This is a genomic window from Arthrobacter sp. 10T413_2 (assembly GCF_056394205.1).
Genome location: NZ_JBFTHK010000004.1, coordinates 1 through 57,671, shown reverse-complemented (window position 1 = coordinate 57,671; position 57,671 = coordinate 1). Strand labels below are relative to the sequence as shown.

Annotated in this window: 49 protein-coding genes and 1 pseudogene (1 of these 50 running past the window's edge); 29 read left to right on the top strand and 21 right to left on the bottom strand. The window is 68.2% G+C overall.

Going from position 1 to position 57,671, the window contains the following annotated elements; all coding sequences use genetic code 11:
- From AC1DBQ_RS01650 to AC1DBQ_RS01635, 4 genes are all read right to left on the bottom strand, one after another.
- Positions 1-1,281 carry the 5' portion of an adenylate/guanylate cyclase domain-containing protein gene (locus tag AC1DBQ_RS01650; protein ID WP_476926831.1) on the bottom strand. It extends 54 nt beyond the left edge of the window, so the window shows 1,281 of its 1,335 coding nt (coding positions 1-1,281); it begins with the start codon at positions 1,279-1,281; the stop codon falls past the left edge of the window.
- Complete coding sequence (locus AC1DBQ_RS01645; protein WP_476926830.1) at positions 1,271-1,870, bottom strand: PH domain-containing protein; 600 nt, start codon at positions 1,868-1,870, stop codon at positions 1,271-1,273. Before AC1DBQ_RS01645 ends, AC1DBQ_RS01650 begins: the two co-directional genes overlap by 11 nt.
- Positions 1,863-2,804 (bottom strand): biotin--[acetyl-CoA-carboxylase] ligase, encoded by a 942-nt coding sequence (locus tag AC1DBQ_RS01640; RefSeq protein ID WP_476926829.1) that lies wholly within the window; start codon positions 2,802-2,804, stop codon positions 1,863-1,865. The genes AC1DBQ_RS01645 and AC1DBQ_RS01640 overlap by 8 nt, the downstream gene beginning before the upstream one ends.
- 186 nt (positions 2,805-2,990) lie before the next feature.
- Positions 2,991-3,881 carry an SDR family oxidoreductase gene (locus AC1DBQ_RS01635; protein WP_476926828.1) on the bottom strand — a complete coding sequence of 297 codons (891 nt, stop codon included), beginning with the start codon at positions 3,879-3,881 and terminating at the stop codon, positions 2,991-2,993.
- A gap of 204 nt (positions 3,882-4,085) precedes the next feature.
- Here AC1DBQ_RS01635 and AC1DBQ_RS01630 point away from each other — a divergent pair, with 204 nt between their 5' ends.
- From AC1DBQ_RS01630 to AC1DBQ_RS01615, 4 genes are all read left to right on the top strand, one after another.
- The gene (locus tag AC1DBQ_RS01630; protein WP_476926827.1) at positions 4,086-5,669 is read left to right on the top strand and encodes an acyl-CoA carboxylase subunit beta; all 1,584 of its coding nucleotides are present in this window, start codon (positions 4,086-4,088) and stop codon (positions 5,667-5,669) included.
- Positions 5,666-5,926 (top strand): acyl-CoA carboxylase subunit epsilon, encoded by a 261-nt coding sequence (locus AC1DBQ_RS01625; protein WP_476926826.1) that lies wholly within the window; start codon positions 5,666-5,668, stop codon positions 5,924-5,926. The genes AC1DBQ_RS01630 and AC1DBQ_RS01625 overlap by 4 nt, the downstream gene beginning before the upstream one ends.
- An 88-nt stretch (positions 5,927-6,014) precedes the next feature.
- On the top strand, positions 6,015-7,715 hold the full coding sequence (locus AC1DBQ_RS01620) for a DUF885 domain-containing protein (RefSeq protein WP_476926825.1): 1,701 nt from the start codon (positions 6,015-6,017) through the stop codon (positions 7,713-7,715).
- Between the two features lie 359 nt (positions 7,716-8,074).
- Positions 8,075-9,535: a dicarboxylate/amino acid:cation symporter gene (locus tag AC1DBQ_RS01615; RefSeq protein WP_476926824.1), complete on the top strand. Its 1,461-nt coding sequence runs from the start codon at positions 8,075-8,077 to the stop codon at positions 9,533-9,535.
- 96 nt (positions 9,536-9,631) lie between these two features.
- Here the strand turns inward: AC1DBQ_RS01615 and AC1DBQ_RS01610 are convergent, their stop codons facing one another.
- Entirely contained in the window at positions 9,632-10,192 is a 561-nt protein-coding gene (locus AC1DBQ_RS01610; protein WP_476926823.1) for a hypothetical protein, read from the bottom strand.
- A 227-nt stretch (positions 10,193-10,419) separates the two neighbouring features.
- Between AC1DBQ_RS01610 and AC1DBQ_RS01605 the strand changes: the two genes are divergently transcribed.
- From AC1DBQ_RS01605 to AC1DBQ_RS01595, 3 genes are read left to right on the top strand one after another with little or no spacing between them, the layout of a single operon-like run.
- Positions 10,420-10,818 carry a YbjQ family protein gene (locus tag AC1DBQ_RS01605; protein WP_476926822.1) on the top strand — a complete coding sequence of 133 codons (399 nt, stop codon included), beginning with the start codon at positions 10,420-10,422 and terminating at the stop codon, positions 10,816-10,818.
- Positions 10,819-10,874: 56 nt separating this feature from the next.
- Positions 10,875-11,573 (top strand): TetR/AcrR family transcriptional regulator, encoded by a 699-nt coding sequence (locus AC1DBQ_RS01600; RefSeq protein ID WP_476926821.1) that lies wholly within the window; start codon positions 10,875-10,877, stop codon positions 11,571-11,573.
- A gap of 1 nt (position 11,574) precedes the next feature.
- The gene (locus tag AC1DBQ_RS01595) at positions 11,575-14,130 is read left to right on the top strand and encodes an MMPL family transporter (RefSeq protein ID WP_476926820.1); all 2,556 of its coding nucleotides are present in this window, start codon (positions 11,575-11,577) and stop codon (positions 14,128-14,130) included.
- 56 nt (positions 14,131-14,186) lie between these two features.
- Here AC1DBQ_RS01595 and AC1DBQ_RS01590 read toward each other — a convergent pair whose 3' ends face one another.
- From AC1DBQ_RS01590 to AC1DBQ_RS01580, 3 genes are read right to left on the bottom strand one after another with little or no spacing between them, the layout of a single operon-like run.
- A complete protein-coding gene (locus AC1DBQ_RS01590) occupies positions 14,187-15,140 on the bottom strand; it encodes a hypothetical protein (protein ID WP_476926819.1) in 954 nt (317 codons plus the stop codon).
- Positions 15,137-15,898, bottom strand: a complete 762-nt coding sequence (locus AC1DBQ_RS01585) for a cytochrome b N-terminal domain-containing protein (protein WP_476926818.1) — start codon at positions 15,896-15,898, stop codon at positions 15,137-15,139. The genes AC1DBQ_RS01590 and AC1DBQ_RS01585 overlap by 4 nt, the downstream gene beginning before the upstream one ends.
- A complete protein-coding gene (locus AC1DBQ_RS01580; protein WP_456507168.1) occupies positions 15,895-16,062 on the bottom strand; it encodes a hypothetical protein in 168 nt (55 codons plus the stop codon). The genes AC1DBQ_RS01585 and AC1DBQ_RS01580 overlap by 4 nt, the downstream gene beginning before the upstream one ends.
- Positions 16,063-16,241: 179 nt before the next feature.
- Between AC1DBQ_RS01580 and AC1DBQ_RS01575 the strand changes: the two genes are divergently transcribed.
- The 3 genes from AC1DBQ_RS01575 to AC1DBQ_RS01565 all read left to right on the top strand — a co-directional run bounded on the left by AC1DBQ_RS01575 (position 16,242) and on the right by AC1DBQ_RS01565 (position 19,758).
- On the top strand, positions 16,242-16,937 hold the full coding sequence (locus AC1DBQ_RS01575) for a Maf family protein (protein WP_476926817.1): 696 nt from the start codon (positions 16,242-16,244) through the stop codon (positions 16,935-16,937).
- Between the two features lie 156 nt (positions 16,938-17,093).
- Positions 17,094-18,947 (top strand): acetyl/propionyl/methylcrotonyl-CoA carboxylase subunit alpha, encoded by a 1,854-nt coding sequence (locus AC1DBQ_RS01570; protein ID WP_476926816.1) that lies wholly within the window; start codon positions 17,094-17,096, stop codon positions 18,945-18,947.
- 79 nt (positions 18,948-19,026) lie between these two features.
- Complete coding sequence (locus AC1DBQ_RS01565) at positions 19,027-19,758, top strand: glutamine amidotransferase (RefSeq protein ID WP_476926815.1); 732 nt, start codon at positions 19,027-19,029, stop codon at positions 19,756-19,758.
- A gap of 109 nt (positions 19,759-19,867) precedes the next feature.
- Here the strand turns inward: AC1DBQ_RS01565 and AC1DBQ_RS01560 are convergent, their stop codons facing one another.
- Complete coding sequence (locus tag AC1DBQ_RS01560) at positions 19,868-21,280, bottom strand: MFS transporter (protein WP_476926814.1); 1,413 nt, start codon at positions 21,278-21,280, stop codon at positions 19,868-19,870.
- A gap of 316 nt (positions 21,281-21,596) precedes the next feature.
- On the opposite strand from AC1DBQ_RS01560, the gene AC1DBQ_RS01555 reads away from it, so the two are divergent.
- The 3 genes from AC1DBQ_RS01555 to AC1DBQ_RS01545 are packed head-to-tail and all read left to right on the top strand — an operon-like array spanning position 21,597 to position 26,810.
- Positions 21,597-22,988, top strand: coding sequence for an MFS transporter (locus AC1DBQ_RS01555; RefSeq protein ID WP_476926847.1), 1,392 nt, complete (start codon positions 21,597-21,599; stop codon positions 22,986-22,988).
- Between the two features lies 1 nt (position 22,989).
- On the top strand, positions 22,990-25,254 hold the full coding sequence (locus AC1DBQ_RS01550) for a molybdopterin oxidoreductase family protein (RefSeq protein ID WP_476926813.1): 2,265 nt from the start codon (positions 22,990-22,992) through the stop codon (positions 25,252-25,254).
- The gene (locus AC1DBQ_RS01545; protein WP_476926812.1) at positions 25,251-26,810 is read left to right on the top strand and encodes an FAD-dependent oxidoreductase; all 1,560 of its coding nucleotides are present in this window, start codon (positions 25,251-25,253) and stop codon (positions 26,808-26,810) included. The genes AC1DBQ_RS01550 and AC1DBQ_RS01545 overlap by 4 nt, the downstream gene beginning before the upstream one ends.
- Positions 26,811-26,965: 155 nt before the next feature.
- On the opposite strand, the gene AC1DBQ_RS01540 is transcribed toward AC1DBQ_RS01545, so the two are convergent.
- Positions 26,966-27,292: a hypothetical protein gene (locus AC1DBQ_RS01540; protein ID WP_476926811.1), complete on the bottom strand. Its 327-nt coding sequence runs from the start codon at positions 27,290-27,292 to the stop codon at positions 26,966-26,968.
- 353 nt (positions 27,293-27,645) lie between these two features.
- Between AC1DBQ_RS01540 and AC1DBQ_RS01535 the strand changes: the two genes are divergently transcribed.
- From AC1DBQ_RS01535 to AC1DBQ_RS01525, 3 genes are all read left to right on the top strand, one after another.
- A complete protein-coding gene (locus tag AC1DBQ_RS01535; RefSeq protein WP_476926810.1) occupies positions 27,646-27,867 on the top strand; it encodes a hypothetical protein in 222 nt (73 codons plus the stop codon).
- Between the two features lie 353 nt (positions 27,868-28,220).
- Positions 28,221-28,859, top strand: coding sequence for a hypothetical protein (locus AC1DBQ_RS01530; protein ID WP_476926809.1), 639 nt, complete (start codon positions 28,221-28,223; stop codon positions 28,857-28,859).
- A 66-nt stretch (positions 28,860-28,925) separates the two neighbouring features.
- A complete protein-coding gene (locus AC1DBQ_RS01525) occupies positions 28,926-29,630 on the top strand; it encodes a hypothetical protein (protein WP_476926808.1) in 705 nt (234 codons plus the stop codon).
- Between the two features lie 21 nt (positions 29,631-29,651).
- Here the strand turns inward: AC1DBQ_RS01525 and AC1DBQ_RS01520 are convergent, their stop codons facing one another.
- On the bottom strand, positions 29,652-30,197 hold the full coding sequence (locus tag AC1DBQ_RS01520; protein ID WP_476926807.1) for a flavodoxin domain-containing protein: 546 nt from the start codon (positions 30,195-30,197) through the stop codon (positions 29,652-29,654).
- A 223-nt stretch (positions 30,198-30,420) separates the two neighbouring features.
- Here AC1DBQ_RS01520 and AC1DBQ_RS01515 point away from each other — a divergent pair, with 223 nt between their 5' ends.
- Positions 30,421-31,878 carry an aldehyde dehydrogenase family protein gene (locus tag AC1DBQ_RS01515; protein WP_476926806.1) on the top strand — a complete coding sequence of 486 codons (1,458 nt, stop codon included), beginning with the start codon at positions 30,421-30,423 and terminating at the stop codon, positions 31,876-31,878.
- Between the two features lie 11 nt (positions 31,879-31,889).
- Here AC1DBQ_RS01515 and AC1DBQ_RS01510 read toward each other — a convergent pair whose 3' ends face one another.
- Both AC1DBQ_RS01510 and AC1DBQ_RS01505 read right to left on the bottom strand, forming a co-directional pair.
- A complete protein-coding gene (locus AC1DBQ_RS01510) occupies positions 31,890-32,615 on the bottom strand; it encodes a hypothetical protein (RefSeq protein ID WP_476926805.1) in 726 nt (241 codons plus the stop codon).
- A 19-nt stretch (positions 32,616-32,634) separates the two neighbouring features.
- The gene (locus AC1DBQ_RS01505) at positions 32,635-34,050 is read right to left on the bottom strand and encodes an NAD(P)H-quinone dehydrogenase (protein WP_476926804.1); all 1,416 of its coding nucleotides are present in this window, start codon (positions 34,048-34,050) and stop codon (positions 32,635-32,637) included.
- A gap of 129 nt (positions 34,051-34,179) precedes the next feature.
- On the opposite strand from AC1DBQ_RS01505, the gene AC1DBQ_RS01500 reads away from it, so the two are divergent.
- Complete coding sequence (locus AC1DBQ_RS01500) at positions 34,180-34,998, top strand: purine-nucleoside phosphorylase (RefSeq protein WP_476926803.1); 819 nt, start codon at positions 34,180-34,182, stop codon at positions 34,996-34,998.
- Between the two features lie 46 nt (positions 34,999-35,044).
- Here AC1DBQ_RS01500 and AC1DBQ_RS01495 read toward each other — a convergent pair whose 3' ends face one another.
- Positions 35,045-35,518, bottom strand: coding sequence for an RrF2 family transcriptional regulator (locus AC1DBQ_RS01495; protein WP_476926846.1), 474 nt, complete (start codon positions 35,516-35,518; stop codon positions 35,045-35,047).
- Positions 35,519-35,698: 180 nt separating this feature from the next.
- Between AC1DBQ_RS01495 and AC1DBQ_RS01490 the strand changes: the two genes are divergently transcribed.
- Positions 35,699-37,438, top strand: coding sequence for a phospho-sugar mutase (locus AC1DBQ_RS01490; RefSeq protein ID WP_476926802.1), 1,740 nt, complete (start codon positions 35,699-35,701; stop codon positions 37,436-37,438).
- A 12-nt stretch (positions 37,439-37,450) separates the two neighbouring features.
- Here AC1DBQ_RS01490 and nirD read toward each other — a convergent pair whose 3' ends face one another.
- Positions 37,451-37,843, bottom strand: coding sequence for a nitrite reductase small subunit NirD (gene nirD / locus AC1DBQ_RS01485; RefSeq protein WP_476926801.1), 393 nt, complete (start codon positions 37,841-37,843; stop codon positions 37,451-37,453).
- Between the two features lie 256 nt (positions 37,844-38,099).
- On the opposite strand from nirD, the gene nirB reads away from it, so the two are divergent.
- The 6 genes from nirB to AC1DBQ_RS01455 all read left to right on the top strand — a co-directional run bounded on the left by nirB (position 38,100) and on the right by AC1DBQ_RS01455 (position 45,213).
- Entirely contained in the window at positions 38,100-40,778 is a 2,679-nt protein-coding gene (nirB, locus tag AC1DBQ_RS01480; RefSeq protein ID WP_476926800.1) for a nitrite reductase large subunit NirB, read from the top strand.
- A gap of 2 nt (positions 40,779-40,780) precedes the next feature.
- Positions 40,781-41,815 carry a uroporphyrinogen-III C-methyltransferase gene (gene cobA / locus AC1DBQ_RS01475; RefSeq protein ID WP_476926799.1) on the top strand — a complete coding sequence of 345 codons (1,035 nt, stop codon included), beginning with the start codon at positions 40,781-40,783 and terminating at the stop codon, positions 41,813-41,815.
- 8 nt (positions 41,816-41,823) lie between these two features.
- Positions 41,824-42,957 carry a uroporphyrinogen-III synthase gene (locus tag AC1DBQ_RS01470; protein ID WP_476926798.1) on the top strand — a complete coding sequence of 378 codons (1,134 nt, stop codon included), beginning with the start codon at positions 41,824-41,826 and terminating at the stop codon, positions 42,955-42,957.
- Positions 42,958-43,155: 198 nt separating this feature from the next.
- Positions 43,156-44,076 carry an FAD-dependent oxidoreductase gene (locus tag AC1DBQ_RS01465; RefSeq protein WP_476926797.1) on the top strand — a complete coding sequence of 307 codons (921 nt, stop codon included), beginning with the start codon at positions 43,156-43,158 and terminating at the stop codon, positions 44,074-44,076.
- 160 nt (positions 44,077-44,236) lie between these two features.
- Positions 44,237-44,935: a deoxyribose-phosphate aldolase gene (deoC, locus tag AC1DBQ_RS01460; protein WP_476926796.1), complete on the top strand. Its 699-nt coding sequence runs from the start codon at positions 44,237-44,239 to the stop codon at positions 44,933-44,935.
- A gap of 53 nt (positions 44,936-44,988) precedes the next feature.
- A complete protein-coding gene (locus tag AC1DBQ_RS01455) occupies positions 44,989-45,213 on the top strand; it encodes a hypothetical protein (RefSeq protein WP_476926795.1) in 225 nt (74 codons plus the stop codon).
- 67 nt (positions 45,214-45,280) lie between these two features.
- Here the strand turns inward: AC1DBQ_RS01455 and AC1DBQ_RS01450 are convergent, their stop codons facing one another.
- On the bottom strand, positions 45,281-46,111 hold the full coding sequence (locus tag AC1DBQ_RS01450) for a metal-dependent hydrolase (protein WP_476926794.1): 831 nt from the start codon (positions 46,109-46,111) through the stop codon (positions 45,281-45,283).
- 6 nt (positions 46,112-46,117) lie between these two features.
- Positions 46,118-49,759, bottom strand: a complete 3,642-nt coding sequence (gene mfd / locus AC1DBQ_RS01445; RefSeq protein WP_476926793.1) for a transcription-repair coupling factor — start codon at positions 49,757-49,759, stop codon at positions 46,118-46,120.
- 285 nt (positions 49,760-50,044) lie between these two features.
- Here mfd and AC1DBQ_RS01440 point away from each other — a divergent pair, with 285 nt between their 5' ends.
- The 4 genes from AC1DBQ_RS01440 to AC1DBQ_RS01425 all read left to right on the top strand — a co-directional run bounded on the left by AC1DBQ_RS01440 (position 50,045) and on the right by AC1DBQ_RS01425 (position 52,838).
- Entirely contained in the window at positions 50,045-51,532 is a 1,488-nt protein-coding gene (locus AC1DBQ_RS01440) for an SDR family oxidoreductase (protein ID WP_476926845.1), read from the top strand.
- A gap of 48 nt (positions 51,533-51,580) precedes the next feature.
- Positions 51,581-52,078, top strand: a complete 498-nt coding sequence (locus AC1DBQ_RS01435) for a DUF2505 domain-containing protein (protein ID WP_476926792.1) — start codon at positions 51,581-51,583, stop codon at positions 52,076-52,078.
- Between the two features lie 4 nt (positions 52,079-52,082).
- The gene (locus tag AC1DBQ_RS01430; RefSeq protein ID WP_476926791.1) at positions 52,083-52,304 is read left to right on the top strand and encodes an SCO4848 family membrane protein; all 222 of its coding nucleotides are present in this window, start codon (positions 52,083-52,085) and stop codon (positions 52,302-52,304) included.
- Positions 52,305-52,487: 183 nt separating this feature from the next.
- The gene (locus tag AC1DBQ_RS01425; RefSeq protein WP_476926844.1) at positions 52,488-52,838 is read left to right on the top strand and encodes a VanZ family protein; all 351 of its coding nucleotides are present in this window, start codon (positions 52,488-52,490) and stop codon (positions 52,836-52,838) included.
- A gap of 14 nt (positions 52,839-52,852) precedes the next feature.
- On the opposite strand, the pseudogene sufU reads toward AC1DBQ_RS01425, so the two are convergent.
- The 4 genes and pseudogenes from sufU to AC1DBQ_RS01405 all read right to left on the bottom strand — a co-directional run.
- Positions 52,853-53,296 (bottom strand): annotated as a pseudogene (gene sufU / locus AC1DBQ_RS01420) (Fe-S cluster assembly sulfur transfer protein SufU); the annotation flags it as partial.
- Between the two features lie 11 nt (positions 53,297-53,307).
- Positions 53,308-54,615, bottom strand: coding sequence for a SufS family cysteine desulfurase (locus AC1DBQ_RS01415; RefSeq protein ID WP_476926790.1), 1,308 nt, complete (start codon positions 54,613-54,615; stop codon positions 53,308-53,310).
- A gap of 91 nt (positions 54,616-54,706) precedes the next feature.
- The gene (locus AC1DBQ_RS01410; RefSeq protein ID WP_476926789.1) at positions 54,707-56,260 is read right to left on the bottom strand and encodes a glycerophosphodiester phosphodiesterase; all 1,554 of its coding nucleotides are present in this window, start codon (positions 56,258-56,260) and stop codon (positions 54,707-54,709) included.
- Complete coding sequence (locus AC1DBQ_RS01405) at positions 56,257-57,564, bottom strand: hypothetical protein (protein ID WP_476926788.1); 1,308 nt, start codon at positions 57,562-57,564, stop codon at positions 56,257-56,259. The genes AC1DBQ_RS01410 and AC1DBQ_RS01405 overlap by 4 nt, the downstream gene beginning before the upstream one ends.
- Positions 57,565-57,671: the final 107 nt, after the last annotated feature.

Here is a 57,671-nt window from a genome sequence, read left to right as displayed (position 1 = left end):
TTCGCCGAAGCCGCGGACGTCCTCGGCCGGGCGGGGYACCAGGACGAAGCGTTCGTCGTCGTCCAGGGCGGCTGCGGTCATGGAATCCACCAGCACGGTGCCGGGATCGGCGAGGGCGGTCAGGCGTGCGGCAAGGTTGACGGTGGGTCCGTAGATGTCGCCCAGGCGGGACAGGATGCGGCCCCAGACCATCGCCACGCGGGCTTGCGGCAGGATCTCGTCCTCCGTGAAGGCGCGGGACAGGGCCAGCGAAATCTCGGCGCCGGCCGCCGGTGTTTCAGCGATGTAGAGGACTTCGTCGCCCACCGTCTTGACCAGCCGGCCGCCGCCGACGGAAATGATCTCGGCGCACTTGTTCTCGAAGCGCTGCACCAACTGGGCGAGCGTCTTCTCATTCATCCGCCGGGACAGGCTGGTGTAGGACACCAGGTCCGCGAAGCCTACGGCCCGCGCCAGGGGCAGCGGCGCGTCGTCCTCGTCGCCTTCGCGGCCCTCTTCGCTGGACTGCAGCCCGGCTTCTGCCCGGACGGCCAGGCGCTGGACGCCGGCGTTGAGCTGGCGGCGCCAGGAGTAGACGAGCATCTCCTCAAGGGCGTCAATGAGGTTCGGCAGCTCGCTGACAAGGCGCTTGCGGGCCACGGCATCCGGCACTCCCTGCTTCTGGACCATGTCCTCGACGAGGGCCTCGATCTGCCACACCACCATCCGGTCCRTCATCTGGCCGATGGCCCGCGTGATGGAAATGGCGGCTTCCTCCGTGAGCTTGCCGGCACGCACCAGGTCCAYGATCGTGGACAGGGCGGACTGGTCGCGTTCGGTGAACGCGACGTCTTCATCACCGAGGTTGGGAAAGCCAAGGGCGCGCCAGAGTTTCCGGGCKGACAGCAKCGAGAGCCCGGCACCGGCGGCGACTTCACGGCGTTTGAGCTTGCGTTCGCCGCCCAGCAGACGGGCTTCGAGGGCCTTGGCGGCGAGCCGTTCGGCGGACATGGTTCCGGTGGGCGGAGCGACGGGTTCAGCGGCATCGGACGCGGCCGGTTCGGCGGCCGGGTCGACGTGCGCGCTGGCATCGGCGTCGGAGTCGGCATCGGCGAAGGMAGGCTCTACGACGGCGGGAGCGTCGTCGATGCCGGCGGCACCAAGTCCGGAGCCGGCGTCGCGGGTGGCCTCAGGCGTTGGCGCCGGGGTGACGGTTGCCGGCTCCGAGATGACGTCTTCGGGCTCCCGGGGCAAATCCGGGGCGGCGAGGTCGGTGTCCTGGTGGACGTTCTCAGCGTTCATCTCTTCCACCTTCTCTCATCTMCCACGGCAAGTCCTCGCCCGGGTTGTTCGTCATGCCCTCGGCCCCGAAGGCATCGCCCCTGGGGAGATCGCCGATGGCGTCAAGAATGAAGTTTCGGAATGTCGCGACCTCTGGAACATCGGGAACCATGGTTCCCAAGGGGTACCCGGTCTCCAAGGATATATTCCCGGAGCGCAATAGGCGCTGCAACAACGATTGCTCAATGGCCACATGGCGGACGGCGGCGAGCGGGATCTGCTGATCGCGCCGCCGTAACATGCCGTAGCGGGTAACTAAGCGCTGGCTGGTCAGGATGTAGCGCGTGGCCTGCCATGTGATGACCCGCGGGAGGCAATAACCGAGCAGCACCCACGCCGCCAGCCCCAGGCACACGGCGATCAGCCAGGGCGTCCATTCCTTGGGGATGAGGGGCACAAGCTTCGCCGGGCCGCCCTTGACGACCCAGGCGCAGGCGTACGCGGCCAGTGCCGGAACCACAACGAACAACAGCGCCGGGACAATMAGCATCCTGGGCTGGGGCCGGGTCACAACAATCACTTGCTCACCCGGCAGGAGCACTTTACGCATAACCGCTTTCTGCTMCGCCGCGGCCGTCTCCACCCTGTCCGTCTGCTGCGGCCGGGTTCCACGGCCTCAAGTGCACGACGTCCCCGGCGGTCACCACATGTTCATGGCCCGTCGCGTCAACCACCAGGAGTGAACCGTACTCGTCCAGGCGCGTGGCGTGGCCGATGATCTCATGGTCGCCGGGCAGCTGGGCGCGGACCTGCTTGCCGAGGGTCGTCAGCAGGTGTTCCACCCTCTTGTGCAGCGAAGGGCCGCCGGCCATCCCAGCGGCGGGATCGCCGTCGGCGTTGCAGAAGCTGCGGTACAAGGTGGCGAAGCGGGACAGGTAGCTCTTCAGGAGTTCCGTCCGGTCCACTGTGTCGGGATTCTCCAGCAGCACGGACGTGGCGGTGGGCACCGGGAGTTCCGGCTCCGTGAGGGTGACGTTCAGGCCGGTGCCRAKGATGACCGGCGGCGTACCGACGCCGCCGAGYGGGCCAAGCTGGGCCAGGATTCCGGCGATCTTCTTGCCGCGCACCAGGACGTCGTTGGGCCACTTGAGTTCCGCGGGAATGCCCGCGGTTTCCGTCAGGGCTTCCCGCAGKGCGAGGGCGGCGAGCAGGGAGAGCCATGAGTAGCTGTGGGTTGGCAGCGGCCGGCCGGTCGCGTTGACCGGACGCAGCACGAGCGAGACGGAGACGGAGCTGCGGGCCGGGGCCTCCCAGTGCCGGTCGAGCCGGCCGCGCGCAGCTGTCTGGTATTCGGCGGTGAGCACGGACAGGTCCGGCCAGGCGCCGGGATCMTCGGTCACGCCGCGGAGGAGATCGGCGTTGGTGGAGCCGGTGGACTCCACCACTGTCAGGCGCRGAATCCCGTTGGCGGACAGGAAAGCTTCATCGCTCAGGGCGGTGAGGTCCAGCGGCGGACGGTCCGGGGTTTCCTGCAGGGCTTCCATCCTTGAATCCTACCGAGGAAAGCGCGACCCGGCTCCGGCCACGTTCACTCACGTACCTCCGCTGGCACTCCCCACCTTCGGCCGGCGCAGCCGGCGTGTCGGCCCGACACGCCGCAGATTCCCGGCCTCGGGTCCGCAAACGAGGGGAATTTCCGCGGGGCATGCCGCCGAAAACACTMAGCAAGCTCAGAGGAAGATGTCCGGGGCCAGCCTGTCCTCCGGCGCGCCGAGGCTGTAGGGGCTGAAGTCTGTCACGCCGGCCGCCGCGAGGACCTGCTCGTCGGTGTAGAAGTTGCCGCTGCGGCTGCCGTTCGCGGGGACCGCGTTGCTGCCGGTCAGCACGGCGTGGGCGGCATCGGCCATGATTTCGGGGCCGCGGGCGCCCTTGACGATCATGTCGCCGCCGGGCATGTTGCGGATGGCCGCGGTKTCGATCAAGGTGCACGGCCAGAGCGAGTTCACGTGGATGCCGTCGGCCTTGAGCTCCTCGGCCAGACCCAGGGTGGTCAGGCTCATGCCGTATTTCGCCATGGTGTAGGCCAGGTGCATGCCGGCCCACTTGGGGTCCAGGTTCAAGGGCGGGGAGAGCGTCAGGATGTGCCCGGCGTCGGAGGCCCGCAGGGCGGGCAGCGCCAGCTTGGAGAGCAGGAACGTGCCCCGGACGTTGATGTCCTGCATGAGGTCGTAGCGCTTCATGTCCACGGCGTCGGTGGTGGAGAGGTCGATCGCCGAGGCGTTGTTGACGACGACGTCGATCCCGCCGAAGCGGTCCACGGCCGCGCCGACGGCGCCGGCGACGTCGGCGTCGTTGCGGACATCGCCCACCAGCGGCAACGCCCGGCCGCCGGCAGCTTCAATCTGTTCGGCGGCGGTGTAGACCGTGCCCTCCAGCTTGGCGTGKGGCTGGCCGGTCTTGGCCATCAGGACGATGTTGGCGCCGTCCCGGGCCGCGCGGAGCGCGATGGCCAGCCCGATGCCGCGGCTGCCCCCGGAGATGAGGATGGTGCGGCCCTGGAGGGAACCGGCGGCCTGATACGGCCCTGCAGCGGCGCCCGAAGCATCATTGCTTGAAGTCATGAGCCCACTCTAGCCGACCAATGTTACTGACGGGTAACAAGGAGGCGCGGGAGCGTTGCGGCGCGAAAATTGTAGGTTCCCTACAGCGGCACCGGCCAATACCGTCACTAGACTTGCCAGCAGAGCCCTGCTTTTGTGGATTCCGACCAAAGGACACCGCGAGCCGGGCACCGAACAACCTAGCGACAGAGCCGGAGACACTTGATGAGCCACGATCTGACCACGACTGCGGGAAAGCTTGCAGATTTCCGCGACCGCCAGGCCCGTGCCGAGCAGCCCTCCGGCCCGGAGGCAGTGGTCAAGCAGCACGCACGCGGCAAGAAAACCGCCCGCRAGCGCATCGACCTCCTGCTGGATGCCGGCTCGTTCGTCGAGTTCGACGCGTTGGCCGTGCACCGCTCCACCGCTTTCGGCATGGAGAAGAAGAAGCCGCTGGGTGACGGCCTCGTCTCCGGCTACGGCACGGTTGACGGCCGCCCGGTGGCCGTCTACAGCCAGGACTTCTCCGTCTACGGCGGATCGCTGAGCCAGGTCAACGGCGAGAAGATCGTCAAGGTCCAGGAATTCGCACTGCGCAACGGCTGCCCGGTGGTCGGCATCCTCGACGGCGGCGGTGCCCGCATCCAGGAGGGCGTCGCCTCCCTGGCCATGTTCGCGGATATCTTCCGCAACAACGTCCACGCCTCCGGCGTCGTCCCGCAGATCTCGCTCATCATGGGTCCCTCCGCCGGCGGTGCGGCTTACTCCCCCGCCCTGACCGACTACGTGGTCATGGTGGACAAGACCTCGCACATGTTCATCACCGGCCCGGACGTCATCAAGACCGTCACGGGCGAGGACGTGGACATGGAGACCCTGGGCGGCGCGCGCCAGCACAACGCCAACACCGGCACCTCGACCTACCTGGCCTCCGACGAGGCCGACGCTGTGGAGTTCGTCCGCGAACTGCTGGACTTCCTGCCCTCCAACAACCTCGCCGAGGCCCCGGTGCTCGAACACCAGCAGGAGCTGGAGATCGACGACGACGACCTCGCCCTGGATTTGCTCATCCCGGACTCGGMCAACCAGCCCTACGACATGCGCAAGGTCATCGAGCAGATCGTGGACGACGCCCACTTCCTGGAGATGCAGTCCCTCTACGCCCCGAACGTGATCATCGGCTACGGCCGGGTGGAGGGCCACACGGTCGGCATCGTTGCCAACCAGCCCATGCAGTTCGCCGGCACCCTGGACATCGCCGCGTCGGAAAAGGCCGCCCGCTTCGTCCGCCACTGCGACGCCTTCAACATCCCCATCATCACCCTGGTGGACGTCCCGGGCTTCCTGCCGGGCAAGGACCAGGAGTTCCAGGGCATCATCCGTCGCGGCGCGAAGCTGCTCTACGCCTACGCCGAAGCCACCGTGCCCAAGCTGACCGTCATCACCCGCAAGGCCTACGGCGGTGCCTACATCGTGATGGGCTCCAAGAAGCTCGGCGCGGACCTCAACCTCGCCTGGCCCACCGCCCAGATCGGTGTCATGGGCGCCCAGGGCGCGGTCAACATCCTGTACCGCCGCGAACTCGCCGCGGTGGCCGAGGCCGGCGGCGACGTCGAGGCCAAGCGTGCCGAGGTGATCCGCCAGTACGAGGAAGAGCTGCTCAACCCCTACCAGGCGGCCCAGCTGGGCTACGTGGACTCGGTCATTGCCCCGTCCGAGACCCGGGTGCAGATCATCAGGGGCCTCCGCGCCCTCCGGGACAAACGGGCCGCCCTGCCCGCCAAGAAGCACGGGAACATCCCGCTGTGACCCCCGTGCACGAACCCGCTGAACCGCTGGAACCGGCTGAACAGCCGGGCGCCGATGCGTCGCCGGCACTGCTTTCCGTCGTCAAGGGCGAGCCGACGCCGGAGGAGCTGGCGGCGCTGACCGCCGTCGTGCTGTCCATGGGGCAGGCCCCGCAGGCGGCACCGGAAGCTCCCGGCGTCCGGCACTGGGTCCGCCGGCAGCAGCTGCGGCTCGCACCCAAGCCGGGTCCGGACGCCTGGCGCCGCAGCCTCGGCTAACCGTCCGGCTAAGCGGCCCGGCTGGGCCGCCACCGAAAAAAGTTCAGCGAGTCTTTCATAACCACGACGGCCGGGCTAGTCTCGTCGGGTGACTACCGAAACCATAGCCTCAGACAACTCGGCCCCCGCGCGCCAGCAGACCGCCATTGATGCCGTCGCCGACGCCTACACGGACACCCTCATCCGGCTTAACCCGAGCTTCGCCACCGAGCTCGGCCTGCCCGGGCACGAGACCGAATACCCGGACTTCTCCCCCGCCGGACACGAGGAATTCGCGGCCGCGGCGCGCKAGGCACTCGCGGCGCTGGACGGTCTGGAGCCGGTGGACGACGTCGACGCCGTCACCCTCGACGCCATGCGGGAGCGCCTGGGCCTGCAGCTGGAAATCCACGAATCGGGCTGGGAGGCGGCCGACCTGAACAACATCGCCTCGCCGTCGCAGGACATCCGCGCGATCTTCGACCTCATGCCGACGGATACGGCGGATCAGTGGGACCACATCGCCGGCCGGGCCAACAACGTCCCCGCCGCGATCGACGGCTACATCGAATCGTTGCGCTCGGCGATGCAGGACGGCAAGGTGGCCGCAGCCMGCCAGGTATCGATCGTAATCGAGCAGGCCACCAAACACGCAGCCGACGACGGTTTMTTCGCAAACCTCACGGCCGGCGCCACGACTGCGGACGGCCTGCTCCCGCCGGAACTGCAGTCCAAGCTCGACGCCGGCACGGCGGCCGCCCGGGTGGCCTACGCCCGGCTTGCGGGGTTCCTTGAGTCCGAACTCCTGCCCGTCGCCCCCGCCAAGGACGCCGTCGGGCGCAGCCGCTATGCGCTGGCCTCACGGTCCTTCCTCGGCGCCACMGTGGATCTGGAGGAAACCTACACGTGGGGCGTGCAGGAACTGGACCGCCTGATCGCCGAACAGGAACGGGTGGCCGGGGAAATCCGGCCCGGCGCCACGATCGAGGAAGCCAAGGAGATCCTGAACAACGATCCCGCCCGCCAACTCAAGGGCACCGACGCCCTCCAGGCCTGGATGCAGGAACTCTCCGACAAGGCCGTGGCGGAGCTCGCCGGCGTCCACTTCGAGATCCCGGACGTCATGAAGACGCTGGAGTGCAAGATCGCCCCCACCGATGAAGGCGGCATCTACTACACCGGCCCCTCGGAAGACTTCAGCCGTCCCGGCCGGATGTGGTGGTCCGTGCCTGCCGGTGAGGACACCTTCACTACCTGGGCCGAAACCACCACCGTCTACCACGAGGGAGTGCCCGGCCACCATCTGCAGGTCGCCACCGCCACCTACCGCCGCGAGCTGCTGAACAAGTGGCGCCGGAGCGTGTGCTGGACCTCGGGCCACGGCGAAGGCTGGGCCCTCTATGCGGAGAAGCTCATGCAGGAACTGGGCTACCTGAAGGATCCGGGCGACCACATGGGCATGCTCGACATGCAGCGCATGCGGGCCGCCCGCGTGGTGTTCGACATCGGAGTGCACCTGGAGTTGGAGGTGCCCGAGCGTTGGGGGTCGGGCACCTGGACCCCGGAGAAGGGCTTTGACTTCCTGCGCGCCAACCTGCCGATCAGCGAGGGGCAGCTGAAGTTCGAGTTCACCCGCTACCTCGGCTGGCCGGGACAGGCACCCTCCTACAAGGTGGGCCAGCGGCTGTGGGAGCAGATCCGGGCCGAGCTTGAATCCCGCCCCGGCTTCGACCTCAAGGCGTTCCACACTAAGGCCCTGAACATCGGCTCGGTGGGCCTCGACACCCTCAAGCGCGCGCTGCTGGGGTAGGGCGGTTCCCGGGAGCAGCCATCCTCCCCGCCATCTCCCTAGCCTCGCAAGCTCGKCCAGGGAACCCTGTTGGCGTGGGCCCAGGCGTGCTCGCTCGAACACCCCACCGTCCCCCTAACCTCGCAAGCTCGGTMAGGGAACCCGGACGATGGGGCACTCGCTTAGACGCACGCTGCCGGATGGCTGCCTCCCGGGCCCTGAGGGGAGATAAAGGCCACACCGGAGGTTGGAATAACTTCACAATCGGGCAGTCTTCCGGCGTATTTCCTGGGATTGCGCGACCGGACCCAAAAACTTGCCGCGTAATATTTCTCAACATCCTTTCGCTGTGCTATCGGCGCGGGTCCTAGCGTGTTCCGGTGAGCACTCAGACAAGCACCCCCGCACCCGCTGGCAAGACCKGGTTCCAGCTACCCAGATGGGCCGGCTCGTTCGGTTTCCAGATCATCGCCGCCCTGATCGTGGKCCTCGGCCTTGGCCTTCTCGCCAAGTACACGGGCAGCACCAAGGCGAACCCCAATGCCCTCGGCGCCACCCTGCAGACCATCGGTTCGAGCTACGTCTCGCTGCTGCAGACCGCCGTCGTGCCCCTCATCTTCACCGCCGTCGTCAGCTCCATTTCGAACCTGCGCGCGGTCTCCAATGCCGCCCGGCTCGCCTGGAACACGCTGCTCTGGTTCGCCATCACCTCGCTGATTGCCGTGCTGATCGGGATCGGACTCGGCGTGCTGCTGCAGCCCGGCGCCGGCACCGGTATCAACCAGGAAGCCAAGTACGCCGGCAAGTCCGGCGACTGGTGGGCCTTCCTCACCGGGCTGTTCCCCAAGAACTTCCTGGGCCTTGGCGCCACCACCACGGTCACCGACGGCGTCGCCACCACGGCGGTGAGCTTCAACGTGCTCCAGATCCTGGTGATCGCCATCGCCGTMGGCATCGCCKCGCTCAAGGTCGGCAAGGCCGCCGAGCCGCTCCTGAAACTCAACGCCTCCGCCCTCGCCGTCATCCAGAAAGTCCTCTGGTGGATCATCCGGATCGCGCCGCTGGGCACGGTCGGCCTGATCGGCAACGCCGTGGCCGTCTACGGCTGGGACACCATCGGCTCGCTCGGCAAGTTCACGGTGGCCATCTACATCGGCCTGGCCCTTGTGCTGTTCGTGGTCTACCCCGTCCTGATCCGCAGCCACGGCCTGTCCGTCAAGCAGTACTTCTCGGGCGTGTGGCCCGCCGTGCAGCTGGCCTTCGTCTCCCGCTCCTCGATCGGCACGCTGCCGCTGACCCAGCGCGTGGCCGAACGGAGCCTGGGCGTCCCGCGCGCCTACGCCTCGTTCGCGGTGCCCCTGGGCGCGACCACCAAGATGGACGGCTGCGCCGCGATCTACCCCGCCRTCGCTGCGATCTTCGTGGCCCAGTTCTTCGGCATCCAGCTTGATTTCACCCAGTACCTGCTGATCGCGCTGGTGTCCGTGCTCGGCTCGGCCGCGACCGCCGGCACCACCGGCGCCGTCGTGATGCTGACGCTGACGCTTTCCACCCTGGGACTGCCGCTGGCCGGCGTCGGGCTCCTGCTGGCGATCGACCCGATCCTGGACATGGGCCGCACCGCCGTCAACGTGGCTGGCCAGGCCCTGATCCCTGCGATCGTGGCCAAGCGCCAAGGCATCCTGGACGAGACCCTCTACAACGCGCCGCGGAACGGCGATCCGTTCAGCGACGACCTCGCCGACGTTGTGGCCGCGCCGGCTGCCGATCCGGCCGCTGCCCCGGCACCCGCCGCAGCGCGGCCGACGGCGGAGCGCGAACTGGCGGACGCCACGGCCTAGCCGGTCCGGCCGCACAGGCAAAAGTGCGACGGCGAAGTCCCCGGGAAACTCCCGGGGACTTCGCCGTTTCCATTGAACGGGCCGGAGGGCTGGCCCTTAGCGGCCGCCGATCACGCCCTTTTCCGCCGCCTTGGTAACGGCGTCCGCTTCGGCCTGGGTCAGGGTGCCGTCCTTGACAGCCTGGTCCAGCCGGGGCTTCAGCGCGGCGGCGTGCTGGTTCTGCTCCGCGGCCCGGATTTCCTCCAGGGCGGCCGTGACCTTGGCTTCATCGATGCCAAGGGACTTCGCCAGGGACGCGGCCAAAGCCTTCTCCATCGCGGCGCGGTCCGGCTTCTGCCCTTCGGCCGGCGGGGTGGTCGGCTTGTTCGCGTCGCGGAAGGCCTTCAGGGCGTCAGTGACCTTGGCCTCGTCAACGCCGAGTTTGGCGGCGAGGTCCTTGACACGGGTGCCGAGCTCGGCGCCCGCGGGTCCATGGCCGTGGCGCCCACCGTGCATGCCGTGCCCGTCGGAAAAGGTGCCACCCGGGGCGCTGGAGCTGGAGGACGGGGTGGGGCTCGGCGTCGTCGTGGCAGAGGCCATCCCGGCGACTCCGAGCCCGGCCCCGAGTGCCACCGCCGCGGCCCCAAGGCCGAGCGCGATTTTGGTTGTGCGTGACATGTGTGTCTCCTGGATCTGCCGCGCGGTGACGGCTTTTGTTGCTGACGGCTCTCCTTGGGAAGTCGGTACCACCAGCGTTTCCAGTCTGCACCCGCGCCAGCAGAGATAGCTGTCTCCCAGCTTTCAGGTTCCTGTGAATCCGGCAACGGATCCCGCCCCTGGCGCAGACGTGAATCCCGCTGCATGGCTGCCCTCGCCCAGGCCCCAAAAATGGATAGGCTCTGGGCATGCTGATCGTCACATCGAACGACATCCCGGGCCACCGGATCGACGCCGTCTTCGGCGAAGTCATGGGGCTGACCGTCCGCTCCCGGGACGTCACCGCCCAGGTCATGGCGGGCTTCCGTTCTTTGGGCGGCGGCGAGGTGCGGGAAATGACCCGGGCCCTCTACGACAGCCGGCAGCAGGTCATGGCCCGGATGGTCTCCGAAGCCGAGCAGCGCGGCGCCAACGCCATCGTCGCCATGCGCTTCGACACGTCAGCGATCGGGCCCAACTGGACAGAGATCTGCGCGTACGGCACTGCCGTCTTTGCCATTCCACTCTCACACGACGAGCCCGGAGCGACTGGCCAGTCGATCTACCTGGCCGGTTCCGGCGACGCGGCCAGCGAACTCAACCCCTGAGCCTCAAGCCTTGAAAATACTTGCCCAGAGTGCAAACATGCACGTAGTGTAAGGGCGTGTCTGCACTACCATCCTCTGCCGGCGGCCAGGCTGCCGCATCCGGTGAACCCGGMGTCCCGTCACGCCGCGAACTAAATAAGGCGGCCACCCGGCAGGCCATCACTGATGCCGCACTAAATCTGCTCCGGTCGCGGGGCCCCGGAAACTTCACGGTGGAGGACATTGCCGACGCCGCAGGGATATCCCGCCGCACCTTCTTCAACTACTTCGGCAGCACCGAGGCGGCGCTGGCCTCGGTGACATTCGGATTTCTTGACACGGCGCTCCAGCAGTTCCGGCTGCGTCCGGCCGACGAACCCATCTTGGACTCGGCGCGGGCAGCCCTCGTTGAACTGGCCGATCCCATGACCGTTGCACCGGTAGCCGAGATTTACAGCCTGGGCCAGACCAATCCCCAGCTCAGCCGCTCCGAACTGGAAGCCTGGGACCACTGCACTGAACAAATCATCGAGGCCGCCCGCGAACGCTTTGCCCGGACGGCCGGCCACGACATCGACGAACTCTATCTGCGTGCCCTCGCCGGTTCGGTCATTTCCTGCGGCAAAGCCGCCCTGGACGTCTGGTTTGCCCGTTGCGGCGGCGACCTCAGCCCGGATTCCCTGTCCGTCCTGCGCCAGCTCCTGATCGAATCCATGGGCCTGCTGGGCTCCGGTTTCGCATCCCACTCCCCCGCCCCTTCCCCAGATCGGCACTGACATGGCCCTATTGCTTTACCGTCTCGGCAAGTTCTCCTACCGTCACCGCTGGCTCGTCATCTCCCTCTGGCTCGCCGTCATGGTGGCCGTCGGTGGTGCGGCAGCCGCCTTCCACGGGACTTTGTCCAATAACTTCCAGATTCCCGGCACCGAAACMCAGCAGATGGCGGACAAGCTCAAGAGCGAGCTTCCCTCGTCCTCCGGCGGCTCCGCGAGCGTCGTGTTCGAAGCCAACGATGCCCAGTTCAGCCAGGCCGGAAAGGATGCGGTCACGGCGGCGCTGGCAAAGCTGAAGACCCTGCCCGATGTCCAGGGCACGGTTGACCCGTTCGCCACCCAGGCGCAACTGGACAAGGCCGCCGCCGACCTCGCCGCGGGCAAGGAGCAGTCCGCCGCCGGCAAAGCCCGGCTGGACCAGGCCACGGCCGAGCTGGCCGCAGGAAAGGCCAAGCTGGATGCTGCCGAGCAGCAGATGACGGCGGCCGGCATGCCGGGCGCCGTCATCGAGGCGCAGCTCGGCCAGCAGAAGGCGGCCCTCGCCGAAGGCCAGGCAAAGCTCGACGCCGGCACCAAAGAACTGGAAGCCGGCGAGGCAAAGCTGGCCCTCGGCACACGTCAGCTGGAAGCATCGAAGGGCCTGCGCTTCGTCTCCGAGGACGGCAAGGCCGCGATCGCGCAGATCCAGTTCAAGACCTCCATCAACGGCCTCAAGCCTGAGGTCCGGCAGGAAGTCCAGAACATCGTCAAGGAGGTTTCCGCCGCCAACGTGACTGCCCTGCCCAGCAAGGAGATCAGCGAGGACATTTCCGAGATCTTCGGCACCGCCGAAATTCTCGGCATCGCGGTGGCAGCCCTGGTCCTGATCATCATGCTCGGGACCCTGATCGCTGCCGGGCTTCCGCTGCTGATGGCCATCGTCGGCGTCGCCGTCGGTGTGGGCGGCACCTTCGCCCTCAGCGGTGCCATGGACATGAGCTCCATCTCCCCGATGCTGGCGCTGATGCTCGGCCTTGCCGTCGGGATCGACTACTCCTTGTTCATCGTCAACCGCCACCGCGGACAGCTGCTCGGCGGTATGGACGCCKAGGAATCCGTGGCGCTGGCCACCGGCACGTCCGGCAACGCTGTGCTCTTCGCTGGCCTTACTGTCATCATCGCCCTCGCGGCCCTCGTGGTCCCCGGCCTTCCGTTCCTGGCCGTCATGGGTCTCTCGGCCGCCGCGACGGTAGCCGTCGCCGTCGTCGTTGCCCTGACACTGACGCCCGCTGTCCTCTCCCTTGTGGGCCGGAAACTGATCTCCAAGCGAGCCTGGGCCAAGGCGGAGAAGCACAACGCCGCCCCGGGCCACGAGACCGAGGACCGGGCCCGCGACGAACGCCGCAGCACCCACGGCTGGGGCGGCCTCGTCACACGGCACCCGGTCCTGACCCTGCTGGCCGGCGTCCTGCTGCTGGGCATCGTGGCGCTGCCGGCGAGCCAGCTGCGGCTTGCCCTGCCCGATGCCAGCTCCGAGCCGGTCGCCTCGCCAGCCTTCAAGGCCTATGACGTGACCAAGCGAAGCTTTGGCGAGGGCATGACCGGCCCGATCATCGTGGTGGGCGACCTCCCCGAAGGACTCAGCGAAGCCGACGCCACGGCCAAGCAGTTCGCCGTCGCGGACATCCTGCGCAAGACCGAGAACGTCACCGCCGCCGTGCCTCTGGCCCTGAGCGAGKACCGCCGCAMCGCCGTCTTCCAGGTCATCCCGAACGAGGGTCCGGCCAGCGCGAGCACCGTCCAGGTGGTCTCCGACCTCCGGGCCGAAAAGGCCCAGATCAAGGACTCCACCGGCGTCAGCATCGGGCTCACCGGACAGACCGCCGGCAACGTCGACGTGTCCACCAAGCTCGGTGACGCGCTGCCGCCGTACCTGGCCATCGTGGTGGGCCTCTCGCTGATCCTCCTGCTGCTCGTGTTCCGCTCTATCTGGGTACCGTTGCTGGCCACCGGCGGTTTCCTGCTCTCGCTCGCCGCCGCCTTCGGTKCCGTCGTCGMCGTCTACCAGTGGGGCTGGCTGGGGGGCGTGTTCGGCGTCGAGAATCCGGGTGCCGTGCTGAGCTTCCTGCCGATCATCCTGATCGGCGTGCTGTTCGGCCTGGCCATGGACTATCAGGTGTTCATTACCTCAGGCATGCGCGAGTCGTTCATGCACGGTGAATCAGCCAAGCACGCGGTCCGCACCGGTTTTAGCCATGCCGCGTCCGTGGTCACCGCCGCCGCCATCATCATGGTCAGCGTGTTCTCCGGCTTCATCTTCTCGCACCTGAACATGGTCCGGCCGTTGGGCTTCGCCATGGCCTTCGGCGTGCTGGTGGACGCGTTCGTGGTCCGCATGACAATCGTCCCCGCCGTGATGTACCTGCTCGGCGAGAAGGCCTGGTGGCTTCCCCGCTGGCTGGACCGGATCCTGCCGGACGTCGACGTCGAGGGCGCCAAGCTCCACCAGCCGGCACGCGCCGCAGCGGCCTCGACTGAGGTCGAGCYCGAAGCCGAGTCTGAAGAGGTCGCAGCGCGCTGACGTTCGCCAGCGCGGTACGACGGTATGCGCCGCCCGCTAGAGCAACGCGGGCTCCCTCAGCGATTGCGGTAGTAGTCCTTCCAGACCAAGCGTTGAAGGGGAATCCAACGCGGCAGCGACCTCAGACCGGGGATGAACGGCAGCAGTGTCAGCAATGCCGTGAGCACGAACATTGTGACCACAACCAGGGCATCGGCATTCGGCGCGGACTTGAACGGTTCCACCTGGTAAAGGAGCGAGAAGAGCCACAACMACGACTGCCCCGGCGTATCGCCGGTTTCGTTMATCACGCCCCACTGATCCCCGGAGAGGTGTTGGCTTGCCGCGAGACCCGGGAAGTAGCTGCCGTCTCCCAGGAACAGGAGGCTACGCGTGTAGTCCGTGTTGTAGAAGTTTCCGCCGTTCTGCAGCACGCCGTCCAGATTGCCTTGGCGCGCCATGTCCAGCAAGGCGCCGGTCAGCGCGGGGACCGGCCCGTAATCGCCGTCGGCCACCTTGGCGGGGTCGTTATCGGGCGCGKCGGCGAGGGCGTCGGAATAGGCGGCTGCCCAGACTGAGCGCTGCTGATCCGTGGCCGCCATCCAACGCGCCAGGTCTGCGGGTGGCGACGGCAGCGTCGCCAGCGGGGTGATCACGAAGTCATTGGCGGCATCGACCGGGAGGCGGACGCCGGAGAGGCTTTGCAGGTCCACGGGGCCGATTGTCTGCGACGCACCCGGAGTGGAGTTGTAGGGCGGCCCGTACGCCGCGGAATCGCTGGTTCCGGCCAGTTCTTTTGCGGCGGTGCCAACGAAATCCGCCGGAGCGGCCGTGGCCCACGCTTTGAGGCTGACGCTGGGCTCATCAGGGGACCCGAAGAGGGCGGATACGCCGAGCACGAGCAGGCCGACCACCACAACACCGATGATCAGTTCCTTGATGAGGTCATATTCGCGGACGCTGCCCGTCCAGGGCCGGCTGGCAACGTCGTCCGTCTTCCGCCAAGAGGTGCTGTTGGTTTTCCTGGTCATCGCACTGCGCCCCGGGATTCGGTGGGCTCCGGCGGTGTGTTGGAGTCCGGGGCTTCGGCGGTCTCCGGCGGTTCCGCGGGCTCGGGGCGGTTGTGAAGCAGCTGGGCGTMGGACTCCTCGGCCTCAAGCGGAGGTACAACGCCGTGGACCCGGACCAGCAGGACATGCAGGACCACCACAGCGCCCACGGCCAGGGGCAGCAGTGTGATGTGCCAGGTGAAGAGCTGCCCGACGTTGGCGACGTTGAACCAGGCGCCTACTCCGACCGCGTTCAGCGCATCCTTGGCTTCGAAGGCAATCCACTGGGAATCGAAGTTCGTCTGGAGCAGATACCCGGTGAAGGCCGCCACGATGGAAACGACAAAGGAGATCACGCCGGTGATCCAGGTCAGGACCCGGCCCCCGCGCCAGGCCGCCATCCAGAACTTCAGCCACAGATGCACCACCATGAAGATGAAGAAGAGCTCCACGCTCCACAGATGGGTGCTGTTGACGAAGTGCCCCAGCGATGAAACGTGGTACCACTGGGGTCCGTTCAGTCCCAGMACGATCMCCGAAATGACGATCCACAGCAGTGAAGCGATAGCCCCCATGCCGAAGACGTACGCCCAGGATGCCACATAGCTCGGCTGGTCCTCGGGCAAGAGCTTGTCCGGAGGAAGCTTCTTAAGGAGCCACCGGCGGGCTCTGCCCGTCCAGGTGTGGGCGTCAGGTTCCTCGACCGGCGTGCGATGCCCCGGCGTCGTCTGGGCGGTCATTTCCGCCGCTTCCCGCCGGGAAAAGGCAGGACCAAGGCCAGGACAAACAGGATGATCATCACAACGATCACTATCAGGTTTCCCGACTGGATGGTGAAGCCGTCCCAGCCAAAATATGTTCCGTCCCCAACGCTGCCAACGCTTGCCACTAGCCATCCGGTCATGGGCTGCTCGATTCCCTGTAGTGTCCCGAGGCAACCACACCATGAGCAAGTATCCGCAGCCAGAGTCTTTCGCCCTGGCCACGCGCCGACAACGCGGAGCGACTTGGCGCCCCTGGAGGCCCCCGGACGGGCGCTGGGTGACCCCGCGTTGCTGTGCTGCGGTGGATTAGGCTGGATCCGTGACCCGCCTCATTCTTGCCTCCCAGTCCCCCGCCCGCACCAAGCTGCTCAGCCACGCCGGGATCCGGCACGAGGTCCTTGTCTCCGACGTGGACGAGGACGCCGTCCAGGCCCGCTACGGCGTGACGGACCCACATGACACCGCCCTCCTGCTCGCCCGGGCCAAGGCCGAGGCCGTCGCCTMCCTGCCGGAGGCCGACGGCGCCATCGTCATCGGCTGCGATTCGGTCTTCGAGTTCGACGGCGAGGCCCACGGCAAGCCCTACACGGCCGACGTCGCCCGTGAACGCATGCTCCGTATGAGCGGCAGCATGGGCGTCCTGCACACGGGCCACTGGCTCGTGGACTGCCGCGACACCGACGGCGGATACACAGACGACGTCGGCGGGGACTTCACCGCCCGGGGCTMCGGCGCCACGCTGGGCTCGGTGTCCTCGGCCGAGGTGCACTTCATGGAGATGAGCGCCGAGGAGATCGAGACCTATATCGCCACCGGCGAGCCCCTCCAGTGCGCCGGCTCCTTCACGATCGACGGCTACGGCGGGGCGTTCATCCGGARGGTCGACGGCGACCCCCACACCGTCGTCGGGCTTTCCATTTCCACGCTCCGGGCGCTGCTCAGCCAGGCCAATGTGGGAATCACCGAACTCTGGACGGGCGGGGCCATTGACCCGGCAGACGTCCGTGCCGAGTGAGAGCAGGGGGACTGCCAGCGACGGCGGAATGAGCCAATTCGCCGCCMTTTGTGGCAACCCTACAAAGGAAGGGCCGTTTACGCGCGGAATCCGCAAGTAATATCGGCGGAACCCTCAAAACCGCGCTAGGCTCCCTGAAGGAAAGAAGGAGACGCCTTGTCAGCAAATTCGGAGCAGTCCGCAACCACCGTGCCGGGATCAACGCAGTCACTTGCAGCCGCGGGCACCCGCCCGCTCAGCAAAGTGCTGATCGCCAACCGCGGAGAAATTGCGGTGCGCATCATCCGCGCCGCCCGCGATGAGGGCATCGCCTMGGTGGCCGTGTACGCCGATCCTGACCGCGACGCGCTGCACGCCCGGCTCGCCGACGAGGCTTACGCGCTGGGTGGCAACACCGCCGCGGAGTCCTACCTCGTGATGGACAAGATCATCGACGTCGCCCGCCGGTCCGGCGCGGACGCCATCCACCCGGGGTACGGCTTCCTGGCCGAAAACGCCGACTTCGCCGCGAAGGTGATCGACGCCGGCATCACGTGGATCGGGCCCTCCCCCGAGGMGATCTCGGCCCTGGGCGACAAGGTCCAGGCCCGCCACATCGCCGAGAAGGTCGGCGCCCCGCAGGTTCCCGGGACCGCCGATCCCGTGGCGTCCGCCGAGGAAATCCTCGACTTCGTGGACAAGTTCGGCCTGCCGGTCGCCATCAAGGCGGCCTTCGGCGGCGGCGGCCGCGGCATCAAGGTGGCCCGCACCCGCGAGGAAATCCCCGAACTTTTCGAATCCGCCGTGCGCGAGGCCACCGCCGCCTTCGGCCGCGGCGAGTGCTTMATTGAGCGCTTCCTGGACGCCCCGAGGCACGTCGAAACCCAGTGCCTCGCCGACGCCTACGGCAACGTTGTGGTCGTCTCCACCCGCGACTGCTCGCTCCAGCGCCGCAACCAGAAGCTCGTCGAGGAGGCCCCGGCCCCCTTCCTGACGGAGGAGCAGAACCGGCGCCTCTACGAATCGTCCAAGGCCATCCTGAAAGAGGCCGGCTACCTCGGCGCGGGCACGTGCGAGTTCCTCGTCGGCCAGGACGGCACCATCTCCTTCCTTGAGGTCAACACCCGCCTTCAGGTCGAGCACTGTGTCTCCGAGGAGGTCACCGGGATCGACCTCGTGCGCGAACAGTTCCGGCTGGCCCGCGGCGAGGAGCTCGGCTACGGGGACCCGGAAGTCCGCGGCCACTCGATCGAATTCCGCATCACCGGCGAGGACCCGGGACGGAACTTCATGCCCGCCCCCGGCACCATCACCACGCTCAAGAACCCGACCGGCCCCGGTGTCCGCATCGATTCCGGCGTGGAGCAGGGCGATGTCATCAGCGGCAACTTCGACTCCATGCTCTCCAAGCTGATCGTCACCGGCGCCACCCGCACCCAGGCCCTGCAGCGGTCCCGGCGCGCGCTCGAGGAGATGGTGGTGGAAGGCATCCCCACCGTCATCCCGTTCGACCTCGCGGTGGTTTCCAACCCGGACTTCGCACCGGCCGAGGGCCCCTTCAAGGTCCACACCCGCTGGATCGAGACGGCCTTCGTCAACGACATTCCCGCCTGGGCCCCCACCGGCACCGAGGCTGAAGCGGCCGACGCCGGCGACCGCCAGCGCGTCGTCGTCGAGGTCGGCGGCAAGCGCCTGGAAGTCGTCCTGCCCGCATCACTCGGCTCGGTCAGCACCACGGCCGGCGCCAAGCCGGCCAAGGCCAAGAAACGCCTCCGCAGCGGCGGCGCAGCCGTGGCCGCGAGCGGCAACGCGCTGACCTCTCCCATGCAGGGCACCATCGTGAAGGTGKCCGTCGCCGAGGGCGACGYCGTCGCCGAAGGCGATCTCGTCGTCGTGCTCGAAGCGATGAAGATGGAGCAGCCGCTCACCGCGCACCGCGCCGGCATCGTCATCGGCCTCTCCGCCGMTGCCGGCGAGACGGTCTCCGCCGGCGCCATCATCGCCCTGATCGAGGACGGCGCGGCCGAGTAGCTTCGGCCCTTAGCATCCCCCGGGCGGGACGCRGGCGCGCCTMTGGCGCCCCTGCGTCCMGCCCGTGCAAACTTGGTCTGTGAAGCCATTTCTGCTCCTCGCCTCCCGCGCCGAGGACGAGGCCGCCGAGGACGAATACCGGGCCTACCTGCGCTACGGCGGACTGGAACCCGGGCAGCTGCACCGCGTCCGGATGGAAGCCGGACCGCTGCTTGAGCTGGAGCTGTCGCGCTACTCCGGAGTGATTGTGGGCGGAAGCCCGTTCACCTCGAGCGACCCTTCAGAGCATAAGACCGACACCCAGCACCGGGTGGAGCGCGAGCTCGCCGCGCTGCTGGACAGKGTCGTCGCTGAGGATTTCCCGTTCCTGGGCGCCTGCTACGGGGTGGGCACGTTGGGCCGGCACCAGGGCGCCGTGATCGACCGGACGTACGGCGAAGGCCTGGGCGGCGTCACCATCAAGCTGACGGAGGATGGGCTCGTGGATCCCCTCCTGCGCGGGCTGCCGGAGAGCTTCACGGCCTTCACCGGCCACAAGGAAGCCTGCACCGTCCTGCCTGCCCACGCGGTGCTCCTGGCCAGCTCGGCCGCCTGCCCTGTGCACATGTTCCGGATCAAGACCAACCTCTACGCCACCCAGTTCCATCCTGAGCTCGACGCCGAGGGGCTGATCACCCGGATCGACATCTACCGCCATGCCGGATACTTCCCGCCGGAATCGGCCGAGATGCTGATGGAAGACGCCCGGCAGTTCGCGGCCACCGAACCGATGAAAATCCTCCGGAACTTCGTCGAGCGCTACGCGAGCTAGTCCCGCCGGCAGTCACCAGAAACGGACCGACGAGAAGTGCCGGACGCGGAAATGCCCGGCGTGTTCAGCGAACACGCCGGGCATTTCCGTCAGCAGCAGGTCTGCAGGGTCAGGCTACGTTGTTCTCGTAGTCAAGGTCCCGGGTTTCCTTGCTCACGAACAGGGCGATCAATGTCAGCACGGCCATGGAGGCGAGGTAGACGCCCACCAGCACGGTGCTGCCGCCCGMCAGTTCCCAGAGCCAGAYGGCGATGAACGGAGCCACAGCCGCGCCAAGGATGCTGGAGACGTTGTAGCTGATCGCGGAGCCGGTGTAGCGGACGTTGGTCGGGAACAACTCCGGCAGGAGCGCGCCCATGGGGCCGAACGTCAGGCCCATAAGCGAGAAGCCGATGACCAGCAGTGCCATGGCGCCCACGAAGCCGGCGCTGAACAGCGGAACGAACAGCAGGCCGAAGGCGAGGATGCCGAAGGTCACTGCGATCAGCATCTTGCGGCGGCCGAATTTCTCGGCCAGCGGGCCGGAGACCAGCGTGAAGATGCCGAAGAACACGACGCCGGCGATCAGCATCCAGAGGAAGTCGTTCCGGGTGTAGCCAAGACCCGGCACGAACGCCGCCGCGGCGGCATCGGTCATCGGCTTGCCGGCCTTTACGGCGGCGGCCTTCGCCGCGTCCAGGCTGGCCGCCCGGGTGCCATAGGTCAACGTGAATGTGGTCATCAGGTAGAAGAGCACGTAGGTGGCGAGCATGATKAACGTGCCGAGGATCAGCGGGCGCCAGCTGGTCTTGAAGACCCGTGCCAGCGGCAGCTTGGCGACCTCTTTGGATTCGAGGACCTTGGTGAAGGCGGGGGTTTCGATCAGCTTGAGCCGGACGTAGAGGCCGATGATCACCATCACGGCGCTGGCCAGGAACGGCACGCGCCAGCCCCACGCCTCGAATGCCGCCGGGGTCAGGGTGTAGCTGAAGATCAGGAAGATCACGTTGGCGATGATGAAGCCGATGGGCGCACCCAGCTGCGGGAACGTGCCGTAGATGGCACGCTTGTTTGCCGGGGCGTTCTCGGTGGCGAGCAGCGCCGCGCCGCTCCATTCCCCGCCGAGGGCCAGGCCCTGGGCGAAGCGCAACACGACGAGCAGAGCCGGGGCCCAGAAGGTCCAGCCGGGAACGGTCGCCGTCGGGAGGCAGCCGATCAGGAAGGTGGCAATGCCCATTGTCAGCAGCGAGGCCACGAGCGTGCCCTTGCGGCCGAACTTGTMACCGAAGTGGCCGAAGACGATCGAGCCGAGCGGCCGCGCGATGAACGCGACGCCKAACACGGCGAAGGATGCCAGGAGCTGCGTGGTCTCGTTCTGCCCCGGGAAGAAGAGCTTCGGGAAGACCAGCACGGCAGCGGTGGCGTACACGTAGAAGTCGTAGAACTCGACGGTGGTGCCGATCAGGCTGGCGACGATCACGCGGCCGCGCGAGTTCACCTGCTTGGCAGACCCATGCTCCGCGGAGGTTGCAGTGGAGGACATGTAGTAACGCTTTCATGATGACCGGACGGATGTTCCCCAGGGCCCGATGCCCCGGGCCGCCGGCTAGGGATTCGTATATGTCTGATAATAGTTCCCATCGTCCACCCAATGGACAAACGTTCCACTATTTGGACACTTTGGTTCGTCTCACGTGGTGGTCGTCACAGCGATTCTCACACCGTCACATAAGCCCCGATAGGCAAACGTCACAGCACGTTAATAAACCGCGACCGTCCCGGAAACGCGGCGTACCTACCGTTGAAGGACAACACCCCCCAAGGAGGTCTCCTAAGTGACTGCTGAACGCACCGCCGAAATCGGCACCGCAGATGCCGGCGCCGCCCGCACTGCCGACACCCTTACCCTCGAGCACCGGCCCGGCCGCTGGATTGCCAACTGGGATGCGGAAAACAAGGAACAGTGGGAATCGGCCGGCCGCGCGATCGCCCGTCGCAAMCTGAACTGGTCCATCTTCGCCGAGTTCMTGGGCTTCGTGGTCTGGCAGCTGTGGTCGATCGTGGTGGTCCAGCTTCCCGCCGCAGGCTTCAAGTTCTCCACCAACGAGATCTTCTGGCTGATCTMCATGCCAAGCCTCGTGGGMGCCACGCTGCGGATCCCCTACACGTTCATGGTGCCGCGCTTCGGCGGCCGCAACTGGACCATCGTCTCCGCGCTGTTGCTGCTGATTCCGACGATCGGACTGGGCCTGTGTGTCGCMAACCCGGCCACCCCGTTCGGCGTCATGCTCTTCGTGGCGGCCCTGGCCGGATTCGGCGGCGGCAACTTCGCCAGCTCGATGGCGAACATCACCTTCTTCTACCCGGCCCGGGAAAAAGGCTGGGCCCTGGGCCTGAACGCCGCCGGCGGAAACCTCGGCGCCGCCGTCGCACAGCTGGCCGTGCCGATCGCTATCACGCTGCTGGCAGCCGGCACCGTGAACCTGCCCGTCGCCGGGTTCATGTGGGTCCCGCTGATCCTGCTGGCCGCCTTCGGCGCCTGGAAGTACATGAACAACCTCACCAGCGCCAAGGGCGATGTCGCGGGTTCGCTGGCCGCGCTCAAGGAACCGCACCTGTGGATCATGGCGCTGCTGTACATCGGCACCTTCGGCTCGTTCATTGGCTTCGCCGGCGTCTTCCCCAAGCTCATCAAGGACTACTTCCCGGCATTCTCCTCGATCTCCGTCGGCACCGTGGCCCTGTCCCTGGCCTTCCTCGGCCCGCTGGTCGGTTCCCTGGCCCGCCCCTATGGCGGACGCATGGCGGACCGGATGGGCGGGGCCCGCATGACCGTCGCAGCCTTCGCCGCCATGGCCGTCATCACCCTGACCATKCTCTGGACCCTCCCCATGAAGAACTTCTGGCTCTTCCTGTTCCTGTTCCTGCTGCTGTTCACCGCGAGCGGTTTCGGGAATGGCGCCACCTACCGCATGATCCCGATCATCTTCGCCACCTCCAGCCGGGCCGCCCGCTCCGGGGCCAGCACCCACACCACCCAGCGGCTCGCGTCCTCGGCCCTCGGCCTGATMTCGGCCATCGGCGCCTACGGCGGATTCATCATCCCGCAGGTGCTCAACGCCTCCAACACCGCCAGCGGCTCCTACACCTCGGCCTTCTACGGATTCGTCGGGGCCTACGTCCTGATGCTGGCCGTCTGCTGGTTCTGCTACATCCGCAACGCCAACCGAAACGCGATGGGACACGTCTAACATGACCACCGGCGCCGACACGCACTGCCCCTACTGCGCCCTGCAGTGCGCCATGACGCTCACCACTCCAGCCGTTCTGACCCCGGCTCCCCAGCCGGGGTCAGACCCCGTTGACGCCGCGCCGGCACCCGCCGTCGCTGTGTCACCCGCAAATGCGCCTCTCCTCACTGTGACCGGCCGGGACTTCCCCACCAACCGCGGCGGCCTGTGCCGCAAGGGCTGGACCTCCGCGTCACTGCTGGACCACCCGGGCCGCGTCACGGAAYCGTTGATTAAGGACGACGACGGCGTCCACCGCCCGGTCAGCTGGGACGAGGCCGTCATGCGGATCGTCTCCGCCGTGAAGAAGGCCCGCGCCGAACACGGAGCGGACGCCGTCGGAGTCTTCGGCGGCGGCGGCCTTACCAATGAGAAGGCCTACCAGCTCGGCAAATTCGCCAGGCTGGCCCTGGGCACCTMACGGATCGACTACAACGGACGGTTCTGCATGTCCTCCGCGGCCGCGGCCGGCATGCGCGCCTTCGGCCTGGACCGCGGGCTGCCGTTCCCGCTGGCGGACCTCGACGCCGCCAGCACCATCCTGATGCTCGGCTCCAACGTCGCCGAGACCATGCCGCCCTTCGTCCAGCACCTGCAGGGCGCGCGCGACGCCGGCGGGCTGATCGTCGTCGACCCCCGGCGCTCCGCCACCGCCGCGTTTACCTCCGACGGCGGCGGTCTGCACCTGCAGCCCCTGCCGGGCACCGACCTCGCCCTCCTCCTGGGCATCTCCCACGTGGTGATCCACGAGGGACTGGCCGACKCCGCGTTCATCGCGGAACGGACCGCCGGCTACGACGCCGTGGTCCGCAGCGTCGGAAGCTTCTGGCCGGAACGGGTCCAGTCGATCACCGGCGTCCCGGCCGGGCTGATCCGCGACACCGCCCGCAGGCTGGCCGACGGCGCCCGCAAGGGCGGCAGCTACATCCTCACCGGCCGCGGCGTCGAACAGCACGTCGACGGCACTGACACTGCCACGGCCGCCATCAACCTCTCGCTCCTGCTGGGGCTGCCGGGCTCCGCGCGCAGCGGCTACGGCACGCTCACCGGCCAGGGCAACGGCCAGGGCGGCCGTGAACACGGCCAGAAGGCCGATCAGCTCCCCGGCTACCGGAAGATCACCGACCCCGCCGCCCGCGCCTACATCGCGAAGGTGTGGGGCGTGCCCGAGACCCTGATCCCCGGCCCCGGCCTCCCCGCCGTCCAGCTCCTGAAGTCCCTCGGACAGCCCGACGGCGTCCGGTGCCTCTTCGTGCACGGCGCCAACGTGGCGGTCTCCGCCCCGGATGCCAACGCCGTGATCGAGGGCCTGCGCAGCCTGGACTTCCTCGTGGTGTGCGATTTCTTCCTCTCCGAGACCGCCGCCGAGGCGGACCTGATCCTGCCCGTGACGCAGTGGGCCGAGGAAGAGGGAACCCTCACCAACCTCGAAGGCCGCGTGCTCCGCCGCCGCCGGGCCCTCACTCCCCCGCCCGGTGTCCGCAGCGAGCTGTGGATCATGACCCGGCTGGCCGAGMTCCTGCATGCGCCCTCCACCTTCAGTGAGGACCCGGAGACCGTGTTCGAGGAACTCCGGCTCGCGTCCTCGGGCGGCCTGGCCGACTACTCCGGAATCGACTACGCGATGCTGGACCGCGGCGAGGCCGCCTACTGGCCGTACCCGTCGGGTGGCACCGGCACCCCGCGACTCTTCCTGGAGGCTTTTGCCCATGCGGACGGGCGGGCCGTGTTCACGGCGGTGACGCCCCGACGTCGTTCTGTTTCTCGGGACTCCGCGCCCGCTTCCACGGCGGACCGTGGCAGCAAGCCGATGACGCTGATCACCGGCCGCCTCATGGAGCACTACCAGTCCGGGGCGCAGACCCGCCGGGTGGCCGCGCTGGTGGAGGCCCGGCCGGAGGCGCGACTGCAGCTGCACCCCGCCGCGGCCGCCGCCCAGGGCATCGCCGACGGCGACTACGTCTCGATTTCCAACGAKCGCGGCGAGGTCAGCTGCCGTGCCGAGCTCAGCACGGACATCCGCCCGGAGACGGTGTTCCTGCCGTTCCACTTCCCGGAACTCGAGAGCGCCAACCGGCTCACCGAGGCGGCCACGGACCCCATTTCCGGGATGCCTGAGTTCAAGACCAGCAAAGTGTGGATTCGCCCGGCAGTGTCCGGGGACAGCCCGGCCGATGATCACAGCGGTGTTCAAGCCCGCGTTCTTCAAGCAGAGGAGACCTCATGACTGAGCGGATTGTGGTGGTGGGCTTCGGCCCTGTCGCCGCGCGGCTGATCGACGCGCTGCTGCCTGCCGTGCGCAGCGGCATCGCGCACCTGACGGTAGTCGGCGAAGAGTCCGAGGCCGCGTACAACCGTGTCCTCGTGGCGGATCTCGGCGTCGGCCGGACCACGCAGGCCGCCCTGGCCCTCGCTGACCCGGCCGCGCTGGTGGCCGACGGCGTCGACGTCCGGCTGGGCGTCCGCGTCCGGCGCGTGGACCGCGCCCGCCAACAGGTTGTCCTCACCGACGGCACCACCCCGGGCTACGACCGCTTGGTCTTCGCCACCGGTTCCCGGCCGGTCATCCCGAACCTCACCGGGCTCAACCCGGACCCGGCCGCCCCGGTGCTGCCGCCTGGCGTGACGGCCCTGCGCGATCTCCGCGACGCGTCCGTGCTCCACTCGGCGGTGGCCGGTGGCAAGCGCGTGGTGGTCCTGGGCGGCGGCGTCCTGGGCCTGGAGACCGCACTGGCCGCRGCCGAGGAAGGCGCCACGGTCACCGTGGTGCACAACGGCCCGCATCCCCTGGGCCGGAACATCGACCGCGGCGGCGGCGMCGTGCTCGCGGCTTCGCTGCGGAACTGCGGCGTGCGCGTGGCCGGCAACGCCCGCTCCACCGGCGTCGAGCACAACGCCCCCGACGGCGGCTTTTCCGCGCTGCTGCTCGATGACGGTTCCGCGATCGACGGCGACCTCCTCGTCCTCTCCTGCGGCGTCCGGCCGCGGACCGAACTGGCCGAAGGCTGCGGACTCTCCACGGCCACCGGAATCCTGGTGGACCACAAGCTCCGCGCCCACCACGAGCCCCACATCTTTGCGATCGGCGACTGCTCAGAGGTCCGCTGCCCGGACCCCGAATGCGTGGAATGCCGCACCGCGCGCGGCCCGTCCGGACTGGTGGGCCCGGGCTGGCGGCAGGCAGAATGGCTCGCCGAATATCTGACCTTGCTGGCCTCCGGCGCTCCTGCCGAGGCGGAAGCTTTGCCGGCGCTTGCGGCGGAGCTGCCGGGCGTGATCGTGCTCAAGGCCCGCGGCATGAACATGGCCGTGGCCGGGGACGTGTCCGCCGAACCGTGGGACGAGGAAGCCCTCACCGCGGGAGCAGTGAACGGCCGCGCCCGGCTGCAGATTGCCCAGTGGGCCGATCCGGAGCACGGCCGCTACGTGAAGATGACCACCCGCGCCGGGGTCTTGGAGGGGCTGGTCGCCGTGGGGATGCCCCGCACCTCGGCGGAGCTCGTGCAGCTCTTCGAGCGCGGCGCCGAGCTCCCGGCAGACCGTTCGCTGCTGCTGCGCCTGGACGGTCCGGATCAGCTCGCCTCGCCGGGAGCCGCCGACCCGGCCCGGACGGTCTGCCGGTGCGCCGGCGTCAGCRGATCGGCTATTGCCGCCGCGGCCTCCGATGGCTGCTCCACGGTGCCTGAGGTTTCCGCGGCGACCCGTGCCGGCACGGGCTGCGGCGGCTGCCACGACGACATCAAGGGAATCATCGAGGCCCACTTTCAGGGGGCGGCTGCCTGAGGGCGGGAACGACGTCACGCTTTGAAGGCGCAAAAGGCCACCATGGCGGCGAACTTTATCCGCGCTTTATCCGCGCGGTTTCCGCCATCGGTGCCCGTGAGGCATCGCTGGACCGGGCTATGGTTCTGCCGCCCCGGAGGCCGGCTCGGCGGGGTTTACTGCGCTGCGCTGTCGAACGTCTTCTGCCACTGGGCATGCTCGCGGCCGGCGTCCAGCCGGCGGCTGGCAGTCCACCTGGGCAGATAGTCCGGCGCTGGCAGCTCGCGGGCAGGCTTCAGCGCGGGCACAGGCCTGGGCTGGACAGGCTTGGCCACGTGCCGGGTCTGAACGGGCTTCCGACGGTAGCCCGGCGCCGGGTCGGCCACCGTCCAGTTGATCACGGCGCGCAAAAGGATCACGAGCACCCAAAGAGCGAGCCCCGCCACGATGTATTGCCAAAACAAGACCAGTAGCACGATCGCCAATAGCACGAAAATGAACATAACGCCACTATTACACATGCGACACGCCCCGAGATAGGGGTTTTGCTCCCTGATCGCCCGCACGGGAGTTGTCGGCCACGCCACGGAAGCCCCGACATTGTTCAGACACACTGCGGTACCGGCGCAACGATGCGTTCGCTCTGAAAGGCGGACGCGCTGAGCATCCKGCCAAGAGACGACTCTCCGTCTCAGGAGCCATTTCCGACAACCATTCCCTACMGGCAAACAGAACTCTTGTTCGTGCGACAGCGGTACGGGCAGTGGCACTTGCCGGCGGGAAGCGGCACGCTTCGTTATCCGGCGCTAGTTGGATTAAACTGGGTGCACTAAACCCCTTCGAGGACTGGTTGCCCGTGGAGACGATATTCTTCCTGGTCGTAATTCTCATCGCAGTGTGGATCCTGCTCGGCCTCTTTCTGAGACTCAAGAAGAGAACCCGCCGCAAGGGCTCCAGTTACTACGTACCCACCTTCAAAGCCAACTTCGACACATGGGAGAGCAAATGGACCATGGACCGAAAGCTGCAGGAGAGATGGGATAAGGCACAGTGGCAGCAGGAGTTTAACCGTCCGTAGAGCCGGCCGGCCTACTTGAAGCCGGCGGTCACCATTCCCCGAATAGGAACATCAATGCCGCCGGATGCTGTGAAGCGCCTTCATGAACGCACGGATCACCCTGCGGACGAGGTGCATCCCATCCCACTCCCGGTATAGTGCGTCCGGCCGGACTGCGGGGCGGGCCAAGCTGCCACACACGGTACGGCTGTTCCATGCCGCTTTGGGTTGAACAATAATCGGGAAGCCCCGACTTCAGTGCGACCAGTCCGGAGCAACCGGGCCCCAGCGAAGCGGGCCTTTCTCCCCTTGGCAAAGCCGCTGGGGCAGGAATCCAATGGACGTAAGCCCCGTTCGTCTGCAGKAGGCATCCCATGAACGTTCCGGTCATTTTGGCGCTCGGCGCGATTGTTGTGGTCGCCGTCGTGATGGGTGTTGTGTTTGCACGTGAAAAGGATCCACAGCGGCGCGCCACGGCGCTGACACGGACCGGGGCGGCCGTCATGGCCGTGTTCACGGTCCTCGCGGGAATCTTCATCGGTGGTGACGCCATGCAGGATCCCGGCGGAACGGCGGGAACGCTGATAACGCTCGCCTGGGTGGTGCCAATGCTCATCCTCGCGGCAGCGGCGTGGCTCTGGCCGGCGGTGACCTCTCCCCTGCTGCTCGCCCTGTCCTCCGCCTTCATTGCGGCCTGCATCTGGCTCGCCTTCGACCCGGCGGCCCTGCGCAGCTTCCTCAGTGACAACGGACCTGTCATAGCCGTCAGCGTCGTCGCGCTGGCATTCCCGGCCGCCGTCCTCGGCCTGAAACGCACCGCGCTGGCCGGCTGGCTGCTCGTAGCGCTGGGCGTGCTGCCGCTCCTGATCACGCTCATCGCACGGTCCGGGCCGCTGGCATCGCTCACCGCGGCCAGCGTCGTCCCCCTGATCKCGGGAATCAGCTACCTTGCCGCGGTCCGGATGACGCACGGCAGCGCGACGTCAGAGCATCCCMGGGCAGCCGCCACCTAGAACCCGGCAAGCCCGGCCGCGTAACGCGAATCGGGCCAGGAACAAACGGCAGGTAGCATCGGGGGCATGAGCGCCGACGACGACGACATCACCGAAGAACTGCTGGCCGACGCCGGGAAACTCACCGGGCTGAGCTTGGAACTACTCGGACTCGATCCGCACCCGGACGACATGACGGCCGAACAGCGGCTCCAGTTCGATCCCGAAGACCTGGACGAAATGGCCGCCGTCCCGCCGGAGGACCGTCAGAAAGCCGTGMGCCAGACGCGCCTGCTGGCCGGACTCCTGTGGAATTCGTCGAGCATCCTCATTGACCAACTGTTCCGCGATCTCGGAACGCTCGGCACCCTGGACGTTGTCACGCCGGCCGATATCGCCGGGACCTCGGCCCTGTCCTCGCTGCCGCCGCAGTTCGCGGCCAGCTACGACGCGAAGTTCACCCAGAAATTCATCGTCGTCGCCGCAGATGTCACCGCATCCCTGGTCCGGGGCTGGATTGCGCCGGGCTGCCTCGCCGCCGAGCTCGCCGTCCGCTGCCTCCTCGACCAGGCCGAAATCACCGAGGACATCTACGAACTGGACCTTCCGGAGGACTGGCGGGCCGACGTCGAGGAGGTCCTCCTGGAGGACGCGGACAGCGACGCGCTCTACCCCGACGACGCCGCCGACAGCCAGGACCGTGCCGACGCCGACACCAGTAGTCTGGCGTTCGATCGGTGGTTCAGGCCCTTCGCGCCCGGCGACGCTGTTCCGCCCTACGCCCGCTCCTGAGCCCTACGCTTTAACAAAGTCCTACTTCTGACTGCCCAGCTTGGCCAGCCACGCCAGGTAGTCCTCCGTGAAGCGCTGGACGCCGTCCCACTCCGTGTAGACGTAGTCACGGTTGGTGTCCGTGTCCGGGGAGCCTTTGTCGCTGGCGATCTTCTTCATCATGTGCTTCTTGATGAACCCGTAGTGGCTGTAGAGCAGCGCGCCGGCGAACAATCCGACGTGCGAGGGCCGCCAGCCCGTGTCCTCCTMGAACTTCGCCACGTAGCTCTCCGCGTTCTCCTMGTCTCCGTGGGCGGCGAGGCTCACCGAGACCAGCGCGGAGGGCAACCGTTCGAGCTCGGCGCKGTTCTTCTTGACGAAGTCCTTGACGTGCCCCTCGTGCTTGCCCATGTGAACCGAGGCCGCCACGATCACGCCGTCGCAGCCGCCCGGAAGGGTGTCACCGGAATGTTTGAGGTCCGCCGTCTCTGCCTGGTGCCCGTGCGCCCGGATCAGTTCGGCCATGTAATCGGCGATCTGTGCTGTCTGTCCTTCAACGGTCCCGTACGGGATATAGATGTTGGCCATGTTCCATGGTGTCAGCGCCGGGCCGCGTCGCGACACGGCCGAAGGTCCCCGGGGGCCAGGCGCGCACGCACTCTTGGCGACGGCGCTCCGGACGCCACAACCGTTGAGGCCAGAACCCCCTTGACGGCAGCGGCCCGCCGACGTGAGATGGACGAAGGCACGGTCCGGTTCGGATTCGACCGGYCGGTCCAGAAGCATGACCCCCACGACGAAAGGACAGGACGTGTCCCTGCTCGACTCCGCCCTCTGGGAGGGCAATATCCACCTCAACGGCTGGCGGCCAGGCCGCGGCGGGATCGGCGACGCCGTCGAACCCGCAACCGGCGAGACGCTGGGCCACTACGGCGTGGCCTCAGTGGAGGATGTCCGCGAAGCCGCTGCCGTCGCCGCGGCAGCGCAGAAGGACTGGGCCGCCCGCAACCCGGAGGACCGCGCCGCGGTGCTGCGCCGCGCCGGACAGCTCTGGGAGGAACACGCCGCGGAAATCGGCGACTGGATCGTCCGCGAATCGGGGGGCATCCCGCCCAAGGCCGGGCTGGAAACCCACATCGCGGCCAACGAATGCTACGACGCCTCGGCGCTGCCCTCGCTCCCTGCCGGCGACGTGCTGACCTCGAACGAGAACCGCTGGTCCTTCGCCCGGCGACGCCCGGTCGGTGTCGTCTCGGTGATCGCGCCGTTCAACTTCCCGCTCATCCTCTCGATCCGTGCCGTCGCCCCGGCCTTGGCCCTCGGCAACGCCGTGCTGCTCAAGCCTGACCCGCGCACGGCGGTCTGCGGCGGCGTCACCCTGGTCCGGGTGTTCGAGGAGGCCGGGCTTCCGCCGGGCCTGCTGTCGCTGCTGCCGGGCGGTGCCGAGATCGGCGCGGCCGTCGTCGAGGCGCCCGAGGTCCGCGTCATCGCCTTCACGGGGTCGACGGCGGCAGGACGCAAGGTGGGCGAAGCCGCCGGTCGGCTGCTCAAGCGCGCCCACCTGGAACTCGGCGGGAACAACGCAATGATCGTTCTGCCCGGCGTCGACCTCCCCAAGGCGGTCTCGGCCGCCGCGTTTGGCTCCTTCATGCACCAAGGCCAGATCTGCATGGCGTCCGGCCGGCACATCGTGCACGAGGACATCTATGAGGACTACGTCAGCGCCCTTGCMGAGAAGGCCAGCCATTTGCCGGTGGGCGATCCTAAGAGCGGAAAGGTGGCACTGGKCCCGGTGATCGATGAGAAGCAGCTTCACCGCGTGGACACGATCGTCCAGGATGCGGTGCAGGGCGGCGCGCGGCTGGCTGCCGGCGGCAGCCACGACGGCCGCTTCTACCGGCCCACCGTGCTCGCGGACCTCGATCTCGCCAGCCCGGCGTGGAAGGACGAAATCTTCGGCCCCGTGGCGCCGGTGATGAAGTTCTCCACCCTGGACGAGGCCGTGGCCCTGGCCAACGACAACGAATACGGGCTCTCCATCGGTATTCTCGGCGACGTCGGCATGGCCATGACGATCGCCGACCGGCTCGACTCCGGCAAGGTCCACATCAACKAACAGACCGTATCCGACGAGGCCAACTCGCCCTTCGGCGGGGTCAAGAATTCGKGCAACGGCTCGCGGATCGGCGGGCATCACGCCAACATGGAATCCTTCACGGAAATCCAGTGGCTGACCGTTCGGCCGGATATCGCACCGTACCCCTTCTAAAGGAGAAAGGTTCAGTGCTCCGCGGCGAGGTGCGTGGCGGGGTTGAACGGCTCGAACACTGACGAGCCGATCATGAAGATGCCTCGCTGCGGGATCCAGAAGTCCCCGAGCCTGTCCTGGACGGGCAGTGCTGAAGACTGCCCCAGGTTATGCCCCTGCAGGTGCGCTTCGCTTTCGCGGACAAACCACATGTGCCGCGGGCGCGCCMCAAAGGTCTGGCCGTTAGGCACCTTGCCCGTCAGCCCGATGTGCCCGGCCCMGAGCACCGGGCCGGCGACAKCCCCCATGGCGCGCAGGAACGTCCGGTTGCGCCACAGTTGCTCCGGGACCGACCCGGCCACCGCCGACATGAGCCGGGTGATGGGCGTTGCAGCCAGGGTCACGTCCCAGCTCAGGTCCACCTCGTCTCCGACTTCCACGCAGAAAGAGTAGTCGTCACGCCACCGGATGGAGATCCCGCCCGTCGACGCCGATCCGAGGGCGCTGCCGAAGTAGCGGGGGCATGAGGACCCGGGGTTGGTGGTGCTGTGCATCGTCCAGACGCCGGCAGGATCGCGGATCCAGACCGAGTTGTAGCCCGGGCCGACGGAGGAGGCAGGAAAATGCCGCAGGGCCAGGATGTAGCCGGAGCTGAAAGGAACGCCCATCACGCCGTAGCCGGCAAACCGTTCTTCAGGGCCGGAGGGCAGCCCGGGGTTCTGTTCCGCGGACTCAACAACGGTGCGAGGACTTTGCATGGCTACGGCCTCCGTTTTGCTACATGTGAACGTGGAGCCGGCGCGCCGCTTCGGAGATGGAGCCGCTCAGCGACGGGTACACGGTGAAGGTGCTGGCGACGTCGTCGACGTGCAGTTTCTGGGTGACCGCAAGGGAGATCGCGAAGATGAGCTCCGAGGCGTTCGGGCCTACGACGACCCCGCCGATCACGGTGCCGGAGCCCTTGCGGGCGAAGATCTTGACGAAGCCGTCGCGGTGGTTGCGCATCTTGGCGCGGGCGTTGCTGCRCAGGGACAGCTTGATGACGTCGGCCTGGTACTTGCCGGAGTCGATMTCGGCCTCGGAGACGCCCACGTTCGCGATCTCGGGCGAGGTGAAAATGTTKGACGCCACYTGGTGCAGCTTGAGCGGCATGACGCTGTCGCCCAGGAAGTGCGCGATCGCGATGCGTCCCTGCATGGCGGCCACCGACGCCAGCGCGAGGACGCCGGTGCAGTCACCGGCGGCGTAGATGTTCGGCGCCGTGGTGCGCGAGACGCCGTCGACCTTGATGTGGCCGCTCTCGGTGAGCGCGACGCCGGCTTCCTCGAGGCCGATGCCGGCCGTGTTCGGGATGGAGCCGACGCAGACGAGGCAATGGCTGCCGGTCACTTTCGAGCCGTCACCGAGGGTGACCACGACGCCGTCGTCCGTGCGTTCGACGGTCTCGGCGCGGGCGCGGGAGAGCACCTTGAGGCCGCGGCGTTCGAAGACGCCCTCAAGCACCTCGGCGGCGTCGGTGTCCGAGCCCGGCAGCACCCGGTCGCGGCTGGAAATCAGGGTGACCTTGGAGCCCAGACCGTTGTAGGCCGAGGCAAACTCCGCGCCCGTCACGCCCGAACCCACCACGATGAGTTCTTCGGGGAGTTCGTCCATGTTGTAGATCTGGGCCCAGTTCAGGATGCGCTCACCGTCCGGACGGGCGGTGGGCAGCTCGCGCGGGTGGGCTCCGACCGCGAGCAGGATGGTGTCGGCTTCCACCGTTTCGGTGCCGTCGGCGGTCAGGACCTCGATGGTGTGGTTGTCCAGCAGCCGGCCGGAACCGATCAGGATGCGGACGTTCTGGTGTTCCAGCCCGGACTGGATGTCCTCCGACTGCTTCCGGGCCAGCCGCAGCAGGCGGTCGTTGATGTGCTTGAGGTCAGCGCGCATGGTCGGGCTGCAGTCGCCGCCGTCGAGGTCGAACTTAACGCCGAGCTCGCCGGCCTCGCCGACGCGGGTMATCAGGTCCGCCGTCGCAATGAGGGTCTTGGAAGGAACGACGTCGGTCAGCACCGCGGATCCGCCGAGTCCCGCACGTTCGATGATGGTGACCTGCGCCCCCAGCGAGGCGGCGACCATGGCGGCTTCGTAGCCGCCAGGCCCTCCGCCGAGAATTGCAATACGGGGTGAGCTGAAGTCAGGATGCGTAGTCACAATCAACCATTGTCCACCATCCGAACCGGAGCCACCAAGAATCCGGACGCCGCGGGTGCGGCCGCCCGCTATGCCGCCCGTGCGGCGCGGGTGCTGGGCAGCGGGCCCGGCACGCGATAGCTTGTACCAGTGAGCTATACAGAATTCCTGAACGCGGACCCCTTCGACGCCGCGCGAGACGCCGCCGCCTACATCGCCGAAGAGACGGGTGTCGATTCCCATGACGTCGCGCTGGTCCTCGGATCGGGCTGGGGCGACGCCGCCGAACTGATCGGCGAGACCACCGCCACCCTGTCCGCCAGCGAAATCCCGGGTTTCACCGCACCGTCGGTGGAGGGGCACGTGGGCACCATCCGCTCCGTGCTGACCAAGGAGGGCAAGCGGGCGCTGGTCCTGGGCGCGCGGACGCACTACTACGAGGGCAAGGGCGTCCGTTCCGTGGTTCACGGCGTGCGCACCGCCGCGGCCGCCGGCTGCAAGACCCTGGTGCTCACCAACGGCTGCGGCGGCCTGAACGAGGACTGGGCGCCCGGCACACCCGTGCTGATCAGCGACCACATCAACCTCACCGCCACCTMACCGCTGGAAKGCGCCACGTTCGTGGACCTGACGGACCTGTACTCGTCCCGGATCCGCGGCCTGGCACGCGAGGTTGACCCCTCACTGGAAGAGGGCGTGTACGCACAGTTCACGGGACCGMACTACGAAACCCCCGCCGAGGTGCAGTACGCCAAGCGGATCGGCGCGTCCCTGGTCGGCATGTCCACAGCGCTCGAGGCCATTGCCGGCCGTCACGCGGGCATGGAGGTCTTCGGGATCTCGCTCGTGACCAACCTCGCCGCCGGGATCAGCCCCGTGCCCCTGAGCCACGAGGAAGTCCTTGAGGCCGGCCAGGCCGCCGGACCGCGCATTTCGAAGCTGCTCGCGGGGATCATCGCCAAACTCTGATCAGTGTGGTGAGGGTTCCCGGCAGCTTCTTAACCGCCTGCCGAGGCTACTCCGCCGCCAGGTAGTCCAGGACCTTCACCTTGTCCGCCGGGAAACGGCGCTCCATCGAGTCCGCTATCCCGGCGATGCTCTGCCGCGCCAGCGCCTGCCGCCAGGCGAGTTCGGCCTGGCGCATGGTCTGGGAAATGAGGCACGTCCGCGCGAAGTTCTCCTGCAGGACCGGCTCAGGGACGTTCCCMAGGATCGCTTCACACCGGAAAGCCGGATCGGCGCCCTCCAGGGCCAGGACGATGTCCAGCACGGTGATGTTTTCCGGCCGGCGGGCCAGCAGGAATCCGCCGCGCGGGCCGGAGACCGAATCCAGCACCCCGGCCCGGACCAGCGACTGGAACTGCTTGTTCAGGTAGGCGGCGGGGAGCTTATAGAACTCGGMGAGGCGTGCACTGTTCACGGGCTCGCCCGGCGGTGTCCATGCCATGTTGACGCAACTGTGCACCGCCCACTCCACTCCACGGCCCATCTTCATATTCCAGACGTTACGTGTCCGGAAATTTGGGTGTCAAGGGCCGTTGCAAGCGCGCCCGGGMCGGGCGGACCCKGCCGTCCTGCCTGCTCTCCGCGCCGGGCGTGATGCAACTGAAACCCCRACTCCCGATTGTCAGGGAAGGAAACGCACACGATTGGCGATAGTTTGGTTCCTATGACGTCTTCTGATGCCGAACTCGCCCGACTCCTGAGCGATGCCCGCGACTGGGCCGACCAGGACCCGGACCCCGCCACTGCCGCCGCCCTGACCGAGCTGATCCGCCTCGCCGACGAGGGCGTCGCGGCGGCCGGTCAGGAACTGGCCGACAGCTTCAGCGGCACTCTGCAGTTTGGCACCGCCGGACTCCGGGCGGCCCTTGGCCCCGGCCCGAACCGGATGAACCGTATGGTGGTGCGCCGCGCCGCGGCGGGCTTCACCGCTTTCCTCACCGGCGCCGTCGGGCAGGCCTCCCCCGGCACCCGGCCGCGCGCCGTCGTCGGCTTCGACKCCCGCTACAACTCTGATATTTTCGCCGAAGAAACCGCCGCGATCCTCACCGCTGCCGGAGTCGAGACGTTCCTCATGCCGGCCGCCCTGCCCACCCCGCTGCTCGCCTACGCGGTGCGGGCGCTGGACTGCGACGGCGGCGTCATGGTCACCGCCAGCCACAACCCGCCGCAGGACAACGGGTACAAGGTGTATCTGGGCCGTCACGCGGTCGAGGACAGCGGCCGCGGCGCTCAGATCGTGGCGCCCTACGATGCCCTGATTGCGGCGAAGATCGACGCCGTCGGCGCCCTGGATCCCATCGCCCTTGCCGCGGACGGCTGGACCGTGCTGGAGCCTTCCATAGCCGCCGACTACGAGGCCGCCGTCGCGGCCCTTGCGGCCCCGGAGCACTTCCCGGCCCGCGGGCTGAAGATCGTCCTGACCCCCATGCACGGCGTGGGCGGGGAAACGGCGGTGGCCGTGCTGAACGCCGCCGGCTTCACCGACGTCACGCTCGTCACGGAACAGGCGCAGCCGGACCCGGACTTCCCCACGGTGAACTTCCCCAACCCGGAAGAGCCCGGAGCCCTCGACCTGGCTTTGGAGACGGCGGCGCGCGTGGACGCGGACATCGTGATCGCCAACGACCCCGACGCCGACCGGGCGGCTGTGGCGGCGAAGGACCCGGCCACCGGAGCCTGGCGCATGTTACGCGGCGATGAGGTCGGCGCCCTGTTGGGTGCCCATGTCGTGGCGCGGCAAGCCGCCGCCGGCGTGGCACCGGCCGGGGTGTTCGCCAACTCGATCGTGTCCTCCCGGCTGCTGGCGCGGATCGCGGCCGCGGCAGGCTACGCCCACGAGGAAACCCTGACCGGCTTCAAGTGGATCGCCCGCGTCCCCGGGCTGGTCTACGGCTACGAGGAAGCCCTGGGCTACTGCGTTGCCCCGTCGCTGGTGCGCGACAAGGACGGAATTTCGGCCGCCGTGCTGATCGCCGAACTCGCGGCGGCGGCAAAGGCCGGGGGCAAGACCATCTTCGATACCCTGGACGAGCTCTATCTGGTGCACGGGCTCCACGCGAGCGACCAGCTGAGCATCCGCGTAGCGGACCTTGGCCTGCTGGACGCCATGATGAACCGGCTGCGCGTCAGCCCGCCGGAATCATTCGGCGGCTCAGGCGTCGAGTCCGTCACGGACCTGGCCTCGGGCAGCGAGCACCTGCCGCCCACCGAGGGCCTGCTGTACCTGACCAAGGACCTCAGCCGCGTCATCATCCGGCCCAGCGGCACGGAACCGAAGCTCAAGTGCTACCTCGAAGTCATCCGCAGCGTCGACTCGGCCGCCGAACTGCCGGCGGCGCGGAACGAGGCTCGCGCCGCGCTGGACAGCGTCCTGGCGGACGTCCGCGAGGCGCTGGGCCTCTAGAGCTCTGGGCCTCTAAAGCTCAACCTCAATGTACCCGCCCACAATCCGGGTACCGAAGGTTGCGATGCGCAGTTCCGGGCTGCCGAGGCACTCGCCCGTAGCGAGGTCGTAGACCTCCTTGTGCAACGGCGAAGCCACCGTCGGGCGGTCCCCGCGTGACCCGGTGATGCCGCGTGCCATGACATTCGCCCCGGTGGCCGGATCCTCGTTGGCGACGGCGAAAACCTCACCGGACACGGTCCGGAACATTGCAACCTGGCGCCCGGAAATCAATGCGGCCTCGCCCCACGCGGGTTCCAGGTCCGCCACGGCGCATACCCGGTGCCAGCCGGCTACGGACACAACATCCTGCTCTGCGGTATGACCCTCACGGTCGTGTACTGCKGTTTCAAGTACGGCGGTCATCCCGGCCCCTCTCTTATACATCCCTTACGGGCTCAACCGMTGCTGCGGCMACATATTCAAGCTAGGCCCGCGGTGTTTCATCCGGGCGCGCCCGATGTGTCCAACGCGTAAAAGAGAGCTCACCCGGCCGGAAATCCATTCGTGATGCAGAAGTTAAGATCACGAAACATAAGGGAAACTGAAGCGAAATTCCCCCTGCCTAGTMTGGAACGACAAGCTGCAGAGCACCGTCTGCGGCTCATGCGAAAGGCCCACCGTGACCKGACACCCCTCAAGCCACCCGAACCAGGGCGCTGCCAGCGCCGCCCCGCGCCGTATTGTGGTGGCTGGCGGTGGCCCCGCGGCGCATCGTTTCGCCGATGCCATGCACGCCCGCGGACTCGACGGCTGGCACGTAACAGTCCTCACCGAGGAAGCCCACCTCCCCTACGACCGCGTCGCGCTGAGCAAGGCACTCACCGACAGCGACGTCGACCTCACCCTGGGCAGCGCCTCCATGTGGGACCACGCGGCCCTGAACCTGAAGACCGGCGAGCGCGTCATCAGCATTGACGCCGCCGGCAAGTCGGTCACCACCGCGGCGGGAACCGTCTACCCGTACGACGAGCTCGTCGTCGCGACCGGCTCGGACGCGGCCCGCCTGCCCATCCCGGGCTCCGCCCTCACCCACGTGTACCGCACTCTTGAGGACGTCTGGTCCATCAACAAGGCGATCGCGGACCTCACCGAGAAGTTCGGGCGCAAGGTCAAAGCGGTCACCATCGGCGGCGGTCTGCTGGGCCTCGAATCAGCGGCCGGCACCRAACAGCTCGGCGCCACCCCGATCGTCATCAACGGCTCCCCATGGCTCATGAACACCCAGCTGGACGAGGGCGCCGGGCAGGCGCTCGGCCGGCTCATCGAGGCCAAGGGCTTCACCGTCCACGRCGGCGTGTTCCCCTCCGAAGTCCTCTCCGACGACGGCCAGGTCACCGGGGTCCTCATGGCCGACGGCCGGATCATCGACGCCGACATCGTGATCGTCGCGATCGGCGTCAAGCCCCGCGACGAGCTGTTCCGCGCCGCTGAGGGCGAAGCGCAGCAGTTCCAGCTCGGCCAGCGCGGCGGCGTCGTCATCTCCGACGACTGCTCCACGGAAGTTCCAGGCATCTGGGCGATCGGCGAKGTCGCCAACTTCGGCGGCATGTGCCTGGGCCTCGTGGCCCCGGCCAACACGATGGCCGAAATCGTCGCGGACCGGCTGCACGGCGGCGACGCAACCTTCCCCGGCTTCGACACGGCCACCAAACTCAAGCTCTCCGGCGTCGACGTGGCGAGCTTCGGCGACGCCTTCGCCCGCACGGAACACTCCCTCGAAATCGTCTATGCCGACCCCGCCCGCGGCGTCTACCAGAAGATCGTCACGACGGACGACGCCAAGACCCTCCTCGGCGGCATCTTCGTCGGCGACGCCGCCCCTTATACGTCCCTGCGCCCCATGCTGGGACGCGAGCTGTCCGCCGAGCCGGGCGCCTACCTCACAGCGGCCGGCGGGGRCGAGGCCCCGGAGACCGAGCTGCCGGAMGATGCCATTCTGTGTTCCTGCAACAACGTGACGGCCGGAACCATMCGGGACACCGTCAACGGCTGCGGTGCCTGCGACGGTAACGCGCCCGTCCAGGAACTAGGCGAGCTGAAGGGCTGCACCCGCGCCGGAACGAGCTGCGGTTCCTGCGTGCCGATGCTCAAGAAGCTGCTGGAAAGCGAACTCACGAAGTCCGGCGTCGAGGTCTCGAAGGCACTGTGCGAGCACATMGAGCTGTCCCGCCAGGAACTCTTCGACGCCATCCGTGTCCTGGAACTGACCTCCTTCGAGGAGATCATGGCCAAGTACGGCACCGGCGCGGGCTGCGACATCTGCAAGCCGACCATCGCCAACATCCTGGCCAGCCAGAACAGCGCCTACGTCCTGGACGCGGGCCGCGGCACGCTGCAGGACACGAACGACCGTGCCCTGGCMAACATGCAGAAGGAYGGCACGTACTCGGTGGTCCCCCGCATCGCCGGCGGCGAGATCACCCCGAAGAAGCTCGGCGTGATCGCCGCGGTCGCCGACAAATACGGCCTGTACACCAAGATCACCGGCGGCCAGCGGATCGACATGTTCGGCGCCCGGCTGGAGCAGCTCCCGGAAATCTGGAAGGAACTGGTGGACGCCGGCTTCGAATCCGGCCAGGCCTACGGTAAGAGCCTGCGCACCGTGAAGTCGTGTGTCGGCGCCACCTGGTGCCGCTTCGGGGTCCAGGACTCGGTGGCCATGGCCATCCAGCTTGAACTGCGTTACCGGGGCCTCCGCAGCCCGCACAAGCTGAAGATGGGTGTCTCCGGCTGCGCCCGCGAATGTGCCGAGGCCCGGGGCAAGGATGTCGGCGTCATCGCGACCGCGGACGGCTGGAACCTGTATGTCGGCGGCAACGGCGGCGCCACCCCGGCACACGCCCAGCTGCTCGCCAAGGACCTCGACGACGAAACCCTGATCAAGTACATCGACCGCTACTTCATGTACTACATCCGCACCGCCGACCGCCTGCAGCGCACCGCKCGCTGGCAGGAAGAGCTCGACGGCGGCATCAAGCACGTGGAGGACGTGGTGGTGCACGACACCCTGGGCATCGCCGAAGACCTCGAGGCCGCCATGGCCAAGCACGTTGACACCTACGTCGACGAATGGGCCGACACCCTGAAGGACCCCGAGCGCCTGCGCCGCTTCCGCTCCTTCGTCAACGCCCCCGACCAGAAKGACGATTCCATCACCTTCGTCCCCGACGACCGCGGCCAGATGCGCCCCGCCACGGCAGAGGAGAAGGCGCAAGCCGAACAGCGACCAGTGCTGATCGGCGCGTCCATTCCGGTCCGTGCCACCACCCCGGGACAGCTTGATGAGAACGAGGTATAGCCATGCAGCTCAGCATTGATCTCACCGGACGCGAAGTCCTCGTCACCGGCTMCGAGCACGCCGCGCGCCAGGCCGTGCGGCGCTATGAAGCCGCCGGCGCCGTCGTGTACCGCCTCAGCACCCCGCAGGGTGCCGGCTACGACGGTCMGCTGCCGGAGCGCCCGTTCCTGGTGGCCGCGGTCGACGACGGCMAGCCCGGCTGGGAGACCCTCCTGKGCCGCTGCCGTGCCGCGGGCATTCCGGTCGCGGCCGAGCCGGCTGCCGGCCCKGCGGGACACGTCACGCTGGTGGGCGGCGGCCCCGGGACCGCCGAACTGCTGACCGTCKCCGCCGTGGCGGCGCTGCGCGATGCCGACGTCGTGTTCTACGACCGGCTCGCCCCCTACCAGGAGCTGCCGTCCCTGACGTCCGCGGACCTCGTGGACGTGGGCAAGAAACCCGGCCACCACAAGGTCAGCCAGGCCGACATCGAAAAGCTGATGGTGGAAAGCGCGCTGGCCGGCAACAATGTGGTCCGTCTCAAGGGCGGGGATCCCTATGTCTTCGGCCGCGGCGGCGAGGAAGTCGCCGCCTGCGTCGCTGCCAGTGTTCCGGTCCGCGTGGTCTCCGGGGTCACGAGCGCCATCTCGGTGCCGGCCGCCGCCGGCATCCCCGTCACCCACCGCGAAGTCAGCCATATGTTCACCGTGGTGTCGGGCCACGCCCCGCTGACCGAGAGCGAGCTCAAACACCTCGCCGGGCTCGGCGGCACCATTGTGGTCCTGATGGGMATCGGCACCCTGCACCACCTCGCCGCCGGGCTCCAGCGGGCCGGAATGCGGTCCGACATGCCGATGGCCGTCGTCGAGCGCGGCTACCGCCCCGGCCAGCGCACCACGATCGCCAAGCTGGGCACCATCACCTCCGCGGCCGCCGGCTGCAGCAACCCGGCCGTCCTGGTGATCGGTGAGGTCGTCCGGGTGGCCGAGGCCAACCGGGGCTGCGCCGAGGCCGCGGCAGAGCTCGACCGCCTGGCCGCATCACTGATGGAAGCGTAGGGATTCTCATGACCGCACTGAACGCCATCGCCGAGGACGGGTCCGAGAAGGACCTTCCGCTGGACGGCTTCCGGATCGGCGTCACCTCGCACCGCCGCTCCCAGGACCTCATCGAGGCCCTGGAGCGCCGCGGTGCCGAGGTGCTCCATGCCCCGGCGCTGAAGATCGCCCCAGTCCGCGAGGACCAGAGCCTGATCGAGGACACCCGGGCAATCATCGCCGCCCGGCCCGACCTCTGCATCGCCACCACCGCCTACGGCATGCGCCGMTGGTGCGAGGCGGCGGACACCTTCGGCATTGGCGAACAGCTGCTGGAAACCCTCTCCGCCACCCGCATGTTCGTCCGCGGACCCAAGGCACGCGGCGCCGTCCGTGCGGCCGGGCTCGCCGACGTCGGGATCAGCAGCGACGAAACCACCTCCACACTGGTGGACATGCTCCTTGCCGAGGGCGTGCGGGGCAAAACCGTCGCGGTACAGCTGCACGGCTACACCGACGTCCGCCAGCTCGAGCGCCTGCGCATGTCCGGCGCCACCGTCCTGACGGTCACCCCGTACCGCTGGGTCAAGCCCGACGGCGCCGACCGGCTGCCGAAGCTCATCGAGGCCKCGTGCAGCGGCAACCTGGATGTCCTGACCTTCACGAGCGCCCCCGCCGTGGATGCGATGTGGAGCACGGCGCACGAGATGGGCGTCTACAAGCAGCTCGTGGAGAGCCTGAAGACCACCGTGGCAACCGCCGTCGTCGGTCCCATCACCGCACAGCCGCTGATCGACGCCGGCCTGCAACCGCTGATCCCGGAACGGTTCCGGATGGGCGCCCTGATCCGGCTGGTGTGCGAGCACCTCGCCCTCAACCACGTCCGCCGGCTGGACACCGTCTCCGGCAGCGTGGAGCTGCGCGGCCGATCGCTGCGGATCAACGGCGAACCCGTCGACATGGCGCCCGCGCCCCTGCTGCTGCTGCGCGCGCTGATCGGCGCCGGCGGGGCCGTGCTGTCCCGCGAAGCGMTCTCGGAGCTGCTGGAACTGCGCGGCTCCGTGCACGCCCTCGACATGACCGTCAGCAGGCTGCGGTCGGCGCTGCCGGACACCCGTCTKGTCGAAACCGTGGTGAAGCGCGGCTACCGGATCCGGGTCTAATGCCGGCGGCGGAGGCGTCTCTGCGGAGGGCTCGCCGCCGGGGTGTGACGCACGGCATTACCGGCCGGTAAATACTGGCGAACGGACGGGGCAGAAGAGGCAACACCCGGGAAACACCCCGGAAAAGTCGGGCGCCTAGGCTGGGGCTCATCAAGCACACCGGCCACACGATGGCCACCCCAGCGAAAGGGCCAGCACATGTCCGCTCCGGCATTGTCTCCCACMTCCGGCACGTCTTCCTCGAAGGCAGCCGCTGCATCCACCGCCGCCTCTCCGACGACAGCCACCACGGCCGCCCGGCCCAGGATCGTCATCGCCGGTGCCGGTCCGGCCGCCATGGCCCTGGTCCGCCAGCTCAGCCGGACCCCGTTTGCCGGTGCCATCACGGTGCTCAGCAACCGCGATGACGCGCCGGAGGAACTGATGGAGCTCGCCGTCCTGCCGCAGGTGTCCGTCCGCTTCGGCCAGCCGGCMAGCTACATCGACGCCGGGAACCGCCTCGTGACCACCGCCGACGGCATGGAATTCAGCTACGACGAACTCGTCATCGCCACCGGGGCCGCCCCMGCCGAGGCCCCGGTGGAAGGCGCCGCCCGGTGCCTGAGCTACTCCACGATCGACGACGMGGCCCGGCTGGGCGAGGCCGTCAAGGACGTCACCCGGGTCCTGGGCCGGCGCCCCCTGGGCATCCTGGTCGGCACCGGCTCCGCCGCCGGCCAGGCCGAGGCCGTGCTCCGGTCCCGCGGCGTCCGTCCCGTCCGCACCACTGTCCGGCCCGCCGCCGTCGTTCCCACCCTCGCCGGGTCGGTCCTGCCGGCATCCGGCATCGTGTTCGAAGACGGTTCCAGCATGAACGGCGACCTCGTGATCCTCGCCGAGGAGCGCATCGCCCGGGACGAACTGGCCGCCACGGCAGGACTCGCCACCGCACCCGGCGGCGGCATTGTCATCGGCCAGGACTTCCGCACCTCCGTGCCCGGCATCTGGGCAATCGGGGACGCTGCGGTGTACGACGGCGTCCGGCTGGGACTGCTCGTGGCGTCCGGTTCCGCCGCGTCGGTGTGCGCTTCCCAGCTGCTGCAGGCCACCATGGGAAGCCCGCTCGCCGCGGCTGCCTGATCGTAAGGGGCCTGCCCTGCGGGCACCTCCGCCGGGCCGGTCCTATGGCAAGATGGTCACCTGATAAGCCGCGAACCATGCGGCGCCGACAGGGCCCACAGGYCCACAAGGCCCGGGTAAAGGACCACCGCGTCCCAGGCCCGCCAGGAAAGGGACCACCATGAGCCACGAAGCCGCCGCCGAGGGCACGCCCGGCATTGCCTCCTACATCGACCACACCCTGCTCAAGCCGGAGGCCAGCGAGGCCGAGATCCTCAAGGTCTGCGCCGAGGCGGCCGAGTACCATTTCAAGTCGGTCTGCGTGAACCCGGTGTGGGTCAAGACGGTCAAGACCGCGCTCAAAGGTTCCGGCGTGCTGACGTGCTCCGTGGTMGGTTTCCCGCTGGGCGCCACCCCGAGCGACGTCAAGGCGTTCGAGGCCCGCGGCGCCGTCCTGGACGGTGCCGAAGAAGTGGACATGGTCATCAACATCGCCGCGGCCCGCGCCAATGACAAGGGCGCGCTGGTGGATGACATCGCCGCCGTCGCGGAGGCCGTCCACGAGGGCGGCGCCATCCTGAAGGTCATCATCGAAACGGCGCTGCTGAGCGATGAGCAGAAGGTGCTCGCCTGCGAGGCTGCGGTTGCGGCCGGGGCGGACTTCGTGAAAACCTCCACCGGTTTCAACGGCGGCGGGGCCACGGCCGGGGACGTCGCCCTTATGCGCCGCACCGTGGGCCCGGACCTTGGTGTCAAGGCCTCCGGCGGCGTGCGATCCCTGGCTGATGCACAGGCTATGATTGCTGCAGGTGCAACACGTATTGGCGCCAGCTCCGGCATCGCGATCGTCACGGGTKAACAGGGTTCATCCGCGTACTGATCCGCGCCGGCAGTGCCCACAGTTTTGAGCCCCCAGGKGCCGAGKAGGAACGAATGTCCAGCAACAACACCGAGTCCCGGCGGGTCGAGAACAGCCTCGGATCCAGCATCGCCTTGTTCGTGCCGATGATGRTCCTGTTCTTGGGGGCGATTTACTCGCTGACCTTCCTCACTCTGGACAACCCCTGGCCGATGGCCGTCTGCCTGGTCCTCTTCGCCCTGGCCTTCTGGATCCCGCAGACGCTGCTGGGCCGCTCGGATTCGGCGGGCGAAAACTAGGCTTTGCCGATCCTTAAATGACTGAAGCTCCGGATGTCCGGAGCTTCAGTCATTTAACTTCAGTCATTTAAGCTGCTTGCACCAGCGCGAACAGGCCTTTGACCAGTCCGGTGCCCAGCGCCAGGGCCGCGGGGAAGTGCGCCTTGGCCACGGCCAGTCCCGCACCGAACATGCCCACCATCGCGTAGCCGCTCACCKGGATCAGGACCAGCCATTCCCTTCGCGAGCCCGCCCGGCCCAGCAGCGGGATGGAGAACGACCCGTTGGCTTTCCAGACGTTCTTGAGCAGCGGCAGTTTCCGCAGCACCTTCGGCGGCTTGATCACCAKCGGCCAGAGCAGCGGCACTCCGCCGGTGGTGATCATGTCCCCCACAATGTGCACCAGCACGCCCGTGAGCATCGAGACGGGCAGCCAGGTCCACTKGTGCGGCGCGAACCACGTCACCAGGCCCGCCATGACCAGCGCGAAGACCCAGTTGCTGATCYAGCCGTACTTGGGAAAGAGCTTCAGGGCCTTCGCGGCGATGTTGATCATGAACATGCACAGCAGCCCGGCCCCGACGGACAGCAGCCCCCACCGAGTCTGCACCTGCAACTGCCCGGCGATCGTGGCCAGCAGCACGAAGAACGCCGCGCCCAGTACCGAATGCGTGCCCTGCCGGTGGCCGCCGCTGACGTTCTCGATGCCGCGCGCCACCAGGTTGGACAGCGGMGGCAGGGCGTGCGCCACGGTGCTGGCACGGTGGTCCCAGTCGCAGACCAGCGCGGTCCCCGCCGTCKCCATGGCGCCGATCACGATCCCGGTGGGGTCCAGTGGGTACCAGCCCAGGGCGTAKGGGCCGGTCGAGGCAATAGCTACCCATGCCGCGGCTCCCGACGCGGCGTGGTGTCCTCCCATMATTCTTTATTTCACCGCCAGCGGGACGTCGGTGAAAATGTTGCGGATAACACCGTTGGCCCATTCGAGGATTTCKGCGTCCTGCAGGTCCCGGCCGCCGATCCTCGCGGTCTTGGGCTTGGGGATGAGCACGGCGTCCAGGGCAKGCTTCGCCTGCGCGCCCGGGTACATCCGGGTGAGCCGCATGAGCTTGGACTCCGGCAGCTGGGCCGGGGAGAACTTGATGAAGTTACCCTGGAGCGCGACGTCGGACAGTCCGGCTTCGCKGGCGCCCACCCGGAAGCGGGCGACGTCGATCAGGTTCTTCGCCGGCAGCGGCAGTTCGCCGTAGCGGTCCACGAGCTCGGCGAGGACCTCGTCGATCGCCTCGTACGTGATGGCGCCGGCGAGTTTGCGGTATGCCTCCAGGCGCAGCCGTTCGCCGGGCACGTAATCGTGCGGCAGGTGCGCGTTGACGGGCAGTTCGATCTTCATCTCGGCGGCCTTCTCTTCGGCCTCGCCCCGGTATTCGGCCACGGCCTCCCCMACGAGCCGGATGTACAGATCGAATCCGACGCCCTGGATGTGGCCGGACTGTTCGCCGCCGAGCAGGTTGCCGGCGCCGCGRATTTCGAGGTCCTTCATGGCCAGCTGCATGCCGGCGCCGAGCTCGTTGTGGGTTGCGACGGCCTTGAGCCGCTCCAGCGCCACCTCGCCCAGGGGTTTCTCCGAGGGGTACAGGAAATAGGCGTACGCCCGTTCGCGGCMGCGGCCCACGCGCCCGCGCAGCTGGTGCAGCTGCGAGAGCCCGTACTTGTCCGCGCCGTCGACAATCAGAGTGTTGGCGTTGGAGATGTCCAGTCCGGTTTCGATGATGGTGGTGCAGACCAGGACGTCGAAGCGCTTCTCCCAGAAGTCCACGATGATCTGTTCGAGCCTGCTCTCGGACATCTTGCCGTGGGCTACCTCCACCCGGGCTTCCGGGACCAGCTCGCGGATCTTGGCTGCGGTGCTGTCGATCGTGGAGACCCGGTTGTGGACGAAGAACACCTGCCCTTCGCGCATGAGTTCCCGGCGGATGGCGGCGGAGGTCTKCTTGTCCGTGTAGGGCCCCACGTAGGTCAGCACGGGGTGGCGCTCCTCCGGCGGTGTGGCGAGGGTGGACGTTTCGCGGATGCCGGTCAGGGACATCTCCAGGGTCCGCGGAATCGGGGTGGCACTCATGGCCAGGACGTCGACGTTGGTGCGCATCTTCTTCAGCGCCTCCTTGTGTTCGAYGCCGAAGCGCTGTTCCTCGTCCACGATCACCAGGCCCAGGTCCTTGAAGGCGAAATCCTTGGACAGCAGCCGGTGCGTGCCGATGACGACATCCACCGCACCGGATTTKACCCCTTCGGCGGTCTCCTTGGCTTCTTTCGAGCCCTGGAAGCGGGAGAGCGGCTTGACCCGGAGCGGGAACCCGGAGAACCGCTCGGTGAAGGTCTCGTAATGCTGCTGGGCCAGCAGCGTGGTGGGCACCAGCACCGCCACCTGCTTGCCGTCCTGGACCGCCTTGAACGCGGCCYGCACGGCGATCTCGGTCTTGCCGTAGCCGACGTCGCCGGAGATCAGCCGGTCCATGGGAATCTCGCGTTCCATGTCGGCCTTGACCTCATTGATGGTGGTCAGCTGGTCCGGGGTTTCCACGTACGGGAAGGCTTCCTCCAGTTCGCGCTGCCACGGGGTGTCCGGGGCGAACGCGTGTCCGCGCGAGGCCATCCGGGCCGAGTACAGCCGGATGAGCTCGCCGGCGATTTCCTTGACGGCCTTGCGGGCCTTGGACTTGGTGCTCGCCCAGTCCGCGCCGCCCATCTTGCTCAGTGCGGGGGCGTCCCCGCCGACGTAGCGGGTGACCTGGTCCAGCTGGTCGGTGGGAACGAAGAGCCGGTCGCCGGGGGCGCCGMGCTTGGAGGGGGCGTATTCGAGGACCAGGTATTCGCGCACGCCGTCGCCTCCCCCTGCGACCTTGCGCTGGATCAGCTCCACGAACCGGCCGATGCCGTGCTGTTCATGCACCACGAAGTCCCCGGCCACGAGCTGCAGCGGGTCCACGGCGTTCCGCCGCTTGGAGGGCATCCGCCGCATGTCCTTCGTGGACCCGGCGGACGTCCGGCMCAGCAGGTCCGCCTCGGTCAGCAGCGCCACCTTCAGCGGGTCCAGGACAAAGCCGCGTCCGACGGCGGCGGTGGTCACCTCGATCAGGCCGGCCTGCGGCTCGTCGTCGAGCCTGTCCACCCGGGCGCACGGGATGTTGTTGTCGTGGAAGAGTTCGGCGAGCCGCTGGGCAGGGCCCGGGCCCTCGGTGACCACCACGATCCGCCACTGGTCCCGGACGCKGGAGCCGATGAAGTCCATCATTTCGGCCACGTCGCCCTGGTAGCCGCGGGGTTCGCGGGCATGCAGGTTCAGGACATCGACGTCGGGCAGCAGGTCCTCGTCCGTAGCCAGGGAAGTGATGGACCACCACGAGACACCGTGGGCCAGGGCCGCGGTGCGGGTATCGGTCAGCGACCGGAAGCTGGCCGAATGCAGGGCCTCGGAGGCCGCGGAGCTGAGGTCCAGGGGTGCCGTCCCGCCGTCGGAGGCCGTGGACCAGGCCGCCTCGAGGAATTCCTCGTTCGTGGCGGCGAGGTCGTGGGCCCGMGTGCGGACCTTTTSCGGTTCGATCACGACGGCGACGGAGCCGGACGGGAGCTGGTCCAGGAACGGAACCATGGCGTCCACCAGCACCGGCGCCAGCGACTCCATGCCCTCGACCGCGATGCCGCCGGCGATCTTTTCCAGCATGTCCGCCGCGGCCGGCAGCTGGGACTTCAGCGTCGCCGCGCGGGACATGACCGAGGGCGTGATGAGGATTTCGCGGCAGGGCGGGGCGTGGAGCTCGGTGGGATGGTGGACGCCCGGCGCGGAGAGGGAGCGCTGGTCAGCGACGGCGAACCAGCGCATCTGTTCGACTTCGTCGCCGAAGAACTCGACCCGGATCGGGTGGTCTTCGGTGGGCGGGAAGACGTCCAGCATGCCGCCGCGCACCKCGAATTCGCCTCGGCGGGTGACCATGTCCACCCGGGCGTAGGCGGCTGCCGCGAGGCTCTTCACGACGTCGCCGAACGGGGCCTCCTGGCCGGTGGTCAAGGTGACKGGGACCAGTTCGCCCAGGCCTGCCACGATCGGCTKGACCACGGCCCGGACCGGGGCGACGACGACGCGCAGCGCGCCGGCACCGGCCGTTTCGGGGTGGGCCAGGCGGCGGAGCACGGACAGCCGGCGGCCCACCGTGTCCGAGCGCGGCGAGAGCCGCTCGTGCGGGAGGGTTTCCCAGCTGGGGAACTCGGCGACGGCGTCGGCCGGCAGGTAGGCACGCAGTGCCTCCGTCAGGTCCTCGGCCTCCCGGCCGGTGGCCGTGACGGCCAGGACGACCGGGGCCGGCCCGGCACCTGCGTCCGGACCCGCCGCGATACCGTCGGCCATTTCCGCGAGCAGCGTCGCCCGGAGGCCGGCCGGGGCGCTGATCTGGTAGTCCTCGCTGCGGCCGGCGAATCCGCGGGAGGCCTCGGCCCGGACGCGGGCGTAGGTGCGGTCCTCGGCGAGGACGCGGCGCAGGCCGGTGAGAGAGGGGCCGTTGAGGCTCATAGCTGTTGCTCCTGAGGTGATCACGGAAATGCAGGCAACACGAATAGCCGAAATTCGCAAGAATCCCGGGTCTTCCAAGCCTACCGCGGAGCCCGGGGGCGGCCGCACCCGGGCTCCGCGAGCTGGGCCCGTCCCGCCGGCGCTCCCCGGTCCTTGGAAGGCCCCATCGGATGTTCACATGGGGCTAGGCTGGCGAAAGGGACGGGCGGCGGCCATCCGCCGCTGCCCCCGCTCCGAATGGCTTGGTAGGCCACCGGCCAACCTGCTGGATGAGAAGGAGTCACCATKAACAAGTCCGTGCTCGTCACCGGGGCCACCGGCTACATCGGMGGCCGCCTGGTCCCCCGGCTTCTGGAAGCGGGGCACCGRGTCAAAGTCCTGGTCCGGACACCGGCCAAAATCGCCGGCGTGCCGTGGCTGGACGACGTCGAGGTAGTCCAAAGCAGCCTCGACGACGGCGAGGCACTGCGGGCCGCGCTCGACGGCGTCGACGTCTTGTACTATCTGGTCCATTCGATGGCGGCCGGTGCCGGCTTTGAGGCCAAGGAACAGGCGATGGCCGCGACGGCGGCCCGGGCGGCGGCCGCAGCCGGTGTGGACCGGATTGTGTACCTTGGCGGGCTGCACCCGGCCGGCGCCGAGCTGTCCACCCACATGCGTTCCCGTGAGGCGGTGGGGAAAGTCTTCCTGGACAGCCCGGTGGACGCGGTGGTCTTCCAGGCCGGCGTCGTCATCGGATCCGGCTCGGCGTCGTTTGAAATGATCCGGCACCTGTCCGAGACCCTTCCGCTGATGCCCGCACCGAGCTGGGTGCGCAACAAGATCGAGGCGATCGCCGTCCGGGACGTGCTGTACTACCTCGTGGCCGCGGCGTCGCTGGAAGGACCCATCAACCGGACGTTCKACATCGGCTGCCGCCAGGTGCTCAGCTACGCGGGCATGATGAAGGAGTACGCCGCCGAAGCCGGCCTGCCGCACCGGGTGGTGCTGGCGCTGCCGGTGCCGGCGCCCAAGCTGGCCGGCATGTGGGTGGCCCTGACCACCCCGATTCCGCTTTCCATGTCCCTGCCGCTCGTCGAATCGCTCCAGCACGATGCCGTCGCCCGGGAGCACGACGTCGATGCCTACATCCCGGTGCCGGAGGGCGGCCTGACCCCCTACCGCAAGGCGGTCGCCCTCGCGCTGGGCAAGGAGCGCGACGGCCAGGTGGAGACCACGTGGGCCAGCGCCGGCGTCGACGCCGATCCCCTGCCGAGCGACCCGGAATGGTCCGGCCACACGGTGTACCTGGACGAGCGCAGCTTCCACAGCGAGGTCGACCCCAGGCACGTGTGGACTGTCATTGAAGGCATCGGCGGCCGGAACGGCTGGTATTCGCTGCCGCTGGCCTGGCAGGTGCGCGGCTGGCTGGACAAGCTCACCGGCGGGGCCGGGCTGCTGCGCGGCCGCCGGCACCCGCATCTGCTGGCGGAGGGCGAAGTGGTGGACTGGTGGCGGGTCGAGCGGATCGACCGCGGCCGGCTTCTGCGGCTGCGGGCCGAAATGCGGGCCCCGGGCCGGGCCTGGCTCGAGCTCTCTGTGGAGCCGGAGGGTACCGGCAGCCGTTACCGCCAGCGCGCCATCTTCTTCCCCAAGGGTCTGAGCGGCCGCCTCTACTGGCTCGCCGTGCTGCCGTTCCACAGCGTCATTTTTCCCGCGATGTCGCGGAACATCACCGCCGCTGCCCGTGATCTGGAAAACCTCGAATCGGATCMTGCCAGCCACACCACGTAGGATGTTGGAGCCCGAAACGTCCACTTCCACACCACGGAGGACCCCCCAATGGCCCTGAGTGCATCCACTACCGTTCCGCACAGCGTCGACCGCGTTACCGCGGTTTTCGTCGATGAAGACTTCCTGCGCCACACGAGCGAGCTCGTCGGMGGCACCCTGGAATCCTTCGCCCTCGACGGAGATCCCGCCGGCGCGTTCAGCACCACAACCGTACGGACCATCMCCACCACCCGGATGCCGGACATCGCCCGGAAATTTGTCGGCGAAAGCCTGAAGGTKACACAGCTAGAAGCCTGGGAGGCCCCGGCCGCCGACGGTTCCCGGCACAGCAAGATCTCGCTGAAGGTCGCTGGCGCACCCCTGGATGTGAACGCTGTCCAGCGTCTCGTGTCCGACGGCGGCAGCACCCGGATCGAGCTCGAGGGCAACGTGACCTCCTCGGTGCCGTTCCTTGGCGGCAAGATCGCCGATGCCGCAGAACCGATGGTCGGCAAGGCCCTGAACCTGCAGTCCCAGCAGGCCCAGGCCTGGCTCGAGAGCCACTAGCACCATGCAGCTGCCCGCGTTCCTCGCCGTCGTCCTGATTGTCTCCGGCGTCTGGTCCCTGGTCGTCTGGCCGCAGTTCCTGCGGCGCGTCATGAAGGACCMGCGKGCCCGCGACGCCAACGGGAAGGCCACGCGCTTCCTGACCGTCCATGTGGTCCTCGTCAGCATCTCCATGGTGCTGGGGGCMGCGACGGCGGCGATCGGCATCGCCGGGCTGGTCAGCTAGCATTCGGCACGCCGGCGGTTGCCTCCGCCGGCGTGCCGAACGTCCTGCCCCGGTGACAAACGGGCGCTAGAATCAGCAAAAAGGTGGACCGCTGAAAGGGGACGCCGTTTGCTACCCCGCCGTGCGGCCGTCTGGGGACTGGGCGCCTACATTTTTGTCCTTGGCCTGATCGCCCTCTGGCCCGTGCCCGTGGACCGGGACGCGTCCGATTTTCTGATGAGCTCACTGCGGAAACTGCACCGGTGGGGCGTCCCGCCGTGGTTCGACTACGGCGTGGTGGAATTCACCTCAAACGTGATCCTGTTCGTTCCGCTGGGCGCCCTGGTCGCCCGGATCCTGGGCCAGCGGCTCTGGTGGGGCGGGGCTGCTGCCGGCTTCGTGCTCTCCGCGCTGATCGAGCTCTCCCAGCTCGCCTTCCTCCCGGCGCGCTTCCCCTCGGTCGCGGACGTCGCCGCGAACACCTTCGGCGCCATGGTCGGCGCCCTCCTGGCCCTCGTGTTCATGGCACGCCACGAACACGCCATGACACCCTGAGCTMAGGCCGCCAGCGCCTGGCCGAGGGCGTCTTCCGCGGCCACCCAGGAGAGCATGGCGCACTTGACGCGGGCGGCGTAGCGGGACACGCCCTCGAATGCGGCGGCGTCGCCCAGCAGCTCCGGGTCGGCCGCCACCTTGCCGCGCGATCGCAGCACTTCGCGGAAGCTGTCAATCACGGCGCGCAGCTCCTCGACCGTCATGCCCTCGGCAAGGTCCGTCAGCACGGAGGCCGAGGCCATCGAGATCGAGCAGCCATCCCCGTCCCAGCGCAGCTCACTGACTTTCCCGCCGTCCACGGACACCCGKACCGTGATCTCGTCGCCGCACGTCGGATTCAGCTGGTGGGACTGCCCGCTGCTGGCCCCGGCAGGTGCCTCCGCCGCGGCCAGGCCGCTTCCGTGACGGGCCTTGGAGTGTTCCAGGATGATCTGCTGGTAGAGCTGGTCAAGACTCATGGATGTCCGTCCTAGGCTTGGAAGTAGGCACGGACATCGGCGACCGCGTTGAGGAACGCGTCCACATCGTCCGTGGTGTTGTAAAGGTAGGTGCTGGCCCGGGTCGTGGCCGTCAGTCCGAGCCGGCGGTGCAGCGGCTGGGCGCAGTGGTGTCCCACCCGCACGGCAATGCCCCGGCTGTCCAGGAACTGGCCGACGTCGTGCGCGTGGACGCCCGCGACGTCGAACGCGGCAAGGCCAATCCGTTCCTCCCCCGCCGCGGGGCCCAGGACCCGGATTCCGGGGATGGAGCCCAGGCCCTGCACCAGCCGCTGCCCGAGTTCTGCCTCCCAGGCATGGATGCGGTCGATCCCGGTTTCGCTGAGATAGTTCACCGCCGCSGCGAGGGCGACGGCCTGCGAKATGCGCTGGGTGCCGGCCTCGAAGCGCTGCGGGCTCGGCAGGAAGCCCGCCCGTTCCATCGTGACGGTGGTGATCATGGAGCCGCCGGTCAGGAACGGCGGCATGGCGTTGAGCAGCTCCGAGCGGCCGTAGAGGGCCCCGATTCCGGTGGGCGCGAGCATCTTGTGACMGGAGAACACCGCGAAGTCGACGTCGAGCGCCTTGACGTCCAGGGGCAGGTGCGGCGCGGACTGGCACGCGTCGAGCACCACGAGCGCCCCCGCGGACCGGGCCAGGGCGACGAGGGCCGGCACGGGGTTGATGGTGCCCAGGACGTTGGAGGCGTGGGTGAATGCCAGGACACGGGTGCGGGGGCCGATGATGCCGGCGGCGGCCTCCAGGTCCAGGGCTCCGGCGTCGTCGATGGGGATGAACTTCAGGACGGCGCCGGTCCGGGCCGCCAGCTCCTGCCAGGGAATCAGKTTGGCGTGGTGTTCCATTTCCGTTACGACGAGTTCGTCGCCCGGGGCCAGCGCGAACCGGGCGGCGGCGGGAGCCGCGCCGGGCAGGGAGGCGTTCAGGAACGAGTAGGTGAGCAGATTCAGGCCCTCCGTGGCGTTGGAGGTCCAGATGAGTTCGTCCCACTCSGCTCCGATGAAGGCGGCCACGGTCTCCCGGGCGTTTTCGRACACCTCGGTGGCCTCGACGGCAAGATGGTGTGCCCCGCGGTGCACCGCAGAGTTCCGCTGCTCATAGAACTCCTGCTCGGCCTCGAGCACGCTGAGCGGGTTCTGCGAGGTGGCCCCGGAATCCAGGTAGACGAGCGGTTTGCCGTTGACGTGCTGCTGCAGGATCGGGAAGTCGTTGCGGATCCTCAGGACCTCGTCGTTTCCGAGCGCGGCGGCAGAGCGGCGGAGGTGGGCTGGGGTGGCAACCATGGCGGAGACTCCTGGATCGGCGTTCGCTGCGGCGCACCCCGGCCGGCCGGGCAGCCGGCCGCAGGAAATACGTCACACAGATTAAACCTAATTATCCCACGTTCCCGCAGCCCTCCTGCGCGGCCACCGCGCGGAGCCGCACGCCGCGGAACTCAACGGGAGGTCCGGCGTCGTAATTCTTCAGCAGCGTCAGCCACGCCCCGCCGTAGCGGGTGTCCCCGGAGGAGACGTCCCACCCGGAGGTTCCGCCGCCGTCCCGGCGGACGCCAACGCGCCACGGACCCACCGACACCACGAACTTCATCCACTCCCCGGACCGCGGCACCGGGGAGCCGGTTTCCGCCAGCCGGACCGGGGCCGCCGCCCCGGCGTCCTKCCGGTAGAGCGCCATGGTGCCGTCCGCGGCGACGTCCAGAGCGTAGCCGGGGACCTTCGGGGCCGACCCCGGACGGTTCGGCGCGTCGGTGTCCTGGCCAAAGGCCACGCCCGCCCCGGGTCCGGCCGCCGGGAGCCCGGACGGCCAGCGGAACTCGAACTCGAACTCCCAATCCGGGGAATCCACGGCCCCGGCCAGCGAGCCCAGCACGTAGCCGGACTTATCCGGGCCGGATATGCGGACGGCMCCGTCGGCAAAAACCGGCTGGTCATCCCAGACGGCGTCGGCGGCCCACGGCAGGTCGCCGGTTCCGCGGCGCCCGGCGGCGAAGCCGTCCTGCTGGAGCGGGCCGTCCTGGTGCAGGACATAGCGGACGTTGGCGCAAATGAACCCCCGGACGCCCAGGTCCCGGAGTCGGGCGTACTCACTGCGCCGATGCAGCTCCCAGGCGAGTACCGGTTTGCCGGAGGCGACCACCTGGCGKATCATCGCGTCCGGAACGGTGTAGTGGACTCCCAGCAGGTCTGTCCGCGGGATAAGCTCCGGCACCTTGCCCTGGTCCCGCGCGGTCATGTAGCCGAAGGTGGTGTAGCCCCGGGCCGCGGCGCGGGCGTGACCGGGCGAAGCGGAAGGCTGCTTCCACACCACGTGGTCCCGGGCCGCGGGGTAGCTCTCCAGGAGGGTCAGAATTTCGTCGGCGTTGGTCCCGGGCTTGTCCTCCAAAAAGATCACATGGCTGGCCGCGAAGGTGTCCAGGACGTCAGTGAGGAGCGCGATGGGCTCCAGCGGCGTGGCCGGTCCCAGCCAGGCCCGGGCGTCGTTGCGCAGCCGCTCCAGCGCGGCGTAGGGTGCCCGGGCTATGGTCAGGTCCGTGCCGGTCAGCCGCCGGGTGTTCAGGTCATGGTGGCAGACGAGCACACCGTCCAGGGTCGCGGACACCGAGACCTCGATCGCCTTCAGCCCGGCGGCCGCGGCTCCCTGGTAGGCCCGCATGGTGTGCTCCGGCCAGTTGTCCCCCGAGCCCCGGTGGGCGACGAAGAACGACGGCGACGCCAGCAGCGTGGCGAGCGTGAAGGGCCCTTTGTCCCCCGGCGCCGCGACTGCGCCCTCCGTGACGAAGTCCCCGGCCGCGGACGCCGCCGGCACGATCATCGGCCGCGGTCGGGCAGCGGCCCCAGCCGCCGGGCTTCCGGGGCAGCCCGCGCAGCCGGCCGCACCCAGTACGGTCCCGGCGGCGGCGAGGCCCAGGAACTGCCGCCGGCCGATCATGACGAGCCGGCGCCCGGCAGGTTCGCCGCGGCGAGGACCGGGGCCTTCACGGGGGCAGGCACGGGAGCCGTGCGTGCCCGGGCCTCATCGGTGGCGATGACCACCATGGCCAGCACGGTCCAGATCACGATGCCGGCGGCGGACCGCGTGGCCAGGGAGCTGTACGTTTGCGGAATCACCACCGCCATGATGCCGGCCAGCGCCAGACCCGGGTACCCGGTCCGCAGGCCGCGGAGCACCATAACGGCCATGGAACCGAAGTAGAGCAGGGCAAACAGGAGCCCGAAGTCGATGCCGTACATCAGGGTGGGGTTCTCGAAGCTCGATTTCAGCCCGGCCTGGGCTGCCAGCCGGAAGCTGGAACCGATCCCCTGGCCGGCCACGGCGAACTCGCTCCAGCGGCCCAGGAAGTACTCCACAGCAACGCCCCGCGCCTCGCCGGACCCGGTGTCGTTGGCAACCCGCGCCGCCACGCCGGCCACCAACGGGGACGCCATGATGGCCATGCCAGCTCCCGTCATCACCGTGAGCATGACCGTCTTGACCCAGACGGGCCGGCGGACAAAAAGCACCACCATCACGGTCCCCACAGCCAGCGCCACAAGTCCCACGCGGGACTGCGAAATCAGCACGGCGACTGCCATGAGTCCCAGCAGCCCGGCCTGCAGCCACTGACGTGTGAGGCCTGCCACCAGCGGAGCCGCAACCGCGATCACGAGGGACAGTGCGAGCGGCTGGTCCAGCGTCCCCATCCAGCGCCCGAAGTCCCTCGCGAACCAGTACTGGGTCTTGAACCCTGACTCGTAGAACAGGACCCGACCCGTCAGCCACTGCGCGACGGCGACGGCACACGCKAGCGCAACGAGTGCCAGGAGCACGGACCGCAGCATCACCACGAGTCCTCCGCCTCGCACGGCTTCGGAGAGCAGGAGCAGGAAGAACAGCACCGGCGCCCCGATCTGGTCCACCAGCACCACCATTCCACCCCCTGTGACTGAGGTGAACGTGGCCAGGAACGCCGCCGCCATGACCACGCCCAGAATCAGGAACAGGAGGAAATGCCGGCCCAGGACCACGCGGAGGCTGCCCGGGTCGTGAAACAGCCGGACGAGGAAAATCGAGAGCACCAGCCAGGTCGCGGCGTGGACGGACAGCGGGCCGGAGGACACTCCGGTGACCGTCGCGGACCCGATGGCCGGCACCAGCAGCCATAGGGCCAGCACCGCCGCCGTCGGCACCCTGACCTTCMTGCGGAAGAAGACCGCCGCCGCCAGGCATAGTCCGACCCAGGCCGCCAGCTGCATTCAGGCCACCCTGCCGGGCAGATCGACCGGGCCCGGAACCACGACGCCGTCCACGCTCACCGCCGGGCGGCGGAGTGCTTGACCGGTGCCGGTTCTGCGGGCACCGC

Bases quoted from the DNA above. Each gene is read 5' to 3' on its own strand.
- AC1DBQ_RS01580 (WP_456507168.1), bottom strand. From the start codon at position 16,062: ATGACCGGATGGCTAGTGGCAAGCGTTGGCAGCGTTGGGGACGGAACA.
- AC1DBQ_RS01605 (WP_476926822.1), top strand. From the start codon at position 10,420: ATGCTGATCGTCACATCGAACGACATCCCGGGCCACCGGATCGACGCC.
- AC1DBQ_RS01540 (WP_476926811.1), bottom strand. From the start codon at position 27,292: ATGTTCATTTTCGTGCTATTGGCGATCGTGCTACTGGTCTTGTTTTGG.
- AC1DBQ_RS01610 (WP_476926823.1), bottom strand. From the start codon at position 10,192: ATGTCACGCACAACCAAAATCGCGCTCGGCCTTGGGGCCGCGGCGGTG.